Annotated in this window: 51 protein-coding genes and 3 pseudogenes (1 of these 54 running past the window's edge); 23 read left to right on the top strand and 31 right to left on the bottom strand. The window is 57.6% G+C overall.

Annotated elements, in window-relative coordinates; all coding sequences use genetic code 11:
* From ACQZ48_RS20925 to ACQZ48_RS20915, 3 genes are all read right to left on the bottom strand, one after another.
* Positions 1–127: the start of a glutathione S-transferase family protein gene (locus ACQZ48_RS20925; RefSeq protein WP_448729402.1), read on the bottom strand. It extends 461 nt beyond the left edge of the window; only the first 127 of its 588 coding nucleotides appear in the window; the start codon lies at positions 125–127; its stop codon lies off the left edge, out of view.
* A 141-nt stretch (positions 128–268) separates the two neighbouring features.
* Entirely contained in the window at positions 269–3382 is a 3114-nt protein-coding gene (locus tag ACQZ48_RS20920) for an efflux RND transporter permease subunit (protein ID WP_448729401.1), read from the bottom strand.
* Positions 3382–4491 carry an efflux RND transporter periplasmic adaptor subunit gene (locus ACQZ48_RS20915; RefSeq protein ID WP_077984683.1) on the bottom strand — a complete coding sequence of 370 codons (1110 nt, stop codon included), beginning with the start codon at positions 4489–4491 and terminating at the stop codon, positions 3382–3384. Before ACQZ48_RS20915 ends, ACQZ48_RS20920 begins: the two co-directional genes overlap by 1 nt.
* Positions 4492–4589: 98 nt before the next feature.
* Between ACQZ48_RS20915 and ACQZ48_RS20910 the strand changes: the two genes are divergently transcribed.
* The 4 genes from ACQZ48_RS20910 (at position 4590) to ACQZ48_RS20895 (ending at position 7950) form a co-directional block, all read left to right on the top strand.
* Positions 4590–5174 carry a TetR/AcrR family transcriptional regulator gene (locus ACQZ48_RS20910; protein ID WP_173991419.1) on the top strand — a complete coding sequence of 195 codons (585 nt, stop codon included), beginning with the start codon at positions 4590–4592 and terminating at the stop codon, positions 5172–5174.
* Positions 5175–5340: 166 nt separating this feature from the next.
* A complete protein-coding gene (gene fabF / locus ACQZ48_RS20905) occupies positions 5341–6636 on the top strand; it encodes a beta-ketoacyl-ACP synthase II (protein ID WP_448729400.1) in 1296 nt (431 codons plus the stop codon).
* Between the two features lie 52 nt (positions 6637–6688).
* Entirely contained in the window at positions 6689–7696 is a 1008-nt protein-coding gene (gene ftsZ / locus ACQZ48_RS20900; RefSeq protein WP_448729399.1) for a cell division protein FtsZ, read from the top strand.
* 65 nt (positions 7697–7761) lie between these two features.
* Positions 7762–7950 (top strand): hypothetical protein, encoded by a 189-nt coding sequence (locus ACQZ48_RS20895; RefSeq protein ID WP_077984680.1) that lies wholly within the window; start codon positions 7762–7764, stop codon positions 7948–7950.
* Positions 7951–7967: 17 nt separating this feature from the next.
* Here the strand turns inward: ACQZ48_RS20895 and ACQZ48_RS20890 are convergent, their stop codons facing one another.
* Positions 7968–8477, bottom strand: coding sequence for a MarR family winged helix-turn-helix transcriptional regulator (locus ACQZ48_RS20890; RefSeq protein WP_448729398.1), 510 nt, complete (start codon positions 8475–8477; stop codon positions 7968–7970).
* A 164-nt stretch (positions 8478–8641) separates the two neighbouring features.
* Here ACQZ48_RS20890 and ACQZ48_RS20885 point away from each other — a divergent pair, with 164 nt between their 5' ends.
* Together ACQZ48_RS20885 and ACQZ48_RS20880 are read left to right on the top strand one after the other, a co-directional pair.
* Complete coding sequence (locus ACQZ48_RS20885; RefSeq protein ID WP_448729397.1) at positions 8642–10057, top strand: MATE family efflux transporter; 1416 nt, start codon at positions 8642–8644, stop codon at positions 10055–10057.
* Between the two features lie 807 nt (positions 10058–10864).
* Complete coding sequence (locus ACQZ48_RS20880; protein ID WP_077984675.1) at positions 10865–12616, top strand: thiamine pyrophosphate-binding protein; 1752 nt, start codon at positions 10865–10867, stop codon at positions 12614–12616.
* Here ACQZ48_RS20880 and ACQZ48_RS20875 read toward each other — a convergent pair.
* A complete protein-coding gene (locus tag ACQZ48_RS20875; RefSeq protein WP_244614259.1) occupies positions 12607–13536 on the bottom strand; it encodes a LysR substrate-binding domain-containing protein in 930 nt (309 codons plus the stop codon). The genes ACQZ48_RS20880 and ACQZ48_RS20875 overlap by 10 nt on opposite strands.
* Between ACQZ48_RS20875 and ACQZ48_RS20870 the strand changes: the two genes are divergently transcribed.
* The 6 genes from ACQZ48_RS20870 to ACQZ48_RS20845 are packed head-to-tail and all read left to right on the top strand — an operon-like array spanning position 13535 to position 18423.
* Complete coding sequence (locus tag ACQZ48_RS20870; RefSeq protein ID WP_244634997.1) at positions 13535–14113, top strand: Lrp/AsnC family transcriptional regulator; 579 nt, start codon at positions 13535–13537, stop codon at positions 14111–14113. The two genes, ACQZ48_RS20875 and ACQZ48_RS20870, sit on opposite strands and share 2 nt — an antisense overlap.
* Positions 14114–14142: 29 nt before the next feature.
* Positions 14143–14976 (top strand): transporter substrate-binding domain-containing protein, encoded by an 834-nt coding sequence (locus tag ACQZ48_RS20865; protein ID WP_077984833.1) that lies wholly within the window; start codon positions 14143–14145, stop codon positions 14974–14976.
* Between the two features lie 10 nt (positions 14977–14986).
* Positions 14987–15700, top strand: a complete 714-nt coding sequence (locus tag ACQZ48_RS20860) for an aspartate/glutamate racemase family protein (RefSeq protein WP_077984672.1) — start codon at positions 14987–14989, stop codon at positions 15698–15700.
* Positions 15700–16356 (top strand): amino acid ABC transporter permease, encoded by a 657-nt coding sequence (locus tag ACQZ48_RS20855; RefSeq protein ID WP_077984671.1) that lies wholly within the window; start codon positions 15700–15702, stop codon positions 16354–16356. Before ACQZ48_RS20860 ends, ACQZ48_RS20855 begins: the two co-directional genes overlap by 1 nt.
* On the top strand, positions 16353–17147 hold the full coding sequence (locus ACQZ48_RS20850) for an amino acid ABC transporter ATP-binding protein (protein WP_448729396.1): 795 nt from the start codon (positions 16353–16355) through the stop codon (positions 17145–17147). Before ACQZ48_RS20855 ends, ACQZ48_RS20850 begins: the two co-directional genes overlap by 4 nt.
* 19 nt (positions 17148–17166) lie before the next feature.
* Positions 17167–18423 (top strand): NAD(P)/FAD-dependent oxidoreductase, encoded by a 1257-nt coding sequence (locus ACQZ48_RS20845; RefSeq protein WP_448729395.1) that lies wholly within the window; start codon positions 17167–17169, stop codon positions 18421–18423.
* 353 nt (positions 18424–18776) lie between these two features.
* On the opposite strand, the gene ACQZ48_RS20840 is transcribed toward ACQZ48_RS20845, so the two are convergent.
* On the bottom strand, positions 18777–19343 hold the full coding sequence (locus ACQZ48_RS20840; RefSeq protein ID WP_131829430.1) for a hypothetical protein: 567 nt from the start codon (positions 19341–19343) through the stop codon (positions 18777–18779).
* 535 nt (positions 19344–19878) lie between these two features.
* Here ACQZ48_RS20840 and ACQZ48_RS20835 point away from each other — a divergent pair.
* Both ACQZ48_RS20835 and ACQZ48_RS20830 read left to right on the top strand, forming a co-directional pair.
* Complete coding sequence (locus ACQZ48_RS20835; protein ID WP_077984666.1) at positions 19879–20277, top strand: DNA breaking-rejoining protein; 399 nt, start codon at positions 19879–19881, stop codon at positions 20275–20277.
* Positions 20278–20389: 112 nt separating this feature from the next.
* Positions 20390–21031, top strand: a complete 642-nt coding sequence (locus ACQZ48_RS20830) for a CPBP family intramembrane glutamic endopeptidase (RefSeq protein WP_448729394.1) — start codon at positions 20390–20392, stop codon at positions 21029–21031.
* Between the two features lie 362 nt (positions 21032–21393).
* Here the strand turns inward: ACQZ48_RS20830 and ACQZ48_RS20825 are convergent, their stop codons facing one another.
* The 8 genes from ACQZ48_RS20825 to ACQZ48_RS20790 form a co-directional block, all read right to left on the bottom strand.
* Entirely contained in the window at positions 21394–22515 is a 1122-nt protein-coding gene (locus ACQZ48_RS20825; protein WP_448729393.1) for a TIGR03364 family FAD-dependent oxidoreductase, read from the bottom strand.
* Positions 22516–22612: 97 nt separating this feature from the next.
* A complete protein-coding gene (locus tag ACQZ48_RS20820; protein WP_448729392.1) occupies positions 22613–24619 on the bottom strand; it encodes a putative 2-aminoethylphosphonate ABC transporter permease subunit in 2007 nt (668 codons plus the stop codon).
* A 2-nt stretch (positions 24620–24621) separates the two neighbouring features.
* The gene (locus tag ACQZ48_RS20815) at positions 24622–25797 is read right to left on the bottom strand and encodes a putative 2-aminoethylphosphonate ABC transporter ATP-binding protein (protein WP_448729391.1); all 1176 of its coding nucleotides are present in this window, start codon (positions 25795–25797) and stop codon (positions 24622–24624) included.
* 89 nt (positions 25798–25886) lie between these two features.
* Positions 25887–26909, bottom strand: a complete 1023-nt coding sequence (locus ACQZ48_RS20810; protein WP_077984830.1) for a putative 2-aminoethylphosphonate ABC transporter substrate-binding protein — start codon at positions 26907–26909, stop codon at positions 25887–25889.
* A gap of 314 nt (positions 26910–27223) precedes the next feature.
* Entirely contained in the window at positions 27224–28678 is a 1455-nt protein-coding gene (gene phnY, locus ACQZ48_RS20805) for a phosphonoacetaldehyde dehydrogenase (RefSeq protein ID WP_448729390.1), read from the bottom strand.
* Between the two features lie 9 nt (positions 28679–28687).
* The gene (gene phnA / locus ACQZ48_RS20800; protein ID WP_077984659.1) at positions 28688–29950 is read right to left on the bottom strand and encodes a phosphonoacetate hydrolase; all 1263 of its coding nucleotides are present in this window, start codon (positions 29948–29950) and stop codon (positions 28688–28690) included.
* 25 nt (positions 29951–29975) lie between these two features.
* Positions 29976–31178: a 2-aminoethylphosphonate--pyruvate transaminase gene (locus tag ACQZ48_RS20795; protein ID WP_077984658.1), complete on the bottom strand. Its 1203-nt coding sequence runs from the start codon at positions 31176–31178 to the stop codon at positions 29976–29978.
* Positions 31179–31277: 99 nt separating this feature from the next.
* Complete coding sequence (locus tag ACQZ48_RS20790; RefSeq protein ID WP_448729389.1) at positions 31278–32933, bottom strand: Na/Pi cotransporter family protein; 1656 nt, start codon at positions 32931–32933, stop codon at positions 31278–31280.
* 115 nt (positions 32934–33048) lie between these two features.
* Here ACQZ48_RS20790 and ACQZ48_RS20785 point away from each other — a divergent pair, with 115 nt between their 5' ends.
* Complete coding sequence (locus tag ACQZ48_RS20785; protein WP_077984656.1) at positions 33049–33918, top strand: LysR substrate-binding domain-containing protein; 870 nt, start codon at positions 33049–33051, stop codon at positions 33916–33918.
* Positions 33919–34242: 324 nt separating this feature from the next.
* On the opposite strand, the gene ACQZ48_RS20780 is transcribed toward ACQZ48_RS20785, so the two are convergent.
* The 8 genes from ACQZ48_RS20780 to ACQZ48_RS20745 form a co-directional block, all read right to left on the bottom strand.
* Positions 34243–35214, bottom strand: coding sequence for an alpha/beta fold hydrolase (locus ACQZ48_RS20780; RefSeq protein ID WP_448729388.1), 972 nt, complete (start codon positions 35212–35214; stop codon positions 34243–34245).
* A 183-nt stretch (positions 35215–35397) separates the two neighbouring features.
* Positions 35398–36288 carry a LysR family transcriptional regulator gene (locus tag ACQZ48_RS20775; RefSeq protein WP_077984654.1) on the bottom strand — a complete coding sequence of 297 codons (891 nt, stop codon included), beginning with the start codon at positions 36286–36288 and terminating at the stop codon, positions 35398–35400.
* 72 nt (positions 36289–36360) lie between these two features.
* Positions 36361–36666 carry a hypothetical protein gene (locus tag ACQZ48_RS20770; protein ID WP_448729387.1) on the bottom strand — a complete coding sequence of 102 codons (306 nt, stop codon included), beginning with the start codon at positions 36664–36666 and terminating at the stop codon, positions 36361–36363.
* Positions 36667–36689: 23 nt separating this feature from the next.
* Positions 36690–37154, bottom strand: coding sequence for a nuclear transport factor 2 family protein (locus ACQZ48_RS20765; protein ID WP_077984650.1), 465 nt, complete (start codon positions 37152–37154; stop codon positions 36690–36692).
* Positions 37155–37227: 73 nt separating this feature from the next.
* Entirely contained in the window at positions 37228–37776 is a 549-nt protein-coding gene (locus tag ACQZ48_RS20760) for a carboxymuconolactone decarboxylase family protein (protein WP_448729386.1), read from the bottom strand.
* 124 nt (positions 37777–37900) lie between these two features.
* A complete protein-coding gene (locus tag ACQZ48_RS20755; RefSeq protein ID WP_448729385.1) occupies positions 37901–39958 on the bottom strand; it encodes an FAD-binding oxidoreductase in 2058 nt (685 codons plus the stop codon).
* Positions 39959–40018: 60 nt separating this feature from the next.
* Positions 40019–40630: a glutathione S-transferase family protein gene (locus ACQZ48_RS20750; protein ID WP_077984643.1), complete on the bottom strand. Its 612-nt coding sequence runs from the start codon at positions 40628–40630 to the stop codon at positions 40019–40021.
* A gap of 201 nt (positions 40631–40831) precedes the next feature.
* Positions 40832–41752, bottom strand: a complete 921-nt coding sequence (locus ACQZ48_RS20745; protein WP_448729423.1) for a LysR family transcriptional regulator — start codon at positions 41750–41752, stop codon at positions 40832–40834.
* 98 nt (positions 41753–41850) lie between these two features.
* On the opposite strand from ACQZ48_RS20745, the gene ACQZ48_RS20740 reads away from it, so the two are divergent.
* Complete coding sequence (locus ACQZ48_RS20740) at positions 41851–43266, top strand: aldehyde dehydrogenase family protein (protein ID WP_448729384.1); 1416 nt, start codon at positions 41851–41853, stop codon at positions 43264–43266.
* A gap of 24 nt (positions 43267–43290) precedes the next feature.
* Here the strand turns inward: ACQZ48_RS20740 and ACQZ48_RS20735 are convergent, their stop codons facing one another.
* On the bottom strand, positions 43291–44286 hold the full coding sequence (locus ACQZ48_RS20735) for an NADPH:quinone reductase (protein ID WP_077984640.1): 996 nt from the start codon (positions 44284–44286) through the stop codon (positions 43291–43293).
* Between the two features lie 107 nt (positions 44287–44393).
* On the opposite strand from ACQZ48_RS20735, the gene ACQZ48_RS20730 reads away from it, so the two are divergent.
* Positions 44394–44723 (top strand): winged helix-turn-helix transcriptional regulator, encoded by a 330-nt coding sequence (locus ACQZ48_RS20730; RefSeq protein ID WP_077984639.1) that lies wholly within the window; start codon positions 44394–44396, stop codon positions 44721–44723.
* Here ACQZ48_RS20730 and ACQZ48_RS20725 read toward each other — a convergent pair.
* Positions 44720–45610, bottom strand: a complete 891-nt coding sequence (locus tag ACQZ48_RS20725; RefSeq protein WP_443388591.1) for a LysR family transcriptional regulator — start codon at positions 45608–45610, stop codon at positions 44720–44722. The two genes, ACQZ48_RS20730 and ACQZ48_RS20725, sit on opposite strands and share 4 nt — an antisense overlap.
* A gap of 137 nt (positions 45611–45747) precedes the next feature.
* Here ACQZ48_RS20725 and ACQZ48_RS20720 point away from each other — a divergent pair, with 137 nt between their 5' ends.
* On the top strand, positions 45748–46323 hold the full coding sequence (locus ACQZ48_RS20720; protein WP_448729383.1) for an isochorismatase family protein: 576 nt from the start codon (positions 45748–45750) through the stop codon (positions 46321–46323).
* Positions 46324–46392: 69 nt separating this feature from the next.
* A complete protein-coding gene (locus ACQZ48_RS20715; RefSeq protein WP_448729382.1) occupies positions 46393–47142 on the top strand; it encodes a pirin family protein in 750 nt (249 codons plus the stop codon).
* Positions 47143–47277: 135 nt separating this feature from the next.
* Here ACQZ48_RS20715 and ACQZ48_RS20710 read toward each other — a convergent pair whose 3' ends face one another.
* A complete protein-coding gene (locus ACQZ48_RS20710) occupies positions 47278–48192 on the bottom strand; it encodes a LysR family transcriptional regulator (RefSeq protein ID WP_448729381.1) in 915 nt (304 codons plus the stop codon).
* Positions 48193–48303: 111 nt separating this feature from the next.
* Between ACQZ48_RS20710 and ACQZ48_RS20705 the strand changes: the two are divergent.
* Together ACQZ48_RS20705 and ACQZ48_RS20700 are read left to right on the top strand one after the other, a co-directional pair.
* Positions 48304–48474: pseudogene (locus ACQZ48_RS20705) on the top strand (alcohol dehydrogenase catalytic domain-containing protein); the annotation flags it as partial.
* 61 nt (positions 48475–48535) lie between these two features.
* Positions 48536–49288, top strand: coding sequence for an IS6 family transposase (locus ACQZ48_RS20700; protein WP_448729380.1), 753 nt, complete (start codon positions 48536–48538; stop codon positions 49286–49288).
* A 187-nt stretch (positions 49289–49475) separates the two neighbouring features.
* Here the strand turns inward: ACQZ48_RS20700 and ACQZ48_RS20695 are convergent, their stop codons facing one another.
* The 5 genes from ACQZ48_RS20695 to ACQZ48_RS20675 all read right to left on the bottom strand — a co-directional run bounded on the left by ACQZ48_RS20695 (position 49476) and on the right by ACQZ48_RS20675 (position 54387).
* Positions 49476–50495: a Gfo/Idh/MocA family oxidoreductase gene (locus ACQZ48_RS20695; RefSeq protein WP_448729379.1), complete on the bottom strand. Its 1020-nt coding sequence runs from the start codon at positions 50493–50495 to the stop codon at positions 49476–49478.
* Positions 50496–50518: 23 nt separating this feature from the next.
* Complete coding sequence (locus ACQZ48_RS20690) at positions 50519–51313, bottom strand: TIM barrel protein (RefSeq protein ID WP_448729378.1); 795 nt, start codon at positions 51311–51313, stop codon at positions 50519–50521.
* 84 nt (positions 51314–51397) lie between these two features.
* Complete coding sequence (locus ACQZ48_RS20685; protein WP_269827134.1) at positions 51398–52186, bottom strand: ATP-binding cassette domain-containing protein; 789 nt, start codon at positions 52184–52186, stop codon at positions 51398–51400.
* Positions 52186–53307 carry an ABC transporter permease gene (locus ACQZ48_RS20680; RefSeq protein ID WP_077984632.1) on the bottom strand — a complete coding sequence of 374 codons (1122 nt, stop codon included), beginning with the start codon at positions 53305–53307 and terminating at the stop codon, positions 52186–52188. The genes ACQZ48_RS20685 and ACQZ48_RS20680 overlap by 1 nt, the downstream gene beginning before the upstream one ends.
* Positions 53308–53433: 126 nt before the next feature.
* Positions 53434–54387, bottom strand: a complete 954-nt coding sequence (locus ACQZ48_RS20675) for a sugar ABC transporter substrate-binding protein (RefSeq protein ID WP_448729422.1) — start codon at positions 54385–54387, stop codon at positions 53434–53436.
* A 175-nt stretch (positions 54388–54562) separates the two neighbouring features.
* Between ACQZ48_RS20675 and ACQZ48_RS20670 the strand changes: the two genes are divergently transcribed.
* Both ACQZ48_RS20670 and ACQZ48_RS20665 read left to right on the top strand, forming a co-directional pair.
* Entirely contained in the window at positions 54563–55588 is a 1026-nt protein-coding gene (locus tag ACQZ48_RS20670; RefSeq protein ID WP_448729377.1) for a LacI family DNA-binding transcriptional regulator, read from the top strand.
* 42 nt (positions 55589–55630) lie between these two features.
* Positions 55631–56326 (top strand): annotated as a pseudogene (locus tag ACQZ48_RS20665) (transposase); the annotation flags it as partial.
* Positions 56327–56334: 8 nt separating this feature from the next.
* On the opposite strand, the pseudogene ACQZ48_RS20660 reads toward ACQZ48_RS20665, so the two are convergent.
* A pseudogene (locus tag ACQZ48_RS20660) lies at positions 56335–56420 on the bottom strand (IS5/IS1182 family transposase); the annotation flags it as partial.

The following is a 56420-nucleotide window of genomic DNA, read 5'->3' as shown; positions in this document are numbered from 1 at the left end:
AAAAAGTCAGATACCGTAGAGTGTAAGGCTGGCCGACTTCCTCGAGAGCCCACCTGACGCGCATATCCCGGTGATATCCTCTACCCCCGTCGGGCGGATGTTTGAAGATGGATACGACAGGGGTCATGTCAAGGCTCCTCATTGGCAGGATTGAAGCGGGACGAGGGCATGGTTTCCGAAAGGGTACAGTGGGCACTCAAAACACACGCCACCTCTCGCCAGGCAGTATTATCACTCCGCAGCATCATCTGCTGCGGAGGGACGGTGGCTATTCCGCAGCAAGCGAATGCTGCGCTGTTTCCGAGTTTCCGTGCTCTGTCGAACCCATGTCTGCCTTGGGTGGCTTGATGCGGAACCATGCAGCATAGAGCGCCGGCAGGAAGAGCAGGATGATGAGCGTACCCACCGCCGTTCCGCCGATAAGCGTGTAAGCCATCGAACCCCAGAAAACCGAATGCGTCAGGGGAATGAAGGCTAGGACCGCGGCAAGCGCCGTCAGGATGACGGGCCTCGTTCGCTGCACCGTGGCTTCGATAACGGCATGATAGTCGTCCAGGCCCGCGGCCTTGTTTTCCTTGATCTGCTCGGTGAGGATCAACGTGTTGCGCATGAGGATGCCCGCCAGGCCGATAAGACCCAGGATCGCGTTAAACCCGAAAGGCTGGTTGAACAGGATCAGGGTCGGCACGACGCCTGCAAGACCGAGCGGTGCTGTCAGCATCACCATCGTCATCGTCGACAGGCTGCGCACCTGAAGGATGATGACGATCAGGGTCGCTGCGATCATCAGTGGGAACACCTTCACAAGGGCAGTATTCGCCTTGAGGGACTCCTCGATATTGCCGCCCATCTCGATTGTGTAACCAGCAGGCAGAGATGCAACGAGTGGCTGAAGAGCGGTCATCACCTGTTGCGAAACCTCCGGCGGTTGCGTCGCCTCGTTAATGTCGGATCGGACCGTCACCACAGGCGTTCTGTCACGGCGCTTGAGGATCGGCTCTTCGAAGCGCACCTCCGTGTGGCCGATCTGATCGAGGGGGATCGCACGGCCGTCTCTCGTCACGAGCGAGAAGTCCCCGAGTCTGGCAGGATCGAGGCGGATTTCGCCGGCACTTCTCGCCACGACAGGAACGTTTCGGATGTTCTCACGGACTTGCGTGACGGGAACACCGCTCAGCAGGAGCTGTATCTGCTGGGCAGCCTCGGCGGACGACATGCCGATGAGGTTCAGGCGATCCTGATCGGGAACGAACCGGACAACGGGTGTTCGATTACCCCAGTCACGGTTGGCATTTCTGACATCAGGTACCGAGCTCATGAGAGCAAGTGCCTGCTCGGAGATTTTGTACAGCTCTTCGGCATCCGGTCCTTTGATCCGAAACTCGACGGGGAATGGCGTGTAGGGACCAAAGACGAGTTGCGTCACGCGGACGAATGCCTCGGGCGCCAGCCCTTGCGCAACGGCTTCCCGAAGACGCAGTTTCAGCACCTCACGCTCATGGGCGTCGGATGTCAGCACAACGATCTTCGCAAAGGCAGGATCGGGCAGTTCGGGCGACATGGCGAAGAAGAAGCGGGGGGCGCCCTGGCCGATGTAGCTGGTGGCGATCTTCGCTTCGGGTTGCTGCTTCAACCACGCCTCGAGTTTCTTGACCGTGGCGGTTGTCGTTTCGATGCTCGTGCCTTCTGGCATGCGGACTTCGACAAGAACCTCAGGACGGTCCGATGTGGGGAAGAACTGCTGCTTCACCGCACCCATCCCGACGACCGAAAGCGCCATGACAACGCCAACAATGGCGCAGGTCAGGAACTTGTGCTTGACGGTGAATTCGATCGCACCGCGCAGGCGTCTGTAGTTCGGCGTATCGTAAATCGCATGATGGCCGCCTGCCACCGGCTTGATATCGGGAAGCAACTTAACGCCGAGATAGGGCGTAAAGATCACCGCCACGAACCAGGAAACAATCAGTGCGAAACCCACGATCCAGAAGATATTGCCGGCATATTCACCCGCTGCAGAGGCGGCGAAACCGACCGGCATCAGGCCGATAATGGTCACAAGCGTGCCCGACAGCATCGGTGCCGCAGTGTGGCTCCAGGCATAGGCAGCCGCCTTGATGCGATCCATACCCTCTTCCATCTTCACGACCATCACCTCGATGGCGATGATGGCGTCGTCGACAAGCAGGCCAAGTGCCAGGATCAATGCACCGAGCGTGATGCGGTCGAAGAAGCGCCCCGTCTCGAGCATGATGATGAAGACGACAGCAAGCGTCAGAGGCACGGCAAGCGCCACGACAATGCCCACCCGCCAGCCCAGCGCAATGAGGCTGACGAAGAGCACGACGCCGAGGGCCATGGCGAACTTCACCATGAATTCACCCACCGCCGCGTCAATGTTGACGGCCTGATCGCTGACCTTCGTCAGCGTTATGCCAAGGGGCAATGATTGTGCGATCTGGCTCGAGCGCTCTTCAAGAGCCTTGCCAAGCTCCAGACCATTCCAGCCTTGCTGCATGACCACGCCGAGCATGATGGCCGGCTCGCCGTCATGACGGATGACATAGCCTGCCGGCTCCTGATAACCCCGGCGTACCTCAGCAATGTCGGAAAGCTTCAACGCGCGGCCGGAAGCGACGATGGGCGTATCAGCGATAGACTGAACACTGTCAAAGGCACCGTCGAGGCGAATGAAGACCTGCGGACCCTGCGTATCGATCGAGCCAGCGGGCGTAACGGTATTGCGCCGTTGAAGAGCTGCGGCAATGTCCTGAGGAGATATGCCGAGCGTGGCGAGTTTCTCATAGGAGAACTCTACGAATATCTGCTCGGGCTGTTCGCCGAGAATGTTGATCTTCTTCACGCCGGGAACATGAAGCATGTCCTGCCTGATCTTTTCCGCTTCCCGGACGAGATCGCGCATCGGCATGCCCTGCGCCTTGAGAGCGTAAAGGCCGAAGCTGACGTCGGAGTATTCGTCGTTCACGAACGGTCCCAGCACACCCTGCGGCAGGTTTCTGGCTTCATCGCCGAGCTTCTTGCGCGCCTGATAAAATTCTTCAGCGACGGCGCTTGGCGGCGTATTGTCCTTGAGCGTGACGGTAAGATAGGCAAAGCCGGGGCGCGTCGTTGTCTCGACCCGGTCGTACCAGGCCAATTCCTGAATGCGCTTCTCCAGCGGCTCGGCAACGAGATCCTGCATCTCGCGCGCGGTTGCGCCCGGCCAGACAGTCGTGACCGTCAACGTCTTGATGGTGAAGGAAGGGTCTTCGGCGCGTCCCAGCTTGACGAAGGCATAGACGCCGGCAAGCGACAGAAGGACGATGAAGAACAGCGTGACGGCGCGTTCGCGAACCGCAAGGGCGGACAGATTGAGGTTCATCAGTTTGTCACCTCTTTTGTCCCAACGCTGGTGCGAACTTGCGCTCCATCCTTCAGAAGATGTGCGCCAAGCGCAACGACCTCCTCTCCCGGCTTGACGTTAGTGACGACCACTTTCTCTTCGCTTACCCGCTCTACTTTCACATCACGAAACTTCACGACGGACGATTGCTGATCGATCACCCAGACGCCAGTGCGCGTCCCGTCATCCAACAGGGCGCCTATCGGCAGTTCGGCGTGGTTTTGCGCATCTCTGTTCTCGATTTCGATAGTGACGGTCGCCCCCAGTGGAGCATTGGACGCAGCCCCTTCAAGCACCCAGCGCGTTTCATAGGTGCGGGTCTGCTGATCGGCAGAATCGGAGATCTGGCGCAGCTTGGCCTTTTCGGCATTGTTTCTGCCATAAACCGATGCGGAAGCCTGAACTCCAATGTCAGGACGCATGGTTTCGGGTAACCAGACAATGGCTTCGCGCGGACCAGACTTCGCGAGCCGGACAACCGGCTGCCCGGCGGTTACCACCTGGCCCGGCTCACCGAGCGTCTCGACAATGGTTCCATCCGCATCGGCAACGAGAACCGCATATTTTGCTTCGTTCTCCGCGACATCGGCGTCAGCCTGAGCGGCGGCCAACTGTGCCGTCGCCGTATCCAGCAGGGCCTTCGATCGTTCATATTGCTGCGTCGAGGCAGCAGAGGTCTTCACCAGCACGGCAAAGCGTTTCTCATCGGCTTTCGCTTGGACAAATGTCGCCTGTGCTGCGATGACAGCGTTTCGCTTGGCGGTCAGAGCAAGACGAAGATCGGTCTCGTCAAGCCTCATCAATGGCTGTCCAGCGCTTACCTGCTCCCCGACGTCGACAAAACGTTCAACGATCTTTCCGGGAACGCGAAAGCCGAGATTACTCTGGACCCGGGCACCAACGGTTCCGGTAAAGCTGCTGCTCGAATTGCCAGGAAGCCTGGCTGTCGCGAGGTTGACCAGTGGCGCCAAAGTCCGGGGATCGGCAGCCTTTGCCTCGGGTGCCTGCGTCGGAAGCAGCAGCGCTGCGGCTCCGCCTGCGGCCAGCGCCAGCACTGCTGCAGCAGTGACAACAAGTTTCCGTTTCATTTCATCGCCCCTTCTTGACGGCCATCCTGAAAATATTAGATTGCACTCTAACTCTAAAAGACATATAGATGTCAAATGAAATCTAATTGGAGGTCCACATGCGAGTGAGCCGTGTACAGGCAGAGGAAAACCGGGAACGGGTGATCAACGTCGCCAGCCGCTTGTTTCGAGAGCATGGTTTCGACGGGATTGGCCTGAAAGACCTGATGAAGGGTGCGGGGCTCACCCAGGGTGGATTTTACAAGCAGTTCGCATCCAAGGACGATCTTGCGGCGCTTGCATCACGGCGTGCTCTCGAGAGCGCCACGAGAAGGTGGTCTGATGCCGCAGCAGACACGTCGGATCCGCTGGAATCGATCATCACCTTCTACCTTTCCAAAGACCATAGTGGCGAGAAGGCAGAAGGATGCCCGCTCGTTGCTCTCGGCTCCGACGCTGCGCGTCAAACCGCCGAAGTTCGGCGCCCGTTTGAAGACGGTATCCGAGCACACTTCGAGGTGCTTGAACAGCTTATCGGAGAGGGTGACGATAGAACTCGAAGCGACAAGGCCATGGCAATATTGTCCATGATGATCGGTGCGGTGACGCTGTCCAGGATCATTGGGGATGAAGCGCTTTCGACGAGTGTACTCGATGCGGCAGCGAGCGAGGTCCGGCGCATTGCTGGCCGCGATGGCGGCTAACGGATGGTTTTTGGATATTCGTCGCCGATAGCTGGCACAGCTCGGCCGTAGCCCCACGCTATCAGAAGAGAATAGCGCGAACCGCATGTCCCAAGTTCACGACCGGTCATTCGGTCGGGTGCCGAAGGCATGCCAAAATTTTGATCGTTAACAGGTGGAAATGCAAATGCGTCGTGTCGTTGTCACGGGAATGGGAGCCGTCAGCCCCCTTGGTGCAAATGTCGATATCTCCTGGTCCCGGCTTCTTGCTGGCAAAAGCGGAATCCGGCGACTGGGTGACGACATCGTCGGGGATTTGCCTTCAAAAATCGGAGGCGTGGTCCCTTCCCTGGCTGAAGATCCTGAAGGAGGATTTGATCCTGACAAGACCCTGCCCTCGAAGGATCAACGTAAGGTCGACCGCTTCATCATCTTTGCGCTGGCGGCGGCGGAAGAGGCTCTCGCACAGGCGAACTGGAAGCCAGCTTCCGAAGAAGAAAAACTGAGAACGGCGACAATCATCGCATCGGGCATCGGTGGCTTTCCCGCGATAACGGAGGCGGTGCGTACCGTCGACCAACGCGGCGTCCGCCGCCTCTCGCCCTTCACCATTCCATCCTTTCTCGTCAATCTCGCTGCCGGACAAGTCTCTATCCGGCATGGTTTCAGAGGCCCGCTGGGAGCACCGGTGACGGCATGCGCCGCCGGCGTTCAGGCGATTGGCGATGCAGCGCGACTGATCAGGTCCAATGAAGCCGACATTGCGGTTTGTGGCGGAACCGAGGCCTGTATGAACATTGTAAGCCTTGGTGGTTTCGCAGCGGCAAGATCACTATCGACAGGCTTTAACGAGACCCCGGCCAAGGCCTCACGTCCTTTCGACACCGCGCGCGACGGCTTCGTGATGGGTGAAGGCGCAGGCATCCTCGTCATTGAAGCGTTGAGCCACGCCCTTGCTCGTGGTGCGACGCCGATTGCCGAACTCGTCGGGTACGGAACGACGGCCGACGCCCATCACATTACCTCAGGCCCAGAGGACGGAAGCGGCGCGCGCAGGGCGATGGAGATTGCCATCGCGCAGGCAGGTATCGCGCCGCACGAAATCGGCCATCTGAACGCGCATGCGACATCGACCCCGGTTGGAGATCTTGGAGAGCTCAGAGCAATCAAGAGCCTGTTCGGCCAAAAGAAGTCGATCGCCGTCAGCGGCACGAAGTCGGCGACGGGACACCTGCTGGGGGCCGCCGGCGGCCTTGAGGCTATTTTTACGATCCTGGCGCTCCAGCACCAGATCGCGCCCCCGACCTTGAATCTCAGTTCACCAGGCCTTGAGGCCAATGGCATCGACTTTGTCGCAAACGATGCCCGACCTCTCGATGTTGAGTATGCGATATCCAATGGCTTCGGCTTCGGTGGGGTCAATGCAAGTGCAGTGTTTCGACGCTGGCCGAAGAGAGGCAGTCGAACGCCATTGGCTGACTAGCCCCCCGCGCGCGGTCACCTTTGAACAAAGTCTCCACCAGGACACTCCCGCTATGCAACCAACGACTGTCGTTTCACCGCCCGGCATAACGCTCCTCAAGCCGAGGATTGCCGTCATCGGCGTCGGCGGTGGCGGCGGCAATGCTGTCAACAACATGATCATGCAGGGTCTCGAGGGTGCGGAGTTTATCGTTGCGAACACCGATGCCCAGGCTTTGTCCATGTCAAAAGCGCCACGCCTTATCCAGCTTGGCCCGACCGTCACGGAGGGACTTGGCGCCGGATCATTGGCCGATATTGGACAGGCGGCAACCGAAGAGTCGATTGACGAGATCATGGATCACCTCCACGGAACCCATATGTGTTTCGTGACGGCGGGCATGGGGGGCGGAACGGGAACAGGTGCCGCACCCGTTATCGCCCATGCTGCGCGCAAGGCAGGCATACTGACGGTCGGCGTCGTCACCATGCCCTTCACATTCGAAGGTACGCAGCGAATGCGAACAGCGCGGCAGGGAATCGAGCGTCTCAGCGAATGCGCAGACACGGTGATCGTCATCCCCAATCAGAATTTGTTCCGGGTTGCCGATGCGAAGACGACTTTCGCGGATGCATTCGAAATGGCAGATCATGTGCTGCATGCCGGGGTCAGTTCCGTCATCGATTTGATCGCCAAGGAAGGATTGATCAATCTCGACTTCGCCGATGTAAGGTCAGTCATGCGGGACATGGGCCGTGCTGTCATGGGCACGGGCGAGGCAACGGGAGACGCCCGCGCCCGACATGCCGCCGAGGCAGCAATTGCCAATCCGCTGTTCGATGAAGCGTCCGTCAGGGGAGCGAAAGGGCTTCTCGTCTCGATCTCTGGCGGACCGGACATGACCCTTTTTGATGTCGACGAAGCTGCAACTCGTGTTCGCGAAGAAGTCGACGACGACGCGAATATCGTCGTCGGCGCGACTTTCAATGATGCGCTGACAGGGCGGTTAAGAGTTTCCGTTGTCGCAACCGGTTTGCGGCAACCGGCAGAGGTGATCTCTCTTTCAGAGAGAATGGCATAACGCTCGCTCAAACTGCCAGGCATGCAAATGCCGACTTATAAAGTTGATGGCGATGGAGATTTTAAATGTTGAAACGTTTTCGAGAAAAATGGCGATCGTGGGAAGATGTCGTCCTGGGTATCGACGATCCGCAGGGAGACTACCTCATCGCGCTGGAGAAACGGCTGGACCGGCTGGAGACCGAAGTGGCTGGCTTAAAGGCACAGCCCCATGAGGAGGTAGTACGGGAAGACGGCGCCGAAAATAGAGGGTGATGGCTGTATCCTTGCAGTCAGTTGCCGGTGTCGGCTGCGCGCGGCCTAGGTCCAGCGCACGCTGTTGATAGCTCGCTAAGCATCCGGCAAAGGCTAAGAGTATTCTGTGCCCCGCCAACCTTTTTCACCAGTGTGTCTTCAAGTTTCCGAAGACGTTCAAATGCCACTACAAGCCGAGCGCTCCCGTTGCCGGTGAGCAGAAGCCTTCGTGCCCTGCGATCCTCGACATCCACGGACATCGTCACCCAATTCTTTCTCACCAGGGGTTTTAGATTTGAAACGACGGTTGAGTGGTCAAGGCCAAGAAGTAGCGAAACTTCCGATATTCGAGGGGAACCTGCTTCACCAATCGCTGCAAGAAGAAATATCTGCTCTGCCGTTAGTCCTGTCGAGCGCAATGCATCGTTGATCTGGCGGGAGATGATGCGGTTTGTCCGCTGCACGGCAAAGCATAGGTCCCCGGCAAGTGGGTTTTCCACCATTTCAGCTTTTATCGATCCTTGATCGGAAACATGGGTTTTGAACACCTGCACGGGCTCCGGTCTCAAGCTCGTAAGCGATATTTTAGATTGCGTATGAACTCTATATAATTTAGATTTCGAAACCAATCTATTTTTAAATTCTGAGAACCGGTTGCGAACCCAGGCCTTGGGAGCGGAGCAGAGCCTCGGAGAACTTTTTAGGATCAGCCATGGCGGATGTGCTGGACAGCAAAAATTCTCATGTCTCAACAATTTCACAGAAGACACCATATGGAATTCTTCATGGAGCAATCACACCCGCGCTGTTCCGGCTGGCATTGCCCACGGTCGTCGTTCTCGTGGTCCAGACCTTTGTTGGGGTCGCGGAAACCTATTTCGTCAGTTTCCTTGGGACCGAGGCTTTAGCGGGTGTGACCCTCGTCTTTCCGGTCCTCATGCTGATGCAAATGATGTCGAATGGCGGAATTGGAGGCGGAGTTTCCTCAGCCGTGGCGCGAGCGCTGGGTGCCAACCGCCACGCTGATGCCGATGGGCTCGTCTGGCATGCGATTGTTCTGGCCACAGTATTCGGAGCCATTTTCTCAGTCGCTGCAATCCTCCTTGGACCTCTGCTCTACCGCTCAATGGGAGGGACGGGAGAAACCCTGAAGGCCGCCCTCATCTATTCAGGAATTGTGTTCGCAGGCTCCATTCCGATCTGGATCACGGCTTTGCTTTCGGCAGCCCTGCGGGGCGCTAGCAACGTGAACGTGCCTGCACTCGTCATCATCTCCGGCGCGTTCCTTCTCCTCGTCCTGTCGCCGCCGTTGATTTTCGGCTGGGGGCCCTTCCCGCAACTCGGCGTGGCAGGCGGAGGCGCTGCGGTCTTCATTTATTATCTGATCGCGGCACTGGTGCTTGCCCTTTACCTGCGCTCGTCAAGCAGCCCGCTAAAGCTCAAAATTGTGCCGCTGCAAGGTCGACTGTTCAAGGACATTCTGGGTGTCGGCCTGCCTTCCGCTGTCGGCACGATCCAGGTCAATCTGACGGTTACTTTCATAACGGCAGCCGTTGGCCACTTCGGCGCAGATGCGATTGCGGGGTTCGGCATCGCATCGCGGCTTGATTATCTGCAAATTCCCATCATCTTCGGTCTTGGAACCGCTATCGTCACCATGGTTGGGATTAATATCGGAGCGGGCCAGATCGAACGCGCCCGCCGGGTCGCCTGGGTTGGCGCAGGTATTGCATTTGGCATCACGCAGACAATCGGCATTCTCGCCACTCTGTTCCCCATGATTTGGATGAGATTGTTCACGGCAGATCCGGATGTGCAGGAGCTAGGCTCGCAGTATCTGCAAATCGTCGCACCGGCGTATGGTGCGGTTGGATTGGGACTGGCACTTTATTTTGCAAGCCAGGGACTGAAGCGTGTTCTTCTCCCGGTTCTTGCCGGAACAGTCAGGATGATCCTGGCTGCTTTCGTCGGGTGGGCTTCGGTGATCTGGTTTGAGGCGAGTCTCAATTCCCTTTTCCAGATCGTGGCGGTGGCGGCCATCGCATACGGTGGATTAACGGCCCTCGCCGTGCTGCCGCGCCGCATTTTCCATCTTGGCAGGCAACAGGACGTTCAAACTGCCCGGTAGAGACGTCGAGTGCCCAACCAGAAGATCGCCATCGCAAAGGCGTCAACCGGTTGGTTCTCACCGCTGGCTTCGAAAATCATATCAAGATAGACGGAATTTCACCGCTGATGAACTGTCGACAACACGTGTCACCCCAGTCAACAAGCTTGCCTGTACTGCTCCGCCTGCGACAGGCAAGCCGTTATGTAGTTGTAGTTCAGAAAGACGATCGCACGATTAGCTCGAAACTGTTCTGGAACGAGTTGCAGGCGCTTTTGGCAATGGGGATACCCAACGAATTCTGGCCATACGTTCGAACGGAGGTGCTCTCAATGATCCACCACAGCGACCTACCGCCTGGAACGGTTCTCTTTGCCAGAAAAAACAGGCGTGGCGACGTCCTAAGCGTCGTCTCGTGGCGCGCTAAAGGCATCGATACCGAGATTTACACGTCGATTGAACAGGCTTTGGCTGCCGTGAATGCCAAAGATGCTTCGAAGAGGTCCTACGCTTAGACTTTGGCCAACGATATTGTCCGTTGAGATTGATGTGGTCCTATCCGAGCGGCGAGATACGGGCCAACAAATCTGGCAATAGCGCTTTGCCTCGCGGTGAGAGTTCGGCAGCGACCGGAATTCTTTGCACCAGGCGCAAAGCGAGTAGCGGCCTACATAGTGAATTTCGTCTGAGTATTTCCGTGGGCGACAGGCCGTGCAGCGGCCGAGACCGGCAATCTGACGGTTCACGCTTCATAGGCCCGACACATCGCCGGTCCCCGCCGGCTCCCGACGGTCCTATCCTCCTGCAGCACAGACAGGAGAGAACGAAATGCGTGGAGCGGATATTTTGGTGGAAATGCTCATCGGTTACGGGGTCGACACGATTTTCGGCGTCCCGGGGGACACCAACGTTCCTCTCTACGAGGCCCTTCAGTTGCGTGAAGACAAGATTCGTCATGTCATGGCCCGCGATGAGCGTTCAGCCGGCTACATGGCTGACGCCTATGGGCGGTTCACCAATAGACCGGGGGTTTTCGAGTGCCCCTCAGGCGCGGGCGCGATGTATTCGCTGCCCCCGGTCGCCGAATCGAACGGCTCGTCCGTGCCAGTAATTCTTCTCACCATCGACATCCCGCTTCCCGGCGAAGGCCGCGGCGTTCTGACGGAACTCGACTGCGCTAAGCTCTTCGAGCCAGTGACGAAACTGTCCGTTCAGGTGAAATCGCCGGAAAAACTGCCGGAAATCATCCGCCGGGCTTTTCGTGTCGCATGCTCTGGCAAACCCGGCGCCGTGCATCTGCAAATTCCGGAGGACATGCTGCTTGCCGAAGTGGACCCGGGGCGGATCTCCCTTCATGTCGAAGAGGAATGCCGCACCTTCCCCGCTTACCCGACACTGCCGCCGCGCTCGAAGCTGGAGGACCTGCTCAAACTTCTGGCCAGGGCCGAGAGGCCGCTGATCGTGGCAGGCGGCGGGGTAAACCGCGCGCGTGCCGGCGACCGGATCACGCAGCTTGCCGAAAAATACAACGTGCCCATGTGCACGACAATGACCGGCCAAGGCGCCATTGACGACGACCACCGCCTCGCCATCGGCGTCATCGGCGACAACGGCTTTCATCCCCATGCGAACTGGGCGCTGGAGCATTCGGATTTCACGCTCTTCGTTGGCTCGCGCATCGGCTCGGTCGTCACCATCGGCTGGACCTTCCCGCGGATCACCCTCAATCGCCGTCTGGCGCAGATCGATATCTCCCCGGAAATCATGGCGAACAACTATGAGAATCTGCTGTCCATCCAGGGCGATGCCCTGTTGGTTCTGGAAGAACTCCTGACACTGGACGCTGCAATCGAACCCGCCCGACACGAAGCGTGGATCGGCAGCCTCAATGATCGTCGAAAGGTTTTCTGGGAGCACGCCGAGGAAGCGCTTTCCGACGAGCGGGTTCCCTTGCGGCCGGAGAGGGCCGTACGTGCCTTCAATGAGGCCCTCCATGCCTCCTGCAAGCCGGCTTTGATCTACTCCGACGCCGGCACGCCGACGCCCTACATGACGCGCTTCCTTAAAATCAATGATCGTGAAACGCGTTTTGCCATTCCGCGCGCCTTCGGTGGACTCGGTTCGGCCCTTCCCGCCACGGTCGGAGCCTGGCGGGCCGATCCATCCAAGAGGCCGATCGGTCTCTTTGGCGACGGATCGTTCGGCATGACGGTCGGCGAATTGGAAACGCTGGTGCGCTTGCAGGTACCGGCAATCCTTATCCTCTTCAACAACGGCACATTCGGCTGGATCAAGGGCCTCCACCGGCTCAAAGGTCACAATCAGTGCTTTGGCGTCGACTTTCTGGCGCCGCGCGGTCAGGCAATCGCGGAAGCCTATGGCCTCAAGGCATGGACAGCCAAGACAGGTTCGGAACTCGATGCCGCACTCGCAGCCGCCTTTACCCATGACGACGGACCGTGCTTCATTGACGTTCACGTCGAATCCATCGCAGACCGAGTGCCGCCGGTCTATTCCTGGCTATTGAAGCGGGGAGAAGATCCGCTTGAACTGAAGCCCATAGAAAAGTCCTATTTTTGACTTAAGGGATGCGTCAGAGGCAGGAATTGCCGCCGGCGCGCGAATTCGGTAGCAAACCAGTCGCGGAAGATCCGCACATTGGCCGAGTTCATCCGCGCCTGCGGGAAACAGAGATAAAAGCCCTCGCCCGATGTCTGAAGCCTGCTTAGAGCGGGGTTCAAAATCCCCGCGGCCAGTTCGGTGCGCACATGGAATTCGGGAACGATTGCCAGTCCCATACCGTTGATGGCGCATTCAAGGATCATATCGAAGTTCGGCAGGCGCGGGCCATAAATGCGGCTCTTGTAGTGCACGCCTGCACCCCGCAGCCAATGCAGCCACAGGCTCGGGCGGCTGGAATTCTGGATCAGCGGATATTCCAGCAGCGCCTCGTCGTTCGGGAGACCTTGCAGCGGCATCAGCTTCGGCGCGCCAACTACAACCAATTCCTCGTCGAAGAGCAGCTGGCTGCGCGCTCCGCTCCAATTTCCGGTGCCGCGCAGAAACGCCAGATCCAGCTCGGATGTCGCAAAATCGAGATCGTGACGGCAGGGATAAACCTCGAACCATGTCTGGGGATGCGCGGCTGCAAACGCGGTCAGCATCGACGCGCCCCAACGCCGCATCAGTGTCGGCGGAAAGCCGATCTTCAGCATGCTCTGTGCTTTTCGACCGCGGACGGCATCGATGGAGACATCTTCCAGCTTATCGAGAAGGCGCGAAATCTCATCATAATACCGCGTGCCCTCCTCCGTCAGGATCAGTTTAGGCCCGGCGCGCTCGAACAGGGTAAGACCCAGAAAATCTTCAAGGTTTTTTATTTGCCGGCTGATGCCGCTTTGGGTGATCCCCATGTCCTCGGCCGCCTTGGTAAAACTCAAGTGACGCACGGATGCATCGAATGCATGCAGGGCACTCAAGGATGGCAGAAAACGGCGCATGACGAAGCTCCTGTTGGGGATCATGAATAAAAGTCATGAAGAACCCATTTTTCAATGCTTTTCTTTGGGAAAGTTTGAACGCAGTCTTTCCACAAAAGAAAGTGGGAACGACATGGACTACGGCGACAGCATTGACCGCAATCTGCTCAGCATCCTGGAGGAAAACGCACGCGTGCCTGCCAGTGAATTGGCCCGACGTGTCGGCCTCGCACGATCGAGTGTCCAGGAGCGCCTCGAGCGGCTGGAACGCCGCGGCGTCATTCTCGGCTATCGCGCGATCGTCGGTCGCCGCGAGATCGATCAAAGCGTTTCAGCCTATATCTTCATCACCACCGCCATGCGCGCCACGCAAAGGTTATTCGTGGTATTGCGCGGCTACCCGGAGATCTTGACAGCCGATGCGATCAGCGGCCCGGCAAACATCCTCTGCCGTGTGAACGTCAATTTTTTGGAAGATCTGGAAGCCCTGATCGAAGAGCTTGCCCGGATCGAGGAAATCGAGAGCGTGACCTATTCGGTCGTGCTTTCCAATAAAATCAATCGCGACAACGCATTGATCGCCCGCAAGGCGCAATAGGGAACGAATAATCAACTGGGGATATGGCCATGAACAGACGTGACTTCGGAAGAGTAATGCTGCTTGCAGGGGCTGCAGCACTCCTCCCATCTTCCGCACTTCTCGCAGCAACCGAAGGCGCAACGCTCGAAGCGATCCGAGCCCGCGGTACGTTGCGGATCGGCGTGTTTGCAGGCACCGAGCCTTATTATCACAAGAACCTGGCGACCGGAGAGTGGGAAGGTTTCTGCGTCGCAATGGGCCGTGATCTGGCGCAACATATCGGCGTCAAACTGGAGTTGGTCGAGACGACCTGGGGCAATTCCGTGATCGATCTGCAAAGCAACAAGATCGACATCATGTTCGGGCTTAGCAACAATCCGGAGCGCGCCAAGGTTGTCGACTTCACCAAGGCGTTGATGGACAATACTTTCACCCTCGTTGCCCGCAAGGACCTGGAAGTGACGAAGTGGGAGGAGATGAACAGGCCGGAGATGCGGGTAGCCGTCGACCTCGGCTCGACACAGGACAATTTCGCCCGCAAGAACCTGCCGAACTGCACACTGGTCGCGCTCAAATCTGCGGATGAGACCATCCTGGCGCTTCAGTCGGGCCGCGCCGACGCCATCATTCAGGTCGCCCTGCTTGCTGTCGTGACGACGAAGAACCTTGCGCCGAATGTCAAGCTTATCATTCCTGAACCCCATGCAAGCCAGCCGACCACGATTGGTGTGCGCCGCGATCCGAATGGCGAGTTCCGCGATTATGTCGATACCTGGCTTGCGGAGCGCCGCGAGCAGGGCAAGATCTCGAACTGGATTGTCGAAAGCCTCGCACTCGTCGGGGTCGACAAGGCTGCATTGCCTGCAAATCTGACGTTCTGACAGGAACCCAATGTCCGCTTCCTCAGGTGCCTTGGGCATCATCATGCTGGATACGACGTTCGAGCGTCCACCTGGTGATGTCGGCCATGCCGGGTCATGGCGTTTTCCGGTCAAGTTTCGCAAAGTGCGCGGTGCGTCCGTTTCCCTCGTCGTCCGTGCAGGCGGCGAGGGTCTCGTTGAAGATTTCATCGCCGCCGGACGAGAGCTGATCTCGGAGGGCTGCAGCGCAATCATCACGTCTTGCGGCTTCATGGCGCGACATCAGCGGAAATTGGCCGAGGCGCTCGGCGTGCCGGTCGCCGCCTCCAGCCTGATGCAGCTGCCCATGGTGGAAATGACGCTTGGCGCCGGGCTGCGTCCCGGCGTGATAACCTATGATGCCGCCAGCCTGGGTGATGACGTGTTCGAAGCCTGTGGGGCCGATCCATCGGTGCCCGTGCGCGGCGTGCCCTCCGGCGGCGCTTTTCATGCGCTCATCGAGGGCTCCGCGGCATATGATCATGCGGCGCTGGAGGCCGAAGTGATCGATGTTGCCCGAAAGCTCATCGCCGAGCATCCCTCGGTCGGCGCAATCGTGCTGGAATGCACCAACATGCCGCCCTTTGCACAGGCGATCTCGGCAGCCCTCGGCCTTCCGGTATTCGACATCCTGACGCTTGGCGAGTGGCTTTTTACATCAACCTCTCCCCGGATATTCCGCGGGGCCGAACAAAGCGCGCTGTGATGCAGTATCAATGGGACTTCTCCGGCCTTTGGCAGTACCGCGGCCTGTTTCTTCAAGGCTTGGGTTATACGGTCGGCTTTACTGTTCTGACCATCATCTCCGGCATCGTCGTCGGCACGGTCTTCGCTCTTGCCCGGCTCTCTGGGATGAAAGTCGTTACCGTTCCGATCATGACGATCGTGGAACTGTTCCGCTGTACACCTGTCCTCGTGCAACTGGTCTGGTGTTATTATGCCCTGCCCATGCTGGTCGGTATCCAGATTTCGCCAGCGATGGCGGCCTTCATCACGCTGACCATGTACGGCGCCGCGTTTTATGCCGAGATCATCCGGGGCGGCATCGTCTCGATCGATACGGGACAATGGGATGCGGGCCGCGCGATCGGCATGCGGCGAGGCCAGTTGATGGCCAAGATCATCCTGCCGCAGGCCTTGCGCCGCATGGTGCCGCCGCTGGTGAACCAGTCAGTCCTGCAGCTCAAGAACACCTCGCTTCTCTCCGTGCTCGCGGTGCCCGACCTGCTCTATCAAGGTCAACTGGTGACATCCGCCACCTACCGGCCACTCGAAACATACACCCTGATTGCAGCCATCTATCTGGCCGTCCTGTTTCCCATGACACGCCTGGCGCATTGGCTGGAGGGCCGCAGGACATGAATAACGAGATCCAGACGATGGCCGGCACGGAACCGATGATCGAGGTCGTGGGCCTGAAGAAGTCCTTTGGACCGCTGGAGGTCCTGAAAGATATCAATCTTTCCGTGCCACGCGGTCATGTCGTGGCGATGATCGGGCCGAGCGGTTCGGGAAAATCCACCCTGTTGCGCAGCCTCAATCTGCTGTCGTTGCCCGATGCGGGCTGCATCACCATCGGCGGAAGGCGGATGGACTTTTCCTCGGGCCACGTCGCCATGCGCGACCGGGATCTGGCAACCTTCCGCGCCAATACGGGAATGGTGTTTCAAAACTTCAATCTGTTCCCGCACATGAGCGTCATCGACAATGTGATGATCGGGCCGGTGAGCGTGTTGAAACAGGAGAGCAATTCTGCGCGGACACTCGCGATGGAGCTGCTCTCCAAAGTCGGGCTGGTCGAGAAAGCCGATGCACGCCCGGAGCAGCTTTCCGGTGGACAGAAGCAGCGCGTGGCGATTGCCCGGGCACTGGCCATGAAACCGGAGGTCATGCTGTTCGATGAGGCCACCTCGGCACTCGATCCGGCACTGGTGGGTGAGGTTCTGGCGGTCATCCGCCAACTCGCCGAGCAGGGTATGACGATGATCCTCGTCACCCATGAGATGGCTTTCGCCCGCGATGTCGCCGACACCGTCATCTTCATGCAGGACGGCTTCGTCATCGAGTCGGGCGATGCGCGCCAGGTCATCAACGAACCCCGCGAGACGAAAACGCGGGAATTCCTCAGCCATTTCCATGGCGGACTTTCCTGAGAGCAGGACGAAAACGGCAATGACAGGCAAGGTAATCGTGGTCGGCGCGGGCATCATCGGTGCCACCACAGCATTAAGATTAGCGGAAGCGGGCTGGGATGTAGTCCTTTGCGATGGCAATGCGCCAGGCAGCGAGGCCGGCGCAAGCTATGGCAATGGCGGCTGGATCAGCCCGGCATCAATCATCCCGATGAGCATGCCTGGCCTGTGGCGGAAAGTCCCCGGCTTCCTCCTCGACCGAAACGGGCCGCTGACGATCGATTGGGCGTCTCTGCCGCAGCTGGCGCCGTGGCTCCTCCGTTTTTTGTGGGCAGGTGCGAGCAAGGCACGCGTGCGCCGGACGGCGAAATTACTGAACTTCCTGCTGCACGATGGACCCGAACGGCATCTGGAGCTCGCGCGGAAGACCGGACAGGAGCAGCTCATTCTTCAAAAGGGGCTGCTCTACGCCTATCCCGACCGAGCCTCCTTCGAGGCGGAAGCACTGAGCTGGGAGCTGCGTCGCGAGAATGGCGTTGCCTATGCGGAATGGAATGAGGCTGAAATCCGCGAAAGGCTGCCGGCACTCGGCCCTGCCTACCGGTTCGCCATCCATGTGGTCAACGGTGCTCATTGCCGAGACACCGGGCGCTATGTAGCCGGCATTGTGGACGCCGCGCGGCGCAGGGGCGTCCAATTCCACCAATCCGCCGTGACCGCCATCCTCGACGGCGCGACACCGCAGGTCGTGCTCGAGGGCGGCGAAACGTTATCTGCCGACCGCATCGTCGTGGCTGCGGGCATACATTCCGGCTATCTGCTGCGCCCGCTCGGCGTGCGCATTCCGATGCAGAGCGAACGGGGTTACCATGTGACCGTTACATCGGGGCAAACGCCTTTCGAGATCCCCGTGATGCCGAGCACCGGCCGGATGGCCAACACACCGACAGACATGGGTCTGCGCCTTTCGGGCCAGGTCGAGCTCGCATCAGTCGATAAACCTCCGAATTGGGAGCGCGCGCAGGTGCTGCAACGGCATGCCCTGGCGAGCTACCCCTATCTGTCCACGGACAAGACACTCAGGCTTCGGCTCTGGATGGGGCATCGTCCCTCCACACCGGATGGCCTGCCGGTGATCGGCCCGCTGTCGCGGCACCCTGGTCTTGTCGCCGCATTCGGCCACGGGCATGTCGGCATTGCCGCCGCTCCCAAGACAGCAGATCTCGTGCTCGACGCACTCGAAAATCGCATCAGCGGCGAGGCGCTTCCGTTTCTGCCGAACCGTTTCAGGCAATAATTGAACATGACCGGAAATGAATAGATTCCGATGACAGTCGGCCTGGACACTCAAGAACCTTGGCGCCTTGAAGGGAAGTGCACCTGCGACCCGCTGATCTAACGAGTGAAATCTTATGAAGCTCAGCGGCTTAATCGGCTAGGGATTTACAGGAAGACGACTTCATGAGCTCGCCGAGTATAGTTACGCGCGGCGCGTTGACTCGTTAGAGAAAACCCGTGGCAAGAGGGTACTATTGTTCCGTCGCCAGCCAACAATCTCTCGGCTTGCAGCTCACTGGCCAGGCGGAAGGAGAAACCTCGACATCGTTTCAAACTCTTCTATGGATTTGGACTGACGTTTAGCGTCTCAGATCAGGTTGTTCCTCCAGTCACTATCAGGGCAATGATGAGGACGAAGAAAAATGCCTGAAGGTATACCTTCAGAGCCAGTATCAAAGCTGTTAGAGAGGTTGTAGCCAGAGAACGTCTAAACTGAAGCGCCTGTACGTAAAGGTACCAGAGTGTTACTACGACCAACACCGCAGTCCCGATAGCGGCTGCTCCGGCAAACCTCTGGCCACTGACGATATAGGATAGCGAGACCATCAGTGCATAAGCCGCAGCCAAATAACATTGTCCGAAAAATGCGGGCCGCAGGTTCTTCCGCTCAAGAGATAGTCCTCGCTTGCGTACGTAGCAAAGTGCAGCGAACAGAGGCAAAAGTCCGAACAGGAACGATCTCATTATTATCAAATTTTGGTCAGAACTGATAAACGATTTTGCGACTTCGCTCCCGGGATGAATGTGTTCGAGATTTAGACCGAGTTCGGTGAAATGCACAACCGCTAGGGTGATCAGTAGCAGTAATGGCGGACTGAGCGCGTCGGTGTACTGCCGCTCGACACCTTCTTTCAGCTCATGGTCTGAGTAGTCGATCATACGCAGTGGGTGCGTGATCGTAAGCCACATTGTACGTGGATAGTAAATGAACCACGTCATGACTTCGAAGAGTAATTCTTCGAATGAGCGAAGAAGTTTTAGGAAATCCAATCCGGCCTCTATTGATCGGCACCAGGACACTGTTCGATGCCACCGAAACATCTCTCATCGAAAAAGTGGTAAAGCCTCGTCAATACGGAGCGTCTGTGATTAGCGTCGTCATGAAAAAGCGTACCATTGTTTCACGACAGAACACTAGCCATGCGCCAGCTCGATGGCAACTCCTCGAACAATCGGCAGTTTAATCGTGTCCACATCCCCACTGTCTGATGTCACCGGTTCTTCGTGAGGTATGTAGTTGCAATCGCTGAATTCCTAGCCTTTCCAGCTTCCCTATTTGGCTCTGACGAGTTACGTTTCGCTCGACGCATCTCCAGAATTTGCTACCCAGGTGTAGTACACGAAGCGACGCGCGCATCAGAGTGACGGACCCTGAAAGACACATTTCACTCTGCCGGTTAGGAGAAGCCATTCGATGAAGGCCATCAAGTTCCTGATTTTCAGCGCTGCCATTTTTGCGACAGTTCCAGCTTTAGCAAACGACGTAAGGCGCGAAGTTGTGCATTTTGCCGCAGGCTCCTCGACTTCGACCATTACGTCCTCGATCAAGGGCTATCAGACTGTTCAATACGTGATGTCGGTTACTGCCGGCCAGACGATGAACGTTCAGCTCGACTCGCGAAATACGAGCTTGTACTTCAATGTGACAGCGCCTGGCGCCGACGCAGCGATGTATAACAGCGCCATCGACGGCAATGGCACAAGCATCTCAATCCCCTCAAGCGGAAATTATGTAATTGATGTCTACCTGATGCGAAACGCCGCCCGTCGCAACGAGTCCGCGGGTTACGATCTCACGCTCTACGTCGAATAGCCATCTCATCAGAGGCTCCGAGATGATCTCATCGGAACGCGATCTCCCACTATACAACGGAAGGCCGGTTGAGATTGAAGGGATAGGATGGCTTTTTCTTATGGCGTCAGTGATGATCGCCTTTCTGGCGCTCATTTTCATCCCGATGCGCAGCTTCCCGTACAATATTGTCCCGGCGCTTCTGTTTGCCACTATCCCGCTGATGGTTCTCCGAAGAGCAGCCGGGTCGTATTGGAAGTGCCTCTTCCGACCAATTAACCGTCAATCTTTGGCTCTCATGGTGCTCTTCGGCTTGATCACGTTTATCGGATCGCTCGCAACGGGCTGGATGCTCCAACAGTATTTCGAGCTTCGTCCAAACCCGATGTCGGACGCGTTCGCGACCATGTCCACCGTCAAGATCGGAGAGACGTTTGTGGTCACCTGTATCCAGTTGTTTGGAGAGGAGTTACTAGGCATCCTACCATTCCTTGGAATACTTTGGTTCTGCGTAAGACGCCTCCACATGGCGCGAACGTCAGGGATTGTTATAGCTCTGATCATGTCTGGGCTTCTCTTCGGCGCTGCGCATCTGCCAACATATGACTGGCACTGGGCGCAATCTTTAATAGGGATTGGCCTCACCCGTACCCTTCTGACGCTCGCCTTCATCGCTACAAGAAATATCTGGGTGTCTACCGGTGCTCACATCATCAATGATTGGACGGGATTTGTCCTTGCGATTGGTCTCGGGCATTTTCAGACCAACCCGTAGTAATGACACGGCGATATATCAGCCGGACTTAGAAATCGCGTCCCCAGGGAAAAAAGAAAAAGTAACGTTGCGACCCGCATCTAACTTTCTGTGATACGTGTGTCGCTGCGCGACTGGCAAGACGCAAGCCACGTCCATCAAACAAAGTGCTGGCGCGCGTGGGAAGGCTGAACTCCGGAAATCTGCGCGAGTATTATTTAATGCCTGAGTCCTGTGGCCGGAAGGCGATCTCGAAGGCCGTCAGTTGCAGCCCGCACGATACTCTTGCCAGCGGCATGAACTACCAAGCACAGACGGAGAGTACCGATGACTCGAAAATTTGTTGCAATCGAGTGATCACATTGGCCCTTTCGGTCACGTCTTCAGGCGAAAAGCTCTTCGACGACTTGCTCCCCCAGTGCAAAACCCGTCGATGCGCCGCTGCCACTGGTCACAATTACGAGTCGGACATTGTCGGCGGGCTCGTCGATCATGACCGGATTACTGGCCGAAGCATAGGTGCCACACCAACGCGAAACCACCTTTCGACTGGGCAAGTCAAATATTTGATCGAACGCTTCCATCACGAGGTGATCGATGCGTTCCTTGGCAAACGGTTCAGGTGCATCGCCGTAAACGTGACTGTCGCCCACGACGAGTGAGCCATCGGCCGATTGCACCGATATAAGATGAATTCCTTCTGAACGCATCTCTCCAAGCTCACTATCCAGGCGGTCGCAGAGCGCCCGGGCTGGAGCCAGATCGGCAAAGCCTTCGTACCGGCCATAACTCATGTCGGACATTACCGCCGCGCCGAACCGGATAGGCTGGTCCGGCATCACACGGAGCATCTGCAAACTGCAGATACTTGGATTAACAGCCGCTATACGTTCTGGAAAAAGGGTCGAGAAATCATTGCCGGGACATACGATACAAGCCTGCGCTTCGATCACGCCTCGGCTTGTCACGATCTTGGTGCCATCGATCGCGGTGACCGCCGTGTTCCACTGAAATGCCACGCCGTGACGCTGTTCCAGCCACGCAGCAATTTTGGGAAGTGCTTCACGCGATTCAACGCGCAGTTCATGCGGGCTCCAGAGAGCTGCTCGCATGCCATCTTGCCGTATACACGGCACATGCTGCAAAGCTTGAGCAGGTGTTAGACGGCCGCAATCTTCACCCATCGGCGTTGCCAGAAAAGCCTCCATCACCGCTTCGGCTTCGGCTCTGTAAGCTGGCATGACCAACCCTGTGTGAAGCACTTCGATCCCGGCCTCTTTCGCGACGTCTTCCCAGATTTCCCGCGAGCGCCGGGCACGCTCCCACTGCTGGCCTTCCTTTTGTCCAGAGACAGTGATGAAACCGAAATTTCGAATAGACGCGCCGATTGCTTTTGAGTTGCGCTCCACGATCAGAACTGTCTTGCCCCTTCTTACGGCCGCAAACGCCATGGAAAGGCCGACAATACCCGCCCCGACGACGACAAGGTCAAGCTTGCTGTTCATATGATCTTTTCCGCTTTACGGATTGACGCGCAAACCTCGCCGTCAATCAACTCGTTCATTTCTGTTGTTTCCAAGATGGCCTTCCGCACGCCGCCGGTCATCTCCAGGCCTGCGTGCGGATGAGGATTCCTCGCGCAACGCCGGCATGGATGAGCTTGGCGATAACGTTCGTATAGAAAATCATCATGCCCATCGCGGCTGCGGGTGCGATGTCACCTGCATCATCCATGTTGAGCACAGCGACAGACGCCAGCTTCGTGTCAGAAGCGTAGAGAAACACCACGGCGGACACCGTCGTCATTGCATTGACGAAAAGGTAGATCGCGATGCTGAGAATAGCAGGCAGGCAAACGGGGACCGTAACGCGGAAAAACAGTCTGTAGAAGGGCTGTTTCAACGATGATGAGACAGATTCGAACTCGGGATCCATCTGCTTCAGTGCAGTCAGGGCCGTCAGGTGCGCGACGGTGTAAAAGTGTGTCACCGTGCAGACGACCAGAATGGTCATAGTTCCATAGATGGAATTAAGGGGGTTGGCGGGATCGTTGAAGAAGAAGATGTAAGCCAGCCCGAGAACCATTCCGGGGACCGCCATAGGCATCATCGCCAGAAAATGGAACATCCCCCGACCAAGAGCAAAGCCTTGCGCCTTTTCGACCATATACGCCCCGGCGAACACAACAATGGAACCGAATATTGCAGTCAGAAGCGCGAGATGGATTGAATTATAATAGGCATCCCATCCGCCGCCATCCATGAGATCGAACGCAAAATTTTTGACCGTAAGGCTCAGATCGTAGGGCCAGAATTTCACCACGGCTGCGAGTTGGCACATGGCGATGATCCCAAGGACAAACACCGCCACGAGACTGCAGAATGCGAAGCAGGCCGTATCGAACCGCGGGTTTGGCTTCGGGGCATATGGAACGGCGCGAGCCGAAAGCAGTGCAACCTGCCGCCTTTGCATCAATCGGTCGACCGCAAATGCAAGAACGGCGGGGAACAGGAGGATCACGGATACGACAGCGCCCATCTCGAAATTCTGCTGACCGATAACCTGCTTGTAGATGTCAACAGCGAGCATGCCATACTGACCACCGATAACCTTCGGCAGTCCGAAGTCAGTGATGACCAGCGTGAAGACAACGAACGCGGCCGAAACAACGCCATAGCGCGCTCCAGGCACCGTGACGGTCCAGAACGTCCGCCACTTGCTGGCCCTCAGCGAAGCTGCAGCTTCGTAGTGGCGTGCATCGGCGATCGACAGAGCGGTCGAAATGATCATGAACGCATGCGGCAGCGTGAAGAAAATCGAACCAATAACAATCCCGATCGGCCCGTAGATGGAATAACCCAGCAACCAGTCCTTGAATACCCCCTGGTTGCCGAACAGATAAACAAGCGCAATGCCTGGCAACAAGGATGGAACGAGGATAGGAATGGTCAGGATACCCCTCACCGCTCCCTTCCAGGGCATACAGCTCCGTGCGAGTGCATAGGCGAGCGCGAACGCGATGCTGACCGTGGCAACGGTGCTGATCGTAGCCATCAAAACAGAATTACGGATAGATTGTGCAAGAGCCGGCGTGGAGAAGTAAGTCAAGAAATTTGAAAGGCCGAAGTCACGAGCCGGACGAAGAACAACGCGACGAAATGTATTGGAATCGTATTCCTGCCAACTGGTGCCCCGCTGCAACGTCGATCCAACGAGATAGGCAGCGTCGTCTGATGTGCCGCGGATTCGATACTTCACAGGACTGCGGAAGTTGAATTCGGCAAAAAGTTTCGTTGCGGCCAGACGACCGTCGGAGGTGGTGTCGAGGTCTGCACCCGAAAAGGCACCAGTCGCTGCATTCAGTTTTGCGGCGCTTGTCGGATCGGTCCAGTTGAAACCACTTTCATCACTGACCTGGAATTCAAAACTGCCGAGGTCGAAACGGTACGTCGAAAACGACTTGGAAAGCATGACATACAAGGGTGCGGCCAAGGCAACGATCAGATAGAGGCCAATCACGACCATGAGCCCCCGCTTGACAAACTCGTCTCGCGAAATGTCCTGCTTGAGTGTCCTGCCCGCAGGCATCCCGTCCATCACAAGTGACATTATCAGGTTCCTTTCGGATAAAGGAGGAGGCGGTCACGGGGGATTTCGACCTGTATAGCACCGCCAACCTCGATCCTGAGGCGACGCACCGCATTAACGGAAAAGTCCGCAACCAGAATAGTCTCCCCGAGCCGTGGAGCGGTCAGGCGCGTGCGCCAGAACATGCCAAGAAACTCCATATCAAGAACCTGTGCATCAATCAGGTTCTGGGGTGTCACTGGGCGGTCAGCAGCATTCGCGGTGTGGGCATCCGCGCCATGCGGAATGATATCCACCGGGCGGACGACGGCGGTTATTTGCGTGCCGATTGCCATTTGACTGGCATCGCAGGAAAACTCTGAACGACCGATCTCGATCGAACCTATTGTCGCGACGCGCGCTTCAAACTGGTTTGTCTCGCCGATGAAATCGGCGACGAAGAGGGATTTCGGATGCCGGTAGATTTCGGTCGGGGTCCCGATCTGTTCGATCACGCCGTGGTTCATCACTACGATGCGATCTGCCATTGCCAGGGCTTCCTCCTGGTCATGCGTTACCATGATCGTCGTTACGCCGAGCTTTCTTTGCAGCGACTTGATCTCATGGCGCAGGTGAACGCGGACTTTGGCATCAAGAGCTGAAAGCGGCTCATCCAGCAGCAGAAGGCCAGGCGATACCGCAATCGCACGGGCAAGCGCAATACGCTGCTGCTGACCGCCGGAAAGCTGTGACGGATATTTTTTTGCCTGGCTTGAAAGCCCCACAAGCGACAGTAGTTCGGAAACGCGCGCGGCGATCTCTGCGGGGCGACGTCCGGCATTTTCCAATCCGAAGGATATGTTTTTTTCGATCGTCAGGTTTGGAAACAGCGCGTAGGACTGGAAGACAATACCGTAATCGCGCTTCGAAGCCGGGAGGGTGGAAATATCCTTGCCTGCCTGAACAATCGAGCCGCGCGACTGGAGATCCAGCCCTGCGATTGCCCGCAACAACGTCGTCTTGCCGCAGCCGGATGGCCCAAGAAAACAGACGAACTCACCCTGCCTGATCAGGAGCGAGATATCCCTGAGCGCGACGAAGTCGTCATATTGTTTCCACAGGCCGGCAACTTCCAGATACTCCGGCCTCAAACTGTCACCCTCCAGAACAGGGCGCTGTACACTCGTATGTGTCGGTTCGACTGCCAAAGCATGTCTCATGATGTTGCTCCGATCAAAGAAGGCAAGCCTTTCGTTTGACGGGTGGCCGCCGGCCACCCCGTCTGGGTCCCGAGTGGACTACCGCCGCATCAGCTCTTCGGTTCCGACTTTGCGTCAAAGCGTCTCTGCCATTCTTTGAGGATTTCGCCACGATGGTTTGCGGCCCATTCGAAATCGTTCTTGATCATTTTAGACGGAATGTCGGCAGGAAGAAATTCGACCGCCTTTGCAACGCCCGGATAGGCAACAACGGCATAGCCAACGTTGTACATTTCGTTGGCTTCCTTGGTGATCGACCAGTCGACCAAGGTCTTTGCCGCTTCGAGTTTCGAGGTGCCCGCGATGATGGCAGTCGCTTCAGCCTCCCATCCAGAGCCTTCCTTCGGGAAAATGATGTCGATAGGCGCGCCGGCCGCCTTTGCCTTGGCTCCCGGAAACTCGAAGGATACGCCGATGACCGTTTCGCCGGACGCCGCCATCTTGCAGGGCTTGGATCCGGAATGGGTGTAGGCTGAGATATTTTCATGGAGCTTGTCCATGTAACTCCAGGCCTTTTCTTCGCCGAATGTCTGTATCCAGCCGGACACGTCCAGGAAGCCGGTACCCGAAGAGGCTGGGTTGGGCATGACCACGTGCCCCTTGTACTCGGGTTTGGTCAGATCTTCCCAGCTGACGGGTGCCTTCAAACCAAGTTTCTCGCCTTCCTTGGTGTTGTAGCAAAGTGCTGCGACGTAAGCGTCCATTCCCACCCATGAAGGTGGCGTGTCGGCATCAACGAACTTCTTATCGAGGGCTTCGACACCCTTCGGCTGATAGGCTTCAAGCATGCCTTCGGACTTCAGGAGTAGCAGCGAGGTCGCAGCCACACCCCAGACGACATCCGCCTGCGGGTTGTCCTTCTCGGCGAGTAGCTTGGCGGTCATGACGCCGGTCGAGTCCCGCACCCAGTTTATCTTAATGTCAGGATTTGCTTTCTCGAAAGCCTGCTTGTATCGATCAAGATCAACCGCCTCAATTGAAGTATAGACAGTCAATTCTGTCTGGGCGAGTGCAGCAGAGGAAAGCATAGTGGCTGCTGCCAAAGCCATGAAAAAATGCGTGCGCCTGTTCATGTCCGGTTCCTTCATTGAAAATTGAAATGTGCCAAAAATCGCAGGAGACGACCGCATTTTCCGCCGTGGCCCGTCCGCTGGTACCCATTCTGCACGCACGCATCAGTTAGTAAAATTTATTATTCTTATCATTTCCAAAATTGAATCGATGAGATGCACGCCTATGTAACAGGCATATGACGTTCGTCATGCGCAAATATAAATCACTTTTCTAGACGATTTATACTATGTGCCTTAAAATATAGCAGGATTGATGAACTACAAAAAAAGGGACGCGAAAGCGCCCCTTTTTCAAAAGACCGGCATATATGCGTTTACCAGGGAAGAGAGAAGGTCTTGACGTTGGTGAAGCTCTTCATCGCTTCGCTAACGCCTTCCTTGTAGCCATTTCCGGAATCTTTGATCCCACCGAAGGGCGACATCTCGATGCGATAACCAGGGACCTCCCAGATATTGACGGTTCCAACCTTAAGCCCTGCGATATATTTCTGAATTCGACGGAAATCGTTCGTGCAGACGCCAGAAGATAGGCCAAACGCGGTGGAGTTCGATAAAGCGATCAGGGCGTCGTCGTCATCGGGGGCCCGGACAATCGGTATGATCGGTGCAAATGTCTCTTCCATAACCAGCTCGGAAGAGTGCGGGACATGATCGAGGACAATCGGTGGCAAAAGTGCGCCGTTACGGCCGGGATTGTAGAGAACCTCCGCTCCTTGCTCGGCCGCCATGTGAACACGCTTCTCAAATGTCTCAGCTGCCTTGGCGTGAACGACCGTTCCAAGATCGGTCGAGCGATCCATCGGATCACCAAACCGAAGCCTCTTTGCCCGTTCAAGCACGAGGGGAACGAAACGGTCCGCAACACTTTCCTGGCACAGGATACGTTTGACGGCCGTACACCTTTGTCCGGAGTTCTTGGTCGCACCGGCGACGGCAAGGTCGGCCGCCCGCGCGAGATCGTCGTCGGAAAGATCGTTGAGAATAATAAGCGGGTCGTTGCCCCCCAGTTCCAGAACCTGCCGCTTGTAACGGGCATTGGCTGCGATCAGTTTGCCGACGGGTACGCTACCGGTAAAGGTGATGAGATCGAAATCGGGATTGGTGATCATTTCCATTCCGATATCGACAGGCCAACCGGTAACAACGGACAGCATCTCCGGTGGCAGGCCGGCCTCGTAAAGGATATCAGCCAGGACAAGTGCCGTCATTGGCGTCAGTTCGGTCGGCTTCAGAACGACGCAATTGTTCGTCGCGATGGCAGGCGCGATCTTGTGCGCCACCATATTGAGAGGATGGTTGAACGGCGTGATCGCTGAAATCGCAGTCAGGGGCTCGCGCATCGTGAAAATCTTGCGGGCTTTGCCGTGCGGGGTCAGGTCGCAGGAAAAGATTTCGCCGTCGTCGCGAATGCACATCTGCCCGGAGAGCGTCAAGACATCGTAGGCACGTCCGACCTCATAGAGGGAATCCTGCTTCGATATGCCAAGCTCCAGCGTAATCAGATCGGAAATCTCTTCCTTTCTGGCCACCAGCGCGTCGGCAGCCGTCAGCAAGATACGTTGTCTCTCATAACGCGTTAGCTTTGGCTGGTACGCCGCGGCGATTGCAAATGCCTCCCGTGCATGTTCAGCATGGCCCGCCGGCACAGTGCCGACAACCGCATCGTTCCAGGGATAGCGAACTTCGATGACAGCATCCGTCGAGACCGGCCTGCCAGCAATGCGCATCGGTTCATGTCGAAGCTTGAAGTCTGTTTCAGCCTTGGTCATGACATCACCTCAGCTAGCCGGCTGCGCGGCGGCAACAAGCGCGTAGAAGAATGCATCGAAGTTTCGCAGGGAGTTTGCACTGAGGAGATCGGGAAGCTTCCGGTTGACGATGAAGGGAACCCTCTGTTCGGTAAGCCCGCCGTGGGACCGCAACGGCTCATTGAGGGCGGCAAGATCGTGGCGATGCTCGCTGGTTCCAAGGGTCTTGTTTTCCGAAGAGATCAGAACGATGTCGCCGATCCGGTCGTCTGGAAGTTCGAACCGCACACAGGCCTCCGGCCTTGCCAACACCAGATCGATCCCATCGATGGCCGCAAGACGCTCGATGATGTCCTCGCGGCTTGCATCCTCTGGCAGATAGGCGGTCGCAAAGGAGCCCAACGCACCGTGATGGACGACGTAGGGATCGGTGATCGGCAGGATCACGCGCGCCGCGTCTTTCCCCAGCCACTGGTCGAGTACATCCTGGACATAGATCACGTCCGGCGTGCCATCGGCTTTGTGCTTGGGCTTCATGCCGTGGTCGGCGGTAACAACAATGGCAGCACCCATCGCATCAAGCTGCGTCAGGTACTTATCGAACATCTCGTAAAATGAATTCGCTTCGGGAACGCCCGGGGCATACTTGTGCTGAACGTAGTCCGTGGTTGTCAGATACATAACGTCAGGACGAAATTCCTTCAAAAGCTTGACGCCAGCTGCAAAAACAAACTCCGAAAGATCGGCCGAGTAGACTTCGGGCACGGGGAGCCCCAGCCAGGCCGAAGCGTTGTCGATGCCGTTTGCCGCCTTTGTCGACGTGTCGGATTTTTCCGAGGAAAAGCAGATCGCCCGATTATCGTCGAAGCTCAAGCCCTTTCCGAGCAAAGCGCGCAGCTTGTCCTTTGCCGTCACGATGGCAACCTTGGCTCCAGCATCGTAGAACGCCTTGAAGATCGTCGGCGCGCGCAGGAAGCGCGGGTCGTTCATCATGACTTCCTTGCCCGTCTGCGGCTCGTAAAGATAGTTGCCGCAGATGCCATGGATCGATGGCGGCCGGCCGGTCGCAATCGACATGTTGTTCGGGTTGGTGAAGCTTGGAATGACGCTCATCGCCATCCTTTCAGTCCCACTCGCCTTGATGCGCTTCAAGGTCGGCATCAGGCCCGCCTCGATTGCCTCGTCGAGATAGGCTGGTTCGCAACCGTCCAGGCAGATGGCGATCGCCGGCACCAGAGGCCATGGGTAGGAACGCCTGTTTGCATCAACAGTGATTTTGGAAATCTGATTCATTGGAAACTCCGGTATCCTTGATTGGTCAGGCAGCCAAGCGGCTGCGTTCTGCAAGAGCGACTTCGGGAGGGGCTGCGCTGGTAACACCCATTTCTGCGAGCGAAGCACGGGCGGCTTCGACGACCTTGCGCATGACATGTTCGTCCATGCGACCGATGCAGCCGACACGGAAGCTTTCGACAACAGTCAACTTGCCGGGATAAATGATGAAACCTTTGGTCTTCATGAGATCGTAGAATGTTTCGAACCGGAATTTCGGATCAGCCGGGCTGAAAAAGGTGACAATTATTGGCGACAGCCAGTCATCGCCGAGCAGCGTCTCGAAGCCCGCGTCTCGCATTCCAGCCACCATGATATCACGGTTGCGGGTATAGCGGCCTCCTCGTCCAGCGACACCACCTTCCTTACGGTGCAGGCGCAATGCTTCGATGAAGGCTGCCACGACATGGGTGGGCGGCGTGAAGCGCCATTGCCCCGTCTTGTTCATCGCGTCCCATTGAGCGTGAACATCAAGACTCAGCGAGTGGCTGCGGCCTTTGGCGGCCTCAAGCTCTGTCTTGCGTGCAATGACGAAGCCGAACCCGGGAACACCCTCGATGCATTTGTTGGCGGACGAAACGATTGCCTCGTAGCGGAAATCTGCAATCCCCGCCGGTACGGCACCAAACGCACTCATAGAGTCCACAAGAAGCTTGCGACCGCGCGCGTATACAGCTTCCGATATCTCCCTCAAGGGGTTGAGAATGCCCGAACTAGTCTCGCAATGCACGACGATCACATGTGTTATCGCCGCATCGGCATCGAGAGCAGCGGCAACCTCTGCTCCTCGCGGCGGCATATAATCACCCTTGTCGATGATTACATGGCTGCGGTTGATATAGCCCAGCGTCTGCGCAATGCGCTTGCCATAGGCACCATTGATCAAAACCAGAACCTTACCGTCTTTGGGAACAAAGCTTCCGAGCATGGCCTCGACCGAGAACGAACCGCTGCCCTGCATCGGCACGCAGTCGAACTCGCCATTGACGTCTCCTGCAATGTCCAAAAGTTCACGACGAAGCTCTGCGGTCATGGCGCGAAAGTCGCCGTCCCATGAACCCCAGTCCCGAAGCATGGCTTCTTTCACTTCATAGGCAGTCGTCAGAGGACCCGGGGTCAGCAGATAAGGTTCCCCTAATCTCGGAGACTCCAGTGGCTGACGACTTTCCTTCAATGTCTCGATTGTCATTTCCAGTCCTCGCGTTAGAGCTTGTAGGACAAGGATGAGACCTATCGACATATATGTAAAATCGTTCTTTTAGATAAAATCATTACTTACGCCTATACATCACGCGACGGATGTCAGGCGGCTATCGAGCAGGTCACCGCTTGCGATAAGCCGCGGGTAAGCCATGGTCGTGACCAACGAATTGATTTCTTTCAAAGCGCGCGCCATTTCCAAGTGCATGTTGCTGGACTCGATGCTGGCTTGGACACCTTGCTGCAGGCGTAGGATGTGCCGGGTACTGCTAGCCTGTACCATCCGGCGCACATGTTCCTTCTGTCGCACAAGCTGGCGGGCGATCGACGGATCCGGAGACATCAGAAGGCTGGATGCAAGTTTGACATTTGAGGCTACCGTCGAATGGAGTTCGGTTAGTTCTCCCCAGCCCTCTGAAGAAAAATTCTTACCATTCTCAAGTCGCTTCTCAGCCAATTGCAGCAGGCTTTTCACGATCACATCGCCGGCATATTCGAGATGGATTGCTGCTTCCGCCAGTTCCATTCCAAGCCTGGCTTGTTCCTCGTCAAGAACTCCCCGGTTCACGGCGGCGATATAATGTTTGATCTCGCGATGCGCTCGGTTCACCTCGTGATCAAGGTCCTGAAGTTCACAGATTTCGGGCATTGTCGGCGCCTGCATGATTTTCATCACCGGCTCAAGCATGCGAGAAACAAGTTCTCCCATATGCAACACTTCGCGAGCAGCGGCCGCCAACGCAAGGGTTGGAGTCGAAATCAGCGCCTGGTCCAAGGCACTGTCGCGATGGTAAAAGCTTTTTACCTCATCCGAAGGAGGTTTTACGATGAGCTTAAGAAACCTCCCCATTGGATTACATAAGAACAATCCGCAGCCAACAAGCCCGGCATTGAAAATGACGTGCAGATTGACGAGTTGTGCGGCGTCGGATGCGCCAGGTAGCCAGACCATGGGAAGGCCAGCATACAGGGATGCAAGTGTCACGAGGGCTGCACATGCGCGGAAAAGGAGATTACCCAGTGGCGGACGGCGTGCATCGAGCGGCTGCCCCCTTGTCAACCAGACAGCGATCATGGCACCGCCAAGATTCGTGCCAAGGATAAGTGGCACGCCAACGTCGACGGAGATGACCCCCTTCGAAGCAAAGGTCAAAATCAGCAAAATAGCTGCAACACTGGAATGCAGTGCCCATGTGAAAACAGCAGCGAGCAGCATCGCCGTAACAGGATCGCGTCCGATATAGCTCACCAGGATTGGCAGAACCGAGTTTTGAGCGAGAGGCGCGGTCGCACCTCCCACCATCTTCAGGGAGATCAAAAGCAAAGCAGCTCCCAGAACTGCGGTTCCGCCATTCCTGATCACAGCTGATCCCGCCTTAAGATGCGTGAGACCGCCCACGATCAGGAGTGCGGGTGCCAACAGGTGCAGATCGAAAGTTAGCACCTTGACCACCAATGCGGATCCGAGATCGGCGCCTAACAAGACAGCCAGCCCGGTCTCCAGACCAATAAGGCCGCTCGCGGAAAACCCTGCGGTCAGCATCGCAACGGCAGTCGAACTCTGGAACAACACAGCAAGCGCGCACCCGCTGATCGCGGCCCGTATCCGGCCCGTCGGGCCTGACATCGTCCTTCGAATGATCTCACCGAAGGATCGTTCGATACCGGTTCGAAGCAGGCTGATTGCAAACAGCAACAAGACGACCGCAGCCGTAAGTTCGAGCAAGACCGAGTAAATGTTCATGCCAGCGCTCCGCAATGCTCCAGAAAAATCAGGCCAGCATCACTTGTCCCTTTACATAAATCAAATCGTTCGTTTTGATGCATTCATTGGCTGATGCTATACTTGGGGTAAGAAGATGCGGTATGTGCAGTTGCGCGCTTTTCACAATGTGGCGATCCACGGTGGCTTCTCCCGCGCGGCCGAAGCGCTCTTCCTGACCCAGCCAGCCATTTCCGATCAGGTACGCAAACTTGAAGAGGAATACGACGTCCTGCTGTTCAACAGGACCAAGAAGCAGGTCGTACTCACCCACGCGGGCCAGCAGCTCCTGGAAGTCACACGCCGCATGTTCGACACGGAGCAGCAGGCGCTCGACATGTTATCGGAATCGCGTGCGTTGCGCTCCGGAAAACTCCGCATCGTCGCCGACGCGGCGCATCATCTGCTTCACATTCTAGCGGTTTTCCGTAAGACCTACCCTAACGTCCAGATTATCGTCGATGCAGGCAATACCGAAACCGTGACGACCAGCCTGCATTCCTACGACGCGGATATCGGCGTGCTTGGTGAAATCCCCCAAGGCAACGAATTTGAAGTCCTGAAACTCAACTCAACGCCCATTATCGCTTTCGCCAGCAAGGATAATCCGTTGGCTTTGTCCGGAGTGGCCACCTTCGAAGAATTGTCAAAATACCCCTTGGTCATGCGTGAACAGGGATCGAAGACGCGCCAGAAATTAGAGGCCATGGCCAGTGAATGCGGCGTGACATTTATGCCGAGAATTGAAGCAAGAGGCCGGGAAGCAGTACGAGAAATCGTTGCATCGGGTGGTGGTGTCGGGTTTGTATCCTACGCCGAATTCGGACACGATAATCGCCTTCTTCCCATCCGGATCGACGGCCCGCAGATCCTCATGGATGAGGCTCTCATATGCCTGCGCGAACGCAGCGGAGGCAAGCTTGTGCGGGCGTTTTTTGATATAGCTCGTTCGGTGTCTGTAACCTGACAGGTCATCCATGACGGATGGTAACCGCTAGCAATCTTAAGAGAGTATATTACTTTGTGGAAAGGAAGCCTGTGCAGACATGCTCGCGAAGTTCTTCATCTTGACAGGAATCAAACCGCTGGACTTCGACCTAATCCAACCAACCCACTGATTTTAAGTAACGCTACGCGCCAAAAGCATCTAATGATGGCATCTGGTCTGCAACGGTTTCCTGACCTGACACGGCAGGCGTTTAAAACAAACTGAACGCCTGCGACATCGAAGCCCACGAACGGGTGAGGCTTCCCGCAACCATTTCGGCAGTTGCAGGAAGCCAGCGGCGTTTCACTTCGAGATCTTGCGATCAAGGAAGCTTCGAATGAGCGGCGCCATTTCATCCAGCTTGTCTTCAAGCGCAAAATGTCCCGTGTCGATCAGATGGAACTCAGCTTCAGGAAGGTCACGCAGATAGGGATGTGCGCCTTGTTCCGGGAAGATCTGGTCGTTCTTACCCCAGACGATCAGCGTCGGCGGCTTGCGACCGCGGAAGAAAGCCTGGAACTGCGGATATAGCGGCAGGTTCGTGCGGTAGTCGTAGAAGAGGTCGAGTTGGATATCCTTGTTGCCCGGCCGGTCGAGTAGAGCCTGATCATGGACCCAGTTGTCGGGGCTGATGCGGGACAGGTCCTTGACGCCATCGGTATACTGGAACTTGGTTGTTTCAGGTGCGACGAGCACTGAGAGCGCTTCGCGGTCCTTCTTCGCGCCCGACTTCCAGTAGGCGCGGATCGGGTTCCAGAAATCACGAATGCCTTCATCATAGGCATTGCCGTTCTGGACGATCAGGCCGGTGACGCGGTCCGGGTGCTTGAGCGCCAGCCGGTAGCCGACAGGTGCGCCGTAATCCATGACATACATCGAATATTTGGCAGCACCGAGCTTGGTCAGCAGCGTATCGACGATATCGGCATAGTGGCCGAAGGAATATTCGAATTTTGTGTGATCCGGCGCATCGCTCTGGCCGAAGCCCGGATAGTCAGGGGCGATGACGCGGTAGCGATCTGCGAGCAACGGGATCAGGTTGCGAAACATGTGGGACGATGTCGGAAAGCCGTGAAGCAGCACGACGACGGGGCCGTCGGCGGGGCCGGCTTCACGATAGAAGACGTTGACCCCATCGATCTTCATGGAGCGATAATGGACCGTTGCAGGCGCCTGCTGCGTGATGGCAGGTGTTGCGGCGAGGGCCGTCGCGCCTGAAGCGGAAACAAAGATGCTGGCGGATGCGAGAAGCAGTACGGCGAGAGTATGAGACATTGTGGTTTTCCTCAGGAGTGATTGCGGGAGGCTTGTTGCCTGCAACCACCATCGCTCTTTCTTCCTGGAGGGAGAATGCTCGTACTCGACAAGGGATTATTTCATCAGATGATATGAATGCGACAGAATGAGCATGCCAAAAGCAACCTGATCGCCGACTATTTCACCCTGGAAAGCCAAACATCAATTCAAAAGCCGGTTCTCGCGTAGTCTGGATGCAGCCATATCGACGAAGGCACGGACCTTTGCTGGAGCATGGCGTCCTTCAGGATGGAGTATATGAATTGGCAAAGCTGGTTCCTCGAACTCGCTGAGAATGATCTGGAGTTCTCCTGCGACGAGGGCTGGGCCGATCTGGTAATTGAGAACCCTGGTCAGGCCCCATCCCTCACGCGCGGACTGTATCGCCGCTTCGTTGGTATTGCATTGCAGGGCCGCATCCACGGATACGCGCAGATCGCCGGCAAACTTCCATTCAGGTGAAGCCCATGCCGCTGTCGATGCAGCGATGCGGTGGTCTTTGAGATCGTCTGGCGATTTCGGAACGCCGTGGCGCTCGAAATACTTTGGCGAACCGCACATGACGCGACGGACCGTTCCGACCTTGACGGCAGAGAGATTTGAATCCGGGAGATGACCGATACGCACAGCGACATCGATCCCTTCCTCAACAATGTTGACCGGTCGATCGATGAACAGCGTCTTGGCCTTCATCGTCGGATATGTGTCGAGGTAGCTTGTAACAATCGGGAGGACGTACATTTGCCCGAACAGAGCTGACGCGGTTATCGATAAAGTTCCCGTCGGCGTAGCGTAGGAGCCGCCAGCGGCCGCCTCCGCTTCAGCGATATCGGCCAAAATCCGGCGACAGTCTTCAAAATAGCGAGCCCCCGCTTCGGTCATCTTCACAGAGCGGGTGGTCCGCACCAGGAGGCGAGCTCCAATCAGGTCTTCGAGCGAGGCAATCGCTCTCGTGACGGCCGGGGCGCTCATGAACATCTGGCGAGCGGTGTCTGCGAAGCTCTCGGTTTCGGCAACCTTTACAAAGATCCTCATTGCCTGCCACCGATCCATCCTCGTCCCCAATCGCGTTTGTTTCCAGCACCTTAAGTGCTCGGAACCGAAGCCTCAAGAGGCAACTGAGGTTCAGGCGGCCTGCACACGAAGAGAAAGCGCGATGCGTTCGATTTCCTCACAGGTTTCCTCGGAAATGCCAGCGCGTATTGCGCGCTGGCGCGTTTCGCGACAGGCATTCAAAGCGAGTGATACGGCGATCGATGTATTGAAGTCGAAGCTTGAACCCCGCCTTGCCACATCTATCTCGGCGCCGGTCATCCCGAGGGCACGACCGGCTTCTTCTTGTTTGGCAAGTAGAGGCTTGCTCGCATTCGTTCCTGTGAGGGCCAGTTCTATTGAAAGTCTTGCCCGTGGATCAATTGACGAGCCGACCATTCTTCATCTCCTCGGGTTAAGGCTTAAAAGCCGAAATCGGTCAGGCCAGGATGGTCGTCTGGTCTGCGGCCGAGGGGCCAACGAAACTTCCGGTCGGCTTCGGAAATCGGGTGTTCGTTGATGCTGGCGTGACGTTCCCGCATCAGACCGTCCTCGGCGAATTCCCAGTTCTCGTTGCCATAGGCGCGGTACCACTGGCCGCTGTCGTCGCGATATTCGTAGGCATATCGCACGGCGATACGATTGCCGGTGAAAGCCCATAGTTCCTTGATGAGGCGATATTCGAGTTCCTTGTTCCACTTGCGCGTCAGGAATGCCTCGGCCTCGGCGCGGTTCTTTGCGAACTCGGCGCGGTTGCGCCAGCGTGTGTCGAGCGTGTAGGCGAGCGCGACCTTGGCAGCATCGCGACTATTCCAGCCATCTTCGGCTAACCGGACCTTTTCGATGGCACTCTCTCTGGTGAATGGGGGAAGCGGGGGACGAGACATGGAAAAGTTCCTCTGGGGTTGATGGTCAATCGTGGGCGAGGCGGTGCGTCTTGCACCGCCTTCCGGCCAGGCATCACGCAGCTGCTCGGTGGATGCGGGGAAAATCGATTTCTGTGTCGAGGGCCTCATTCACATAATTCGTGAAGATATTGAGGGCGACATGAGCGATGATCTCAACGATTTCCGCGTCGCTGTAGCCTGCGTCGCGAACCTTGGCGATTTCCGCTGGCGCGACGGAACCACGAGCCACCGTCAATGCCCGGGTAAATTCGACGGCCGCCGCCGCCTTGGGGTCCTTCGACGTGCCGTTGCGGTTGGCGGCGATTTCGCTCTCATCGAGCTTGGCGAATTTCGTGCCGGTGAAGGTGTGGGCCGAGAGGCAGTAATCACAGCTGTTGGCTTCAGCCATGGCGAGCGCGATGCGTTCGCGAGTGGCCGGCGGCAACTTGCCTTTGCCGAGTGCGCCCTGGAGCGAGGTCAAGCCCGTCAATGCGGCAGGGCTGTTGGAAACCAGCCGAAAAATGTTCGGAACGGATCCGATCTGCTTCTGGATGGTCTCAAGGATCGGACGAGAGGCTTCCGGAGCGTCTTCGATGGTGGCCGGGGTAGGAATGCGTGACATTGTATTCTCCTTTTTCGGTTGAGAGAAACGTTGCTCTCTTGAGATTGAATATGATCCGGTGGCACAACTTGCTGAAGATCGAAAGGAAACAAGGGACTGTTGCGCTGGACGCAGCAATCGCCGCTTACACAGCAAGCTGCAGGCCGCCTTCCTGTTCGGCTGGAACGGCGCAGCAGAGCAGCACTTCGTCGACGCCGATCTTCGCGGTGGGCTGCTTGACATAAGCGACGGCACCCTTGACGAGCTTCGTCCGGCACGTCCCGCAATTGCCTTCGCGGCAACTGAATTCGGGCTCGAGGCCTCGCGCCTCGGAGAACTCCAGGAGAGTGCCGGAACCAGGTGTCCACCGTGCTTCTTTCAGGGAGTTCGTGAATATGACCGGCACCGGTTTATCCGACGGCTGCGCGGCGGGAGATATCACGGCTGGTGTAGCAAGCCCCGTGCGGATGAGCGACGACGGGCCGAAGGCTTCCGCCTGGATACGATCGTCAGCGATGTTGAAAGCCCGCAACCCGTCATAAAGCCCCTGCGTGAACTGGGCAGGTCCGCAGAGATAGAAATCATAGTCGTTGAAGGGGAGAAACCGCGTCAGCATCGCCATATCGATCCGCCCCGCGGCGTCATAATCCCTGCCCTCTTCAGCATCCGTGGGGTCGCTGAGAACCCTGACCAAGCGCACGGCGCCCTTCGTCACGCCGATAAGGTTGGCGATCTCCTTGTCGAACGGCCTATCGGCCTTGGAACGAGACGCATGGAATAGCGTCACCGGGCGGACGCGTTGCTTGCGGAGCCCCTCATAGACGACATGACGGAGCATCGCGAGCAGCGGCGTGATGCCGACGCCGCCTGCGAGAAGAACCGCCGGACGGGTCGACCCGGCGTCGATGCTGAAGTCGCCGGCCGGCGCGCGCACCTCGATGACATCGCCAACGGCAGCATTATCATGCAAGAACTGCGAAATCCGGCCGTCTCGCTTGACGCTGATGCGGTAGATACCATCGGACGGCGCAACCGAAAGCGTATAGGTGCGGATGATCGACTTTTCTTCGCCGGGCAGCTTTATCCGTATAGGTAGATGTTGACCCGCCCTATGGGGGAGCAGCCCTGCGCCATCGCCGGGCTGCAGATGGAAAGACTTGATCGTTGCGCTCTCATCAACGATCGCGGTGACGGTCATTGGCCGCCAGCTTGTGGCAAGCTCTGTCGCGCGGAGACGGTCGGCGGCTTGGCTCCAGCTGCCTGTCATCAGGGAGCTTGGCGACCAGCCGTCTTTCTGGAATGCCCATCTTAAAGCCAATGCATTGCGGCGACGAACGATACGTGTCGGCTTGAATGTCCAAAACCGCTCAGCGCTTTGAAACGCGTCGATTTCGGGTGAGTCGAATATGACTTCGGCCTTCCCCGTCATCTGCAGCACATCGCCCGTTGCGAAATCCACGAACAGAAGTCCTGCCTTTCCGTTCAGCAGGATGTTGCCAAGCGTCGCGAAGAAAAGATTTCCATCAAAGTCGGGGATCGTCAGGACGCCGTCGTCGCCAACGCGAACAAATCCGGCATTGCCGCCACGGTGGGAGACATCCACCTGGCGCCGGTCTTCGCGATCGACGTAGGAGGCAACAAAAAAAGCATCGGCTTGCTGGATGATCGCGCGTGCCTGATCATCCAGCACGGGCAGTTCCTCCGCCTCACCCTGGAACGGTGCTCCCGGTTGGCGCTCGAACGCGAAGTCGCGCAGCTGGATGTAACGCGGGCAGTTTCCAAAACTCTGGTCAACATCGACGCGGAAACCGCCCTCTATCGTTGAGACAAAACCGTTCATGCGGTTGCGACGACGGGTGTGCATCTCGATACCGAGAAGACCAATCGGGAGGCCGTCCGCCAACCCTTCACTTGCGGGATCACTTGGATCTCGGGTCGCGGCGATGTCCAGCACAACAGGCGAAGGCGACGACATGAACCCCGGCTGACCTTCGACAAAAGTCGCCCAGGCATCACCGGCTTGGTCGACGCTGCCAAGGACGATGAACGGCAGTTGCGCATAAAAGTCGCGATGCTGGTCCGGCATGAAATCGCGAACGACACGCTGACCGACTGCGGCCATGCGTTCCTTTACGCCGAGCTTTTCCTGGATAAAGGTCTCGCCTTCATGCCACGTCGGCAGTTTTGTGAGGGTCATGGACATCTGCGTTCTCCAGGGGAAAGAGGCGAAGGGCGCGCGACGTATCGCACACCCTGTCGAGGGTCAGGCGGCAAGGCCGACCGGCGTCTTGACGAAGTCGACGAAGCCCGGAAGTTGTTCGACCCGACGCAAGAGAGCATTCACGGACGGATAGGCGCTCAGATCGACATTGCCCTCCGGAGCGCGCGCGACGTAGCTGTAGATAGCGACATCGGCAATCGTCGGGTGATTGCCCACAAGCCATTCCCGCCCTTGCAGCTGGCTCTCGATCCGGCCAAGGATGGTGTGTGCACGGCCAATGACCTCTTCCGGATTGAACTTGGCGCCGAAGACCGTCACCAGACGGGCAGCGGCCGGTCCGTAGGCGATCTCGCCTGCCGCAACCGAAAGCCAGCGCTGAACCTCAGCCGCCCCTTTTGCGTCTTCCGGAAGCCATTCCGTCCGGCCTGCCTTCTTGGCGAGGTAGACCAGGATCGCGTTGGAGTCGGAAATGAAGACATCGCCATCCGCCAGCACCGGTACTTGCCCGAAAGGATTCATCTTCAGGAAGTCGGGGTGCTTGTGGGCGCCAGCCTTCAGATCGACCTCGACCAGCTCGTGGGGGAGCCCGATCAGCGAGAGGAAAAGCCGGGCACGGTGCGCGTGGCCTGACAGCGGATGGTGATAAAGTTTCATGTGATCGCTCCTGATTGAAGACCGGGTCCTTTCCCGATCCATGCGCAAAGGATGCAACGGGCGATCAGCGGGCTGAATACTCATCTTTGACAGTGCACCGTTACGCTGTGTGCAACAGTGCTTGGAACCGATCCGCGTGGTGAGCTCGATGGATGGGCCCGCTAAAAGCTACTGGTTACCGCAGAGTTGGCGAGAGATTCCTCAGTCCTGAGGCTGGGTCTCAACGTGGCTGCCGTGTCGAACGTCCCTGATGAGATCGACGAACCGCCGCAGTTTGGCGGGGATATTCCGCCTTCCCGGATAATAAAGGCAGAGCCCCGGATAGGGCGGGGTCCAGTCGGCAAGAACCTGCTCCAGCCTTCCAGCCGCGACGTCGTCTGATACCTGCCATTCATTCAGATAGGCAAGTCCGGCTCCTTCCCGGGCCGCCCGGAGCATCAGGTCGCTATCGTCGAGCGTGAGCTTGCCGGGAGCGTCGAGCATGATGCTCTCTCCTCGCTTTTCGAACTCCCAGCGATAGAGCGTGCCGCTCGCCATTCTGGCCCGAATGCACTCGTGGTTCTGAAGATCTGCCGGAACCTGCGGCTTTCCATGCTGGCGGAAATATTCGACCGAACCGACGATGGCCGGCCGGACGCTGTCGCCGATAGGAACGACGACCATGTCGGGCGGAACGGCTTCCCGAATCCTTATCCCCGCGTCGAAACCCCTGGCATTGACATCGACGAGTGCCCCCTCCGTGACAATCTCCACCGCCATCTGCGGGTTCCTTCGCATGTATTCCAGGATCAGCGGCGTCAGGATCATCCGGGTCGCACCCACCGACGTGTTGATGCGCAGAGTACCCGTGGCTTCGGCACGATGCTCGTCGACATGCTCGACGGCGTTGCGAATGGCCTCCAGCGCCGGACCGACGCTCGCCACGAATTGTTCGCCTGCGGCGGAAAGGACCACGCTGCGCGTCGAACGGTTGAACAGTCTGACGCCCATGCGCGCCTCCAGCGTAGCTATTTGCTGGCTGAGCGACGACGACGGGATCCCAAGCTCGCGCGCTGCGGCCCGAAACCCGCCTCTGGAAGACACCGCGAGAACTGCTTCGAGTTCGGCGAGCGAGCCACGCATCATTGTCCGTCATCTCCTATCAGGCTGAACGATTTTGGCCAGCTTATCAGGACAGTCCTGAAATGCCACATAGGCCTGGCAGTCGGAAGGAGTTTCAAATGCGCAACATCGACAAGATCTATATCGACGGTCAGTTCGTCACGCCAAAGGGCACCGAAATGGCCGATCTCCACAATCCGTCCACGGAAGAGAAGATCGGCACGGTTAGGCTTGGCGGCGGCGAGGATGCCTGGGAAGCCGTCGCGGCGGCAAAGCGCGCCTTCCCCGAGTTCTCACGCACGTCGAAGGCCGAGCGCATCGATATGCTGAAACGCTTGAACGCCGCAGTCGCCGCGCGCGTCTCTGACCTCACCGAAGCAATGGCGCTCGAATATGGCGCTCCGCAGAACTTCACGCGTTTTGCTATTCCCCATGCCGCTTCGAGCTTCCTCACCATGGCGTCCGTTCTGGAGGACTATGAATTCGAGCGCCAAATGGGCCGCGCCCGCGTGGTCATGCAGCCGTCTGGCGTTGCTGCGGCTATCACCCCCTGGAACAGCGATATCGGTTTCATCACCTCAAAGCTCGCAACCGCCATCGCCGCCGGTTCGACCATCGTCATCAAGCCGAGCGAAATGAGCGCGATCCAGACGCAGATCCTGACGGCGTGTTTGCATGAAGCGGGTCTGCCGAAGGGTGTATTCAACATCGTCAACGGGTTCGGCAATGTCGTCGGTGCGGAACTCAGCCGGCATCCAGACATCACAAAGGTGACCTTCACGGGCTCAACCGCCGTTGGTAGGGAAATCATGCGAAACGCGGCCGAGAGCTTCAAGCGCGTCACGTTGGAACTTGGCGGCAAGGGGCCGAACATCATTCTCGACGATGCCGATCTTGACGTCGTCATTCCTGCCGTACTGCGGATGGGCTTTATCAACAGCGGTCAGGCCTGCATCGCCGGCACTCGCATTCTGGTTCCGAGCCCTCGGCTCGATGACGTCCTGGTCCGGCTGAAGCAGGAGATCGAGACGTTCAAGGTCGGCGCCCCGAGCGATCCCGACGCAATGATCGGGCCGATGGTGAGCCGCAAGCAGTACGATCGCGTCCAGTCCTACATCGAACTGGGAACGCGCGAAGGCGCCCGTCTCCTGACGGGTGGCCCTGGGCGGCCCGCCGGTCTGGATCGCGGTTGGTTTACGAAGCCAACGATCTTTTTCGGCGTGGACAATCAGATGAGGATCGCACGCGAAGAGATTTTTGGGCCGGTCCTGTCGGTCATCGCCTACCGCGACGAAGACGAAGCCATGTCTATCGCAAACGACACCCCCTACGGCCTCCAGGCCTATCTGCATGGCACCGACGCCGCTCATATGCAGCGGCTTGCGGATCGACTGGACAGCGGGCGGGTGGTCGTCAACGGCGCGCCGCATGAACCGCTCGCTCCCTTTGGCGGGTTCAAGCAGTCGGGGATCGGTCGCGAGTATGGGGTGTTCGGCCTCGAGGCGTTCTTAGAACCGAAAGCCGTTATCGCCTGATAAGCTGAGTTTGAGCGGACCGCGTCACGGATTCCGAATTTGGAGGAGGACCTTTCCGACAGCCTTGCCGCTCTCCTGAAACTCGTGGGCATCGGCCACTGCGTCGAGGGCATATGTTTTCGCGATCTGCGGAACGTATGTCCCCAAAGCGGCGCAGGCCGAAATCTCCTCAGTCGCCTGACGCATCGCCGCTTCCGGCATGGTGTAGACATAGACGAAACGGAACGAGAAGCCTCCAAGCAGCGCCTTGAAGAACGGGATTGTGAGCTTAGCCTCCGGTGATTCCGTCGAGTAGGCCGAAACGACACCGTCGCGGGCGAGGCAGGAGATTGCCACTTCGATATTGGCGGAGATATCGACATCCACGATACGATCGACACCATGGCCGCCCGTCGCCGATCGTATGGCATGCGGGACGTTCTCCTCGTGCCGGTTGAGCACAAGGTCGGCCCCAGCCGCTCGCGCCACCTCTGCCTGCTCCTCGCGGCTCACCGTCGCCGCCACCCATGCCCCCGCCCATTTCGCAAGCAGGATCGCCGCGTTGCCGACCGCCCCAGCGCCACCCTGCACCAGAACCCGCTTGCCGCGCAGGTCACCATCGGCGAACAGGCAGCGATGCGCCGTCATCGCAGGAACGCCGAGTGAGGCCCCGATCTCAAAGGACACGTTGTCGGCCAGCATGACGGCCTGCGCGGACGGCACGACAACGAATTCCGCAGCTGTCCCAAACGCGCGGCCCCATTGCGCCATGTAGATCCAGACCCTCTCGCCGATTCTTGTATCAGGGACGCCGGGGCCGACGGCGTCGATCACGCCCGCGCCGTCCTGATGTGGAACGATCCGCGCGAATGGCATGGCCTTATCCCCGAATCCGGTTCTCGTCTTGATGTCGGAAGGATTGATGCCCGAGGCAGCCACCTTCACCCTGACCTCGCCGGCGCCCGGCTGTGGGTCGGGCAAGTCACCGACAACAAGCACCTCTCTCGCAGCTCCTTGTTTCTCGTAAAACGCAGCGCGCATGACAACACCTCCAATCAACTCGCTCCAATTAGGCGCGGTACAGGCAATCTTGCAAGTAGGCAACAGTTCTGCCTATAGGGATAGAAAGTACACCATTGGAGACCAGGATGAGCCTTGGCCAGAAGTGTCCCGTCGAGACCACCGTCGATGTCACCGGCGGCAAGTGGAAGCCCATGATCATTTACCGGCTGCTGGACGGGCCACGCCGGTTTGGCGAGCTGCGCCGCCTGGTCGGCGATCCGAGCCAGCGATCATTGACGATGCAGCTCCGGGAGCTTGAAGCTGACGGGATTGTCGCCCGCGAAGTCTTCGCTGAAGTCCCGCCGCGCGTGGAGTATTCGCTCACACCGTTCGGGCAGACGCTCGCGCCCGTGCTCATGGCCATGCGCGACTGGGGCGTCGCGTTTCAGGAGCGTCGGCTCTCCGCACGAGGTTAGGACGCATCCCCTGCGGCGCTCGCCGAGAACCGCGCGACAAAGAAATCGATCAGCACCCTGACCTTCCGCGAGACATGCGATCCCGGCGGCCGCACGATGTAGACGCCGATCTCCGGCAGGCTGTATTCCGTCATGATCGGCACGAGCGCGCCCGCCGTCACGTAGCTTTGCGCGATCACGACAGGAAGGGCCGCGACACCCAGCCCGGCCGCCGTCCCTTCGGCGATGCCCACGGCGCTGTCCGCCTTGAACCTTCCCTGCCCGTTGACGACGACCGTGCGGCTGCCGTCCGACACCCTCCAGCTTTCGGTCCCTTGAAGGATGGCCTGGTGTTCGAGCAGGTCCGAGGGCGTTTTCGGGATGCCGCGGGCACTCAGGTAGTCTGGATTGGCGAACAATCCGGCCGCAAAGGCGCCGATCTTGCGCGCCGTCAAATTTGAATCCTGAAGGTAGCCGACCCGTATGCCGCAATCGAACCCTTCTGCCACCAGATCAACGTACCGGTCGCTGTAGTGCGCGTGAAGCTGCATCAGCGGATGGCGGCGGGCAAGCTCGGCCAGCGCCGGCGCGAAGTGTCCGGGACCGAAGGACGAAGGAACCGCCACGCGTAGTCGTCCCCGCAACTCCCCGGTCGGCAACATTTCCTCGCGCGCCACGTCCATTTCCAGGCACATGCGCGCCGCATGCTCGCGGAAGGAAACACCGGCTTCGGTGAGTGATGCGCCTCTGGTCGTGCGCGCTAAAAGCTGAACGCCCAGTTCGCTTTCGAGGCGGACGAGCCGCCGGCTGACGATCGATTTCGGCAGTCCGAGACGCCGGGCCGCGACCGTGATCCCTCCGCCGTCGGCAACCTCAACGAAGGTCTGCATGTCCTCGAAGCTGATCATGTTTGCGTTCCATTTTTCGTTCTACAGAGTGGCAAATCATAGAGCTACCGCACCACCGATCGCAACGCCAAATTCAAGTCATCGAGCGGATCGAAACCGAATTTCACCCACCGCCGACAAGCAAAAGGAACACGACAATGCATAATAACGTCTTCACCCCCGAAAATTCCGCCATGCTGCTGATCGACCATCAGATCGGCACGATGGCCTGGACCCACTCGCACGATATCAACCTGGTCAAGCAAAACGCGCTGAAACTCGCCCGAATCGCCAAGGCCGCCAATATCCCGACCATCCTGACATCCAGCATGGAAGACCAGATCCAGGGACCGCTGCTTCCGGAACTCAAGGAAATCCTGCCCGAAGCCTTTGACGCCCGTATCAAGCGCCCCGGTATCGTCAACGCCATGCACCACGACGGCTTCAACCAGGCGGTCAAGGCGACCGGCCGCAAGAAGTTGTTCGTTGCAGGCGTCACGACAGAAATCTGCGTCACCTTCCCGGTCTTGCAGATGCTCGACGAAGGCTACGAGGTTCAGGTCTCGGCGGATGCTTCCGCCTCCTACACCAAGTACGGCGACGACCTTGCTCTCCGTCGCATGGAAAAGGCCGGAGCCATCATCACCACCGTCGACCAGATCATCTCCGAACTTGCCGTCGACTGGACGAGCCCGCTCGGTCAGAAGCTGGTCGGCATCCTGAACTATCACTGATGTCGGAACGATATCGTGTTCATCGGCGCGGGCGATAATCGCCCGCGCCCGAAATGGAAGGAAATTCCAATGACCATCACCAAGATTTCCGCAGGCCGGATGCGCGGGAACATCGACCAAGGCTTCGGCGTCGAAATCCTGTATCCGGGTCTCTCCCTGACGGCCGATGATAGCGGAATAGGTCCGATCGGCAGGATCGATCGCGCCCAGGTGCAACCCGGTCACCTCATCGGCATGCACCCGCACAAGGACGATGAGATCCTGACCTACATCCGCAGCGGCGAGATGCTCCATCGCGATACGGTCGGAAACGAGAAGAAGCTCGACAAGACGCATTTCATGATGATGAATGCCGGCCACACCTTCCAGCACGAAGAGCTGATGCTCGGAAACAGCCCGGTTCGAGCGCTGCAAATCTTCCTGCGGCCCAACGCTCCCGATCTTGAGCCGATGGTGCAGTTTCATGATTTCGTTGACGCGAGCAGTGAAAACGAGTGGCGATTGATTGCCGAGCCAAAGGAGGCGCCGCTTATTGTGCGATCCAATGTCCGGGTGTTCGATGCCCACATCAAGAAGGGCACGCAGCTGGGCCTCCCCGCCGCGGCCGATCCCGGGACAGCTTTTCTGCTCTATGTCTTCGACGGGGCGATAGATTTCGGCGACGTCACGATCGTTAGCGGCGAAAGCGCGTTCGCGCGTCGGGTTGATGACAAGCCCATAGCCAAAACCGATTCCGATGTCGTCCTGTTCGCGCTCAACCCGGAAGCCGAGGTGTTTCGCGGCGGCATGTTCAGCGGGAACCAGAAACGTATGGGATGAAACTCAAGAAGACACGATTATGGATGGCGGAGTGGGAGATCATCGTTCTGCTCCTCGCCTTGAAGGGAACCGAACTACGGCAGCTATCAGCTGCCTGCTCATCTGCCGTTTATTGATTTCCTGTTGCGGGGAGCCTCAACTCCAACGCGGCGGAGTCCCGATATGATTTTTGAGCGCCTCGGTGAATGCTCTGATCTTCGCAGATGGCACCTGGAGCGCACGAAGAAGATAGATCCCGGAAGGCCTTTCATTCCAACCTTCGCCCGATAGCGGTAGGCGGACAAGATCACCCGCCTGGACGGAAGGCCCCGAGACCCAGCTCGGCAGGAACGCCACCCCCATCCCGGCGATCGCAGCCCCGTTCATCGCTTCAAAATCGTCGGACCGGAATACGACGCGCTCGCACGCCTCCCCTATTGGCGCGCCAAGAATATTAGACCAACCGAGAAGATCGTTACCGTGGAGCTTATCGAGGACACGATGTTGGCGAAGCGCATCTGCACTTTCCGGCACCCCATATTGCTCAAGATAGGCAGGGCTCGCCACGATGATGCGATCAAGAGGCGCCAGCCTGGTTGCGATCAACGTGCTATCCTGTAGATCACCCATCCTCACCACCAGATCGAGCCGCTCTGCGACGGGGTCGGCCAGCCTTTCGGTGAGATCCAGCTCGACATGCAGGTTCGGATAATCTCGCGCGAGAGATGCGAGAACAGGGATGACGTAGCGTTTTCCGAACGTCGGGAAGCAGGCGATCCGCAACGTGCCGCTGACCGCACCATCGAAAGCGGCAACCTCGGCATGGGTGTCGGCCAGATCGTCAAGCAGGCGCTGGACGCGCTCAAACAGGTGACGGCCCGCGTCCGTCAAAGACAGCGCCCGTGTCGAGCGAACGAGGAGAGGAACTCCGAGGTCCTTCTCCAGCGCATCGATCTGTCGAACGACAGCCGAGGGCGTGACGGCCCGGCGCCGAGACGCAGCCGAGAAGCTTCCGGTGCGGACGACATCGACGTAAACAGCGAGATGTTCTGCGAACCGTCGGTCCCTCATCTTTGCCTAAGACGCAAAACCGTTTCGACCATTCAGTTCGTTATCATCTGCAAGCATTTGTAGCACTTTCCTTCTCGTGAAGGTGTCTATGGCTCACAAAGCTACGGCGACAGCACTATTCTCGGGCTTGAAGTCGCTGGTCAGGTCATCGCCATGGGGGACGGGGTGAGCGGATTTGCAGTCGGAGACCGTGTCATGGGCATTGTCGGTGGCGGCGCCTACGCCCAATATGCGCGCCTAGACTACGGGATGGCCGCTCCGGGCTTGTCGCAAATTTTCTAGCTTAACGGAAAGTTGACCATCGGAAGAGAAATTCGCGCTCCAAAAGTTGCGGAGCAAGCCAATGATTCTGAATGCCATTGCCGAAAAGCTAAAGCGCCAATCAAAGGACGATTTCAAGGGAAGGCATTTCGAGGCGTGGGTGATCGTGCAGGCGGTTACGTGGTATTTGCGATACCCGCTCAGTTATCGGGATCTGGACGAGATGTTCCGTGAGCGTGGCTTCGAGGTCGATCACAGCACGATCAATCGGTGGGTTCTGGTTTATTCGCCCATTATCGAGAAGCGGCTTCGCCGGTTTCGCCGACCACATTGTGGATCGGTGCGGATCGACGAGACTTATGTGAAGGTCCGCGGCAAATGGCGATACCTGTATCGCGCCATCGACAAAGCAGGAAATCCCGTTGATTTCCTGCTGACAGCCAAGCGCGACCTCGATGCCGCCAAGCGTTTCTTCCGCAAAATGCTGAAAGATGATCCGTTATTGTCGCCCGGCAGGATCGGCACGGATGGCGCCAATACGTTTCCATCGACGATTAAAACGTCGGTTGACGATGGGCTTCTGCATCCGGATTCCGTGCACTACGTCACCAAACACCTGCAGCAAGGCATCGAGAGCGACCATTTCCGGGTGAAGAAGAACATGCCGAAGATTGGTGGCTTCCAGTCATTCAACACGGCGCGGCGAACGATCGCGGGTTTCGAGGCGATGCTGTGGCTAAGGCAGGGCTTCGGTTTTTCAGGCGGCTGGACCGTAAACGACCAGAATGATCTCCTTGCGCGCCTCTTCGGACTTCAAAAGGTTAACAAAGCGTGAAAGCAGCGGCGGTCAGAGGGTAATTGCGACGTGCAGAAATGATTGCGACAAGCCCGTTTTTGGCTTCTGAACTTCTGCTTTCGCTTCTATGATGATCCTCTTAGCCTCACCAACAGGCTTCTGGTCACGAACTTTTCCAACATATATGTGCTGACAGAGGCCGACAGCGCCCCTGTCAGCTAGGCCTTCAACTCACAGGAACCGGCTGTTTTCTCGACACGGATTCAATGGCAGCAAGGGCGATCGCCAGAGCGTTGCGAGCATCAGCTCCCGTGGGTGCATTCTTAACAACACCGCGACGAGCCGCCTCAACGAAAGAAGCAAGCTGCGCCGTGTAGGCTTGGACGAAGTGGTCCGTGTCGCGCCGCCATGTGTCGTTGGATACGCCAGTCGCGTCGAACAGCGTCATGCTCGAACGTCGTACGTCGCCCATCGTGACCATTCCGCCGGAGCCGAATACTTCGCCGCGAATATCGTAGCCGTACATTGCAGAGAAGTTTGCTTCCGCAACCGCAATAGACCCGTTGTCAAAGCGGATATTGACGACCGCCGTGTCTAGGAAGACCTTGTCGCGTGCATCCGGGCGAACCAATGCATCTGCCATTGCAAACACTTCGACAGGCTTTGCGCCGGGGTTCAACCAAAGCAATGTGTCGAAGTCGTGTATCAACGTTTCATAAAAGATCGTCCACAACGGAATCCTGTCAGGATCACCGCCGAACGGACCGGGATCGCGCGTCAGTGACCGGATGAGCTGAACCGCGCCGACCTTTCCAGCGTCGATCGTTGCGCGGCCTTCAAAAAATGCCTGGTCCCAACGGCGATTAAAACCGACCTGCAGGGGAACGCCTGCGGCCTTGGCGGCTGCAATACCGCGATCCGCATCTTCAAGCGTGAGTGCCATCGGTTTTTCGCAGAAGATCGCTTTACCGGCCTCCGCCGCCTGCACAAGGATATTGGTGTGAAAGCGTGCAGGTGTGGCAATGATGACCGCATCCAGACCGGGGTGAGAAAGCATTTCTGCGACGTCGGTATAAGAAGCGTCGGCGCCCAGCGCGTCTGCAAGTTTTGCGGCGGCCCCGGGAGCGGGATCAGCGACGGCCACAAGCTCCGCGTCTACGAGCCTTCTTGCGACACTCTCCCCATGGAATGAACCGATGCGCCCTGCCCCGATAAGTCCGACGTTGACTGTTTTGACCTTGGTCATGATTTTTAGTCCTGTTTTTGAAATCAGAGAGTGAAGGCTTCGCGGAAGGCAGCGAGCGCGGCGTCGGCATCTCCGGATGCCCAAGCTTCCATCCCGATCGGGCCGGAGTAGCCCATATCGCTCAGGGCTTTTGCGATCCCCTTCCAATTCACCTCGCCGGTGCCCGGCTCAAATCGGCCGGGTACGTCAGCCACCTGAATCTCACCGATCCACGACAGGCTCCTGCGGCAAAGTTCGATCAGGTTCCCCTCACCGATCTGCGCGTGGTAGAGGTCAAGGTTCAAACGCAGACGCGGGTGATCGATGCTGGATACAAGCGCCAACGTGTCTTCGGCGCGCCCGAACGGCACGCCGGGGTGATCGACGGGGAGGTTCAGGTTCTCCAGCGTGAAAACCACATTTTCTTCTTCCGCGAGGTCAACGATACGACGTAGCGTCTCCTGAGCCTTCAGCCACATGGCTCCCGTGACGACCTCGACGGGCTGAACCGGTAGGCCACGATCCCCGAGGCCCGTGCCGTGAAGGTTGAGGCGCTGCACGCCAAGACGTTTGCCGATCTGAGCCGTTTCGCGCGCGGTTCTCAAAAGTTCGGCGGCGCCCGCATCATCGGTGAGGCGGCCGGTCAGGTACCCGTTCATAATTGTGAAGGTTGCACCGGTGGCTTCGAGCTTGGCGATATCGTGCTCTGGCCAATTCCAGAGGCCAACGCCGAAGCCTTGCTCCTTCAATCGCGACGCGCGCCATTCGATTGGTTTATCCCGCCACAGCATCTCCGCGCAGGCGGCCAACGGAAACGGGGTAGTATGGGCATTGCTCATTTGGGGTGGTTCCCTGGATTTTTGGATATGGCTGCTCAAGCCCGGCAAACTTGCCGAGCCAAAATTCGATTTTTTTGAGTGTCGTCAGATGGTGCCGCCGAGTTCTGCGGAGAGTGACTGGAGTTCCTTACCGCCAGCCATCAGGTTCTGGAGACCATCGAGATCAATTTCATTCTTGGCAAAGGTGCCCAGTGTCTTGCCCCGGTTCAGAGCCGTGAAGCGGTTTCCGACAGCGTAAGCGTGTCGAACATTATGGGTAATGAAGATCACGCCCAGACCTTTGCCGCGCACCTGATCGATGTACTTCAGAACCATCGAGGTTTGCGCAACACCGAGTGCAGATGTCGGTTCGTCAAGAATGAGGACTTTTGCGCCGAAATACACGGCGCGTGCGATCGCCACGCATTGACGTTCGCCACCGGAGAGCGTGCCGACGGCCTGTCCGGGTTCACGAACATCGATGCCGATTCTCTTCATTTCTTCGCTGGTAACGCGATCCGCGAATTCCATGTCCATGTATTTGAACGGACCGAAGCCCTTCAATGGCTCGCGACCCATGAAGAAGTTTCTTGTGACAGACATCAGCGGGATCATCGCCAGATCCTGGTAAACGGTCGCGATCCCCGCATCGAGCGCATCTCTTGGCCCGGTAAAGAGATATTGTTTCCCCTCGACGAGGAAGTCGCCGGATGTCGGCCTGTGAACGCCGGAAAGAGTATTGATCAGGGTTGATTTCCCGGCTCCGTTATCTCCGAGAAGGCACAGAACCTCTCCTGCGTGGACACTCAGCGAAACGCCGTTAAGTGCGATAATCGAGCCGAAGTGCTTGACGAGGTTCTTGACCTCGACGAGTGGTGTCTGGGTCGTGCTCATCAGCGTTCTCCCGTCACACGCTTACGAATGATGTTGTTGAAAATAACGGCGGTCAGCAACATCCCGCCGAGGAAGACGAGGTACCAATCCTGGTCGATCGACGTGTAGGTGAGGCCGATCAAAACCATGCCGAAGACGATCGAACCGAAGAACGCACCGATCGCCGAACCATATCCGCCAGTCAGAAGACATCCGCCGATGACGGCCGCGATAATTGCTTCGAATTCTTTCTGAAAACCGCGTCGGGCATCAGTCGAACCGGCGTCGAGGACAGTTAGAATGGCGACAAGAGTGGCGCACATCGCGGTTACGATAAATAGGGTGGTCTTTACACGGGCGACAGGAACACCCGACTTGCGGGCAGCCTTCGGGTCACCGCCCGATGCAAAAATCCAGTTTCCAAATCGTGTGCGAAGCAGAACCCATGTCGCGACGAGTGCAATGAGCACAAACCAGAGGATTTCCACCGGAATACCCGGGACTTTCGGCGTTCCGTTCGGGAAGGTCTCGATAATTCCTGCATTGCCAAGCCATGTGAAGAGACCCGGGAAGGCGTCGCCTGAAAACAGCGGCGCAAGGGGACTGTCCGCAACAGCCTCTCTCATCCCGCGAAGCTGGGTTGAACCGCCGCTCGCCCACTTCAGGCCGACGAGCGTTAAGCCGCGAAGAATGAAGAGAAACGCAAGCGTCACTATGAACGATGGAAGCCCGGTGCGCATGGTGAGCTGGGCATTGGTGACACCTATGACCACGGCAAAAGCAAGCGCGATCAGGATCGCGACACTGAGCGGGAGATTAAGGACGACAAGGGCCGTGCCGAAAACCAGCCCCGCGAATGCGACCATCGAGCCGATGGACAGATCGAACTCGCCGCCGATCATTAGAAGTGCCGCACCAACCGCAAGAATTCCGAGCTGGGCTGCTGGCGCCATGAAGTTTACAATACCGGCAAGTGTGAACATGGCTGGGTTTGCGGTGAGCATGAAGAATATCGTAACGAGCACCAATCCTGCGACGGCGCCGAGTTCCGGACGTCGCGCGAGCGCGGTCAAAGTCGAAACCTTTTTCAGGCGCTCGTCGGATCGAGTCGGTGACCCGTTCTGTTCGTTGGCCAGCGTCATGGGCATACCTCAGATGTAAGTTTTCTACGTGCGCCATCGGTTGCCGTTCACGCGTCACGCGGATCGGATGCCAGGCGATGAGGGCAGCTCCCGCTGGAGGTGCGAGAGCTGCTAGAGGGGTTCCGCTCAGCGGATACCCTGGGAGGATTTCTCAATCACCGAGGCTGCCGCATCCTTCTCGACGAAGCTCGGACCCGAGGCGACGTTTCCAGCAGGAATAGTGCCATATCTTGCATTCAGCGCGAGGAATGTGACCGGAAGATACCCCTGAAGGTAGGGTTGCTGGTCCACGGCAAACAGTGCCTTGCCTTCCGAAACAGCCTTCAGGAAATTCGCCGAAAGATCGAAAGAAGCGACCTTGACCTTGTCACCATTGCCCATCTTCTCGACAACAGCGACCGCCCGCTCACCAACGAGGGGTGCCGACAGGCCAAGTACGACATCGACGGAAGGATCTGAGGTTAAAGCAGCCTGAATCTTCGATTCAATTTCCGCCGGGTCGGCTGTCGTCGGCAGGACCGTAACCTTTCCACCTTCGAAGCCCTTCGCCGTCCCCGCGCAACGCTGGTCAAGAGCGGCATTTCCGACCTCCTGGTTTACGCAAAGGACGTGTTTCTTGCCGAGCGACTTCAGTTTTTCGCCGACCTTCACGCCTGCGGTAAGTTCGTCCTGGCCAACATGGAGCCTGATGCCCAGCTTTTCCGTTGCGGCAATGCCGGAGTTCATGGAAATGACGGGGATACCGGCCGCAATAGCCTTGGCAATCGCCGGGCCCAGCGCATCCGGATCGGGATTGGAAATTACAATACCCGCCGGGTTCTGATTGACTGCAGCTTCAATGAGCTGAGCCATCGCGACCATGTCGAAGGTCTCCGGTGCACGATAGTCAACCTTGGCATTGATGTCCTTGCCGGCCTGCATCATACCGTTTTTCACGATCGACCAGAAGGGGTCGGACGCTTGCCCATGAGTGACAGCAATGATGCTGGGCTGTTCATCGGCTCTGACGCCTATCGACCCCGCTGCAGCCAGTGACACAGCAATAGCCGCAGAAGCGACATTCTTCCAAATGGATTTCATTTTTTCCTCCTCAATGTCACCCACTCCTCTGGATGACAAATTCGAATGCTACCGGGTGCAAATTTGTTTGCTACCGGGTGCAAGCAGGTGCATGTTACGTCACAATGCGTTAAAAGCAAGCATTCATTTCACTGGATCAGAAAAATGGAATTTATGTTCCATTACCGGAGAGTTCATGCGCAAGAGAGCAACGGCAAAACAGGTAGCGGATGCGGCAGGAGTCTCGAAGTGGACCGTAATCCGCGCTTTCACACCGGGCGCCTCTATTACTGACGAAAGCAAGCGGAAGGTACTGGAGACTGCCGCAGCTTTGAACTATACGCCGAACCTCCTTGCACGAAGCCTCGCAACCAACTCGACGGGACAGATCGCCGTCTTCGTGGATGACTTTTCCAACCCGCAAAAACTCCCCTTCCTTGAGGCGCTCACCGAGAAGCTCCAGGCGGCCGGCCTGGTGGTGATGCTGATCAATATCAACAGTCACTTTGACCATGTAAACGCCCTTCTCCACGCGGACCAGCGTCAGGTCGATGCCATCATTCTCTTTGGTACAGCGTTTCGTGACGAAACTCTGACAGACCTGCAGCAGGGGCAAGGCATGCCGCCTATGTTCGTGCTTGCACGCGACAGTCAGATCGACGGCGTTCCCGCTGTTGTCTGCGACGCGGAACTGGCCCTCAAGGAAATCGTAGACCACCTTCATGCGAGGGGATATAGGCGCCCAGGCTTCATGAGTGGTGCTACGGCTTTGTCTACAGCTTTAAAAAGAAGCTACTATTTCACGGAGTTTTGGGCGGAAAAAGGTATCCAGGACATTGTCCACATGAGCGCGGAAAAATACAGCCTGGACGCTGGCGCCGCCTCGGTGAGGAAGTACTTGAGCGAGGCGTCTACTGACGATCGCATCGATGTCCTGATGTGCGAAAACGACATTCTGGCGATGGGCGCCATGGATGAAATCCGGGCGCGGTTCCACCTTCAAGTGCCTGAAGACATTGCGATAGTGGGCTTCGACAACTACGAGCTATCCGGTTCGTTCGGATATGGCATTACCACCTATGAGCAACCGCGCGACGAAATGATTGATGCAATTCTGAGTATGGTCAAGGGGCACTCGGATTTGAAGACGGTCACTCTCCGGGGAGAGCTCGTCGTTCGAAACTCAACATTAAGGTCGGCTGACCTTGCCCCGTTGAAATAATCCATTTTGAAGTAAGCTCTGGCCCATTGAGAGGACCAGGGAATGAAGCGCAATCGTTTCACAGACGAACAGATCATCGGCATTCTGAAGGAGCACGAGGCTGGCACGCGGGTCTCGGAGCTTTGCCGCAAGCACGGCGTCAGCGATGCCAGCATCTATAAATGGAAGGCCAAATTCGGCGGCATGGACGTATCCGAAGCCAAGCGTCTGAAGACGCTGGAAGACGAGAACACGAAGCTGAAACGGCTCCTTGCAGATGCGATGCTCGGCAATGCGGCTTTGAAAGACCGTTTGGGAAAGAATGGTGACGCCCGCAGCAAGGCGGAACGCTGTCACTCATCTGATGATCCACCACCAGATGAGCGAACGGCGGGCGTGTAAAACCATCGGCTTTTGCCGGATGACGATCCGTTGCGAAACCAGGCGAGCGATGACTATGACCTTCGCGAGCGGATGAAGGCGCTGGCGCATGAACGTCGCCGCTTTGGATATCGACGCCTTCATGTGCTGCTCAGGCGTGAGGGTCACCTGGTGAACCACAAGCTTCTCTTCCGGCTCTATCGGGAAGAGAAGCTGACGGTGCGCAAGCGCGGCGGTCGAAAACGAGCGATAGGCACACGAGCACCGATACTGGTCCCGCTTACCGCCAATGATCGGTGGTCACTGGACTTCGTGTCGGATCAACTCACCGATGGAAGCAGGTTCCGGGTGCTGACCTTCGTTGACGATTGCACTAGGCCGTCGACTCATAAACTCTGACACCAGATTCTTGCGGCGACGAGTTTGACAGCTGCGAGATAGTTTTCCGGGCGCTTGTCGTAGCGCGTGGCGA

Source organism: Agrobacterium sp. 22-209-1 (genome assembly GCF_053522485.1).
The sequence above is the reverse complement of the archived record's forward strand: the minus strand, read 5'-3'. Positions and strand labels throughout refer to the sequence as shown.

Excerpts from the sequence above, each read along its gene's own strand:
- ACQZ48_RS20920 (WP_448729401.1), bottom strand. The coding sequence starts at position 3,382 with ATGAACCTCAATCTGTCCGCCCTTGCGGTTCGCGAACGCGCCGTCACG.
- ACQZ48_RS20915 (WP_077984683.1), bottom strand. The coding sequence starts at position 4,491 with ATGAAACGGAAACTTGTTGTCACTGCTGCAGCAGTGCTGGCGCTGGCC.
- ACQZ48_RS20910 (WP_173991419.1), top strand. The coding sequence starts at position 4,590 with ATGCGAGTGAGCCGTGTACAGGCAGAGGAAAACCGGGAACGGGTGATC.
- fabF (WP_448729400.1), top strand. The coding sequence starts at position 5,341 with ATGCGTCGTGTCGTTGTCACGGGAATGGGAGCCGTCAGCCCCCTTGGT.
- ftsZ (WP_448729399.1), top strand. The coding sequence starts at position 6,689 with ATGCAACCAACGACTGTCGTTTCACCGCCCGGCATAACGCTCCTCAAG.
- ACQZ48_RS20895 (WP_077984680.1), top strand. The coding sequence starts at position 7,762 with ATGTTGAAACGTTTTCGAGAAAAATGGCGATCGTGGGAAGATGTCGTC.
- ACQZ48_RS20885 (WP_448729397.1), top strand. The coding sequence starts at position 8,642 with ATGGCGGATGTGCTGGACAGCAAAAATTCTCATGTCTCAACAATTTCA.
- ACQZ48_RS20880 (WP_077984675.1), top strand. The coding sequence starts at position 10,865 with ATGCGTGGAGCGGATATTTTGGTGGAAATGCTCATCGGTTACGGGGTC.
- ACQZ48_RS20870 (WP_244634997.1), top strand. The coding sequence starts at position 13,535 with ATGACGAAGCTCCTGTTGGGGATCATGAATAAAAGTCATGAAGAACCC.
- ACQZ48_RS20875 (WP_244614259.1), bottom strand. The coding sequence starts at position 13,536 with ATGCGCCGTTTTCTGCCATCCTTGAGTGCCCTGCATGCATTCGATGCA.
- ACQZ48_RS20865 (WP_077984833.1), top strand. The coding sequence starts at position 14,143 with ATGAACAGACGTGACTTCGGAAGAGTAATGCTGCTTGCAGGGGCTGCA.
- ACQZ48_RS20860 (WP_077984672.1), top strand. The coding sequence starts at position 14,987 with ATGTCCGCTTCCTCAGGTGCCTTGGGCATCATCATGCTGGATACGACG.
- ACQZ48_RS20855 (WP_077984671.1), top strand. The coding sequence starts at position 15,700 with ATGCAGTATCAATGGGACTTCTCCGGCCTTTGGCAGTACCGCGGCCTG.
- ACQZ48_RS20850 (WP_448729396.1), top strand. The coding sequence starts at position 16,353 with ATGAATAACGAGATCCAGACGATGGCCGGCACGGAACCGATGATCGAG.
- ACQZ48_RS20845 (WP_448729395.1), top strand. The coding sequence starts at position 17,167 with ATGACAGGCAAGGTAATCGTGGTCGGCGCGGGCATCATCGGTGCCACC.
- ACQZ48_RS20840 (WP_131829430.1), bottom strand. The coding sequence starts at position 19,343 with ATGATCGACTACTCAGACCATGAGCTGAAAGAAGGTGTCGAGCGGCAG.
- ACQZ48_RS20835 (WP_077984666.1), top strand. The coding sequence starts at position 19,879 with ATGAAGGCCATCAAGTTCCTGATTTTCAGCGCTGCCATTTTTGCGACA.
- ACQZ48_RS20830 (WP_448729394.1), top strand. The coding sequence starts at position 20,390 with ATGATCGCCTTTCTGGCGCTCATTTTCATCCCGATGCGCAGCTTCCCG.
- ACQZ48_RS20825 (WP_448729393.1), bottom strand. The coding sequence starts at position 22,515 with ATGAACAGCAAGCTTGACCTTGTCGTCGTCGGGGCGGGTATTGTCGGC.
- ACQZ48_RS20820 (WP_448729392.1), bottom strand. The coding sequence starts at position 24,619 with ATGTCACTTGTGATGGACGGGATGCCTGCGGGCAGGACACTCAAGCAG.
- ACQZ48_RS20815 (WP_448729391.1), bottom strand. The coding sequence starts at position 25,797 with ATGAGACATGCTTTGGCAGTCGAACCGACACATACGAGTGTACAGCGC.
- ACQZ48_RS20810 (WP_077984830.1), bottom strand. The coding sequence starts at position 26,909 with ATGAACAGGCGCACGCATTTTTTCATGGCTTTGGCAGCAGCCACTATG.
- phnY (WP_448729390.1), bottom strand. The coding sequence starts at position 28,678 with ATGACCAAGGCTGAAACAGACTTCAAGCTTCGACATGAACCGATGCGC.
- phnA (WP_077984659.1), bottom strand. The coding sequence starts at position 29,950 with ATGAATCAGATTTCCAAAATCACTGTTGATGCAAACAGGCGTTCCTAC.
- ACQZ48_RS20795 (WP_077984658.1), bottom strand. The coding sequence starts at position 31,178 with ATGACAATCGAGACATTGAAGGAAAGTCGTCAGCCACTGGAGTCTCCG.
- ACQZ48_RS20790 (WP_448729389.1), bottom strand. The coding sequence starts at position 32,933 with ATGAACATTTACTCGGTCTTGCTCGAACTTACGGCTGCGGTCGTCTTG.
- ACQZ48_RS20785 (WP_077984656.1), top strand. The coding sequence starts at position 33,049 with ATGCGGTATGTGCAGTTGCGCGCTTTTCACAATGTGGCGATCCACGGT.
- ACQZ48_RS20780 (WP_448729388.1), bottom strand. The coding sequence starts at position 35,214 with ATGTCTCATACTCTCGCCGTACTGCTTCTCGCATCCGCCAGCATCTTT.
- ACQZ48_RS20775 (WP_077984654.1), bottom strand. The coding sequence starts at position 36,288 with ATGGATCGGTGGCAGGCAATGAGGATCTTTGTAAAGGTTGCCGAAACC.
- ACQZ48_RS20770 (WP_448729387.1), bottom strand. The coding sequence starts at position 36,666 with ATGGTCGGCTCGTCAATTGATCCACGGGCAAGACTTTCAATAGAACTG.
- ACQZ48_RS20765 (WP_077984650.1), bottom strand. The coding sequence starts at position 37,154 with ATGTCTCGTCCCCCGCTTCCCCCATTCACCAGAGAGAGTGCCATCGAA.
- ACQZ48_RS20760 (WP_448729386.1), bottom strand. The coding sequence starts at position 37,776 with ATGTCACGCATTCCTACCCCGGCCACCATCGAAGACGCTCCGGAAGCC.
- ACQZ48_RS20755 (WP_448729385.1), bottom strand. The coding sequence starts at position 39,958 with ATGTCCATGACCCTCACAAAACTGCCGACGTGGCATGAAGGCGAGACC.
- ACQZ48_RS20750 (WP_077984643.1), bottom strand. The coding sequence starts at position 40,630 with ATGAAACTTTATCACCATCCGCTGTCAGGCCACGCGCACCGTGCCCGG.
- ACQZ48_RS20745 (WP_448729423.1), bottom strand. The coding sequence starts at position 41,752 with ATGCGTGGCTCGCTCGCCGAACTCGAAGCAGTTCTCGCGGTGTCTTCC.
- ACQZ48_RS20740 (WP_448729384.1), top strand. The coding sequence starts at position 41,851 with ATGCGCAACATCGACAAGATCTATATCGACGGTCAGTTCGTCACGCCA.
- ACQZ48_RS20735 (WP_077984640.1), bottom strand. The coding sequence starts at position 44,286 with ATGCGCGCTGCGTTTTACGAGAAACAAGGAGCTGCGAGAGAGGTGCTT.
- ACQZ48_RS20730 (WP_077984639.1), top strand. The coding sequence starts at position 44,394 with ATGAGCCTTGGCCAGAAGTGTCCCGTCGAGACCACCGTCGATGTCACC.
- ACQZ48_RS20725 (WP_443388591.1), bottom strand. The coding sequence starts at position 45,610 with ATGATCAGCTTCGAGGACATGCAGACCTTCGTTGAGGTTGCCGACGGC.
- ACQZ48_RS20720 (WP_448729383.1), top strand. The coding sequence starts at position 45,748 with ATGCATAATAACGTCTTCACCCCCGAAAATTCCGCCATGCTGCTGATC.
- ACQZ48_RS20715 (WP_448729382.1), top strand. The coding sequence starts at position 46,393 with ATGACCATCACCAAGATTTCCGCAGGCCGGATGCGCGGGAACATCGAC.
- ACQZ48_RS20710 (WP_448729381.1), bottom strand. The coding sequence starts at position 48,192 with ATGAGGGACCGACGGTTCGCAGAACATCTCGCTGTTTACGTCGATGTC.
- ACQZ48_RS20700 (WP_448729380.1), top strand. The coding sequence starts at position 48,536 with ATGATTCTGAATGCCATTGCCGAAAAGCTAAAGCGCCAATCAAAGGAC.
- ACQZ48_RS20695 (WP_448729379.1), bottom strand. The coding sequence starts at position 50,495 with ATGACCAAGGTCAAAACAGTCAACGTCGGACTTATCGGGGCAGGGCGC.
- ACQZ48_RS20690 (WP_448729378.1), bottom strand. The coding sequence starts at position 51,313 with ATGAGCAATGCCCATACTACCCCGTTTCCGTTGGCCGCCTGCGCGGAG.
- ACQZ48_RS20685 (WP_269827134.1), bottom strand. The coding sequence starts at position 52,186 with ATGAGCACGACCCAGACACCACTCGTCGAGGTCAAGAACCTCGTCAAG.
- ACQZ48_RS20680 (WP_077984632.1), bottom strand. The coding sequence starts at position 53,307 with ATGACGCTGGCCAACGAACAGAACGGGTCACCGACTCGATCCGACGAG.
- ACQZ48_RS20675 (WP_448729422.1), bottom strand. The coding sequence starts at position 54,387 with ATGAAATCCATTTGGAAGAATGTCGCTTCTGCGGCTATTGCTGTGTCA.
- ACQZ48_RS20670 (WP_448729377.1), top strand. The coding sequence starts at position 54,563 with ATGCGCAAGAGAGCAACGGCAAAACAGGTAGCGGATGCGGCAGGAGTC.